Origin of the sequence: Treponema porcinum (assembly GCF_900167145.1) — a bacterium.
GTDB lineage: Bacteria > Spirochaetota > Spirochaetia > Treponematales > Treponemataceae > Treponema_D > Treponema_D porcinum.
Genome location: NZ_FUWG01000011.1, coordinates 1 through 57671, shown reverse-complemented (window position 1 = coordinate 57671; position 57671 = coordinate 1). Strand labels below are relative to the sequence as shown.

The following is a 57671-nucleotide window of genomic DNA, read 5'->3' as shown; positions in this document are numbered from 1 at the left end:
TCCACACGACAGAACGAAATCCGCAGCCAAGCAGATTTTCAATAGTCTGTACACGAAGATGACTTCCGCCGTAATTCAGCATAATGACTGAAACAGGCAGTTTTGAGTCAGGAGACGGCTGCATTCCGCCAAGAACAGTCCTGTCTATCTGATGACCGTTAAAAGTTGAAGGTATAGTATTCATCGCATTTCCTGCATTTTTCACAATATTTATTGTTCATCTGATTCTGCACTTCTTCAGTGCATTTTTCCCATATAGCGTCCAAAGGCTCCGTAAACGCGTTTGCACGTATGTCAGAACTAAGCGTTTCACGGCAAAACGGAACGTCTCCATTTACAAGAACGGTCATATCACGGCGGAGATGCCAGCACGGATTACGCTCAAGCGGAGACAAATCAGCCGGCTTCAGGTCAGGAAGTACATCGCAGAAACGCGAATACTTCTGTATAATAAGATTTCCACCGGACGGACTTTCAGGTGCGCTCCAGTACCGGTAGAACGCTTCAAGTTCTTCTTCATTCTGCTGTATGCGCGTAAACTGCGCGTACACCCTGCCTTCAAAATGCTCAGAAAGCATTTTCACCGCGCCCAAAGCCTTTTCAAAGCCTGATGCGTTTCCGTTCACGGCCGCATACGTTTTTTCCGAAGCGGCGTCTATTTTTACAATCCATACAATGTCGTCAAAAAATTCATCGCCTCCCGACCGCGCACCTGCTTTTTCAACAGCTGCCTTCACCAAACGGCATAACTGTTCGCTGACGTTCTGCCCGTCCGTTTCAATAAGAACGCGTAATCCCTTGAAAGAAAGTGTTTCTGCCACAAAATCAGTAAATTCAGGGTGAAGCAGTGCTTCTCCGAACGCAGAAAGCGATATGACGGCGGTTTCTGAAAATTCTGAAATACGTTTTATAAGGAAAGAAAAATCGTTTTTCTTCATAAATACGTCATTTCCGCTGGAATTCATGCAGTCTGGAAGGTAAAGGCACGGAAAAGAAGACGTTTTTGCAATCTGAATGTTATAGAAAGATGGAAGCGTTTTTAACACATGGACGGAATGTGCCGCCACGGAAGAAAATTCGTCCGCATCTTCAGGAAGTTTTCCCTGCTCAAACAACGCCTTTGCTGCCGTCATATTCGCCTTTGTTCCGCATGACAAATTCATTCTGAAAAGCCGCCAGTCCTCAGCAGACAAAACGGTTTCTATTTCATAGGAATTTATGTCTGTCTTTATAAAATCAAAAAGGCTTGTGCGGGAAATACGTTTTTTCCCCTGCTCAGAAAGAGTCGTTTCCGCAAGTTTTGCAAGAATTGCTGCCGTTCCTGCGTCAAGAACTTCAGGACTAAGTCCGTAAGGATAACCGTCTGCAAATGTGTATTCGGCATTATATTTTTTATGAGTAGAAAGAAGTTTTTCAGTGAGTTTCAAATTCAAAAACGGTTCGTCCGCATACGCATACAGAACAGTGTCCGCATTTTTTTTCTGTGCGGTTTTTGAAATTGCAGAAAGAAGCGAAGTCGTATCAAAACGCTCAAGAAGAACTGTCCCTGTACCGCATTTTTCTGCAAACAAACTGTCTTCCCTGCCTGCAAAAACGACCGTTTCATCACCGGCTTTTTTTGCCCAGTCAATACAACGGTCAAAACTTGACTTTCCGTCAAAACACCCGTCAAACATGTGGAGGCTGCGGTAATCCGCCAATAAAATTACAAGAGTTTTCATCCCTTATATAATCGGCAGACTGTTGAACAAGTTGAACTGAATGTATAAAATTATCGTTATGAATCCATCGCTTTTTCCTTCTGACAAAGTTTTCACCGTATCAGAACTGAACGAAATCATCAAAGAAATCCTTGAAGGAACATTTCCGGCAATTACGCTGGAAGGCGAAATCTCAAACTACCGCCCGAATTCTTCGGGTCATTTGTATTTTAACCTGAAGGACAGCGGTTCTGTCATTAGTGCAGTAATGTTCCGCTATTCCGCGGCGTATCTTGACTTTATCCCTAAGGACGGAACGAAAGTTCAGGCAACAGGAAAACTGAGCGTATACGGTCCGCAGGGAAAATATCAGATTGTAATAACAAAAATGACTGTTGCCGGAGAAGGCGCAGTCCTGAAAATGATAGAGGAACGAAAGCGCAGGCTTTCTACTGAAGGACTTTTTGACGAAAGCAGAAAACGAAAGCTTCCGCTATTTCCGCGCACTATAGGCGTTGTAACAAGCCCTACAGGTGCAGCGCTCCGCGACATTTTGCAGATTACAAAGCGGCGGAACAAGTGCGTTTCAGTAATCGTATTCCCGACGCTTGTTCAAGGCGACGGAGCTGCGGAAAATATCGTACAGCAGATACAGAACGCAAACAACGCAAAACTTTGCGACGTTCTTATTGTAGGAAGAGGCGGCGGCTCTCTGGAAGATTTGCTTCCGTTCAGCGAAGAATGTGTTGTCCGCGCCATTTCACAAAGCGAAATTCCTGTTGTATCAGCAGTAGGTCACGAAATTGACTGGGCTTTGAGCGACTACGCCGCGGACAAGCGCGCACCTACGCCGTCTGCCGCCGCAGAATTATGCGTTCCGCAGCTTTCTGACATTATGCAGACGCTTCGCTTTTACCAGAACGAGTTGTATTCGGGCGTTAAGATGAGGGTGGAAAAAACAAAGCTTATGGTGAAGGCGTTTAATCCTGACAATCTTGAACTAAAATTCCGTTCCATTGAACAGCCGCTCCTTGTCCGCTTTGACAATGCAAAGGACGACCTTATGCAGAACATCAGCCGTAAACTTCAGGATACGCGTCGCTTTATCGAAAACTGCGCTACAATTCTTGAGAATGCAAGTCCGCAAGTCATCCTTGACCGCGGATATTCTATGGTTCGTGAAAAATCTACGCAGAAAATCATCCGGGACGGAACTCAAATTGCCGCCGGAGCAGAAATAGAAATAATCCCTGCAAAAGGAAAAATAACTGCCGTGGTAACACAAGCAAAATAAAATTTACTTTTTTATAGGAGCAGAAAATGAATAATTTTGAAGAAAACCTTGCAAAGCTTGAGCAGCTTACAAATGATATAAAAAAATCAGACATCACGCTTGAAGAAGCGCTCAAGGATTTTGAGGAAGGCATACGCCTTGCCCGCGGAATGGAAAAAGAAATCGACAAAATCGAAGGAAAAATCCAGCAGCTTATGAACAATCCTGCACCGCAGGACGCAGAGCCGGCGGAACTAGACCTTTTCACAGGTCTTGGAAGCGACGGAACAGCCGGCGCACCTGAGGCAGGAACGCGTCAATGAGCACGGCACACCCGGTACGAATGCTCAATGCGGAAGTTGCGCGAAAAATTGCGGCTGGTGAAGTCATCGACCGCCCGAATGCAATTGTCCGCGAGCTTATGGACAACGCTATCGACTCTGGAGCAGACTCCGTAACCGTAGAAATAAACGGCGGCGGAATTGACAAGGTGCGCATTGTAGACAACGGCTGCGGAATGACAAAAGACGATTTACAGACGTGCGCACGACCGCACTCAACAAGTAAAATCGCGACGGAAACAGACTTGCTGAACCTTACGACGCTTGGTTTCCGCGGAGAAGCACTCTCCTCCATCGCCGCCGTCTGCCGCCTTTCAATAACGTCCGGCGGATGGAAAATGCGCGCTTCGGTCACCGAAGACCATATTATCGAACAGACAGCAGTTCTTGACGGAACAATCGTTCAGGCGGAAGGACTGTTTGAAAATTTCCCGGCACGCCGCGTCTTTCTTAAACGTCCGGCAAGCGAAGGCATATTGTGCAAAAATACATTCGTTGAAAAAACGCTTCCCTGCCCGGAAAAATCATTCCGCTTCGTTTCTGACGGAACTATAAAACTTGATTTGCCTGCCGGTCAGACTTTGACGGAACGTTTTGTAAAGGCAATGGAACTTAAGGAATCACCCGAACTGTTCTACGAACTTTCAGCACGCTCCGACTCATCCGATGCCCCGGACTGGTCATTTAAAATCGTCATAGGAGAACCGGGCGTTTTCCGCCCTAACAAAAAAGACATTTACATATTCGTAAACGGCAGGCGGATTACAGAATATTCCCTCGTACAGGCAATAGAATACGGCGGTCAGGGCTATTTTCCGAACGGCAGTTTTCCGGTGGCAGCAGCGTTTATCCAGATAAATCCAGCACTGGTGGACTTTAATATTCATCCGGCAAAGCGCGAAGTCCGTTTCAAGGACATATCGGCCCTTCATCACGGCATAAGCACGACTGTAAAACAATTTTTTTCCGACTATACAAACAAAACGATGAAAGCATCGCTGAACCAGCCTTCAAAAGAGTTCGGTTCACAGGCTCTTTTTTCAAGGACAAACGGTTCGTCATCTCCGGCAGACCTTGCAGAACTGGCACTTTCGGACGATGAGCCGGATACGCCGGGAAAATTACATAATCCGGCGGCGCAAAACTCATTCCAAAAAAAAACAGGCATTTCTGACACATACAGCGGAACAGGCGCAGGAAACCGCAGCAGATTTTTTGAACCGCGCCCGTTTTCCGAAAAATATACGATTTTCCACGGACAGTCTTCCGTAATACCGGAAACTGTAGCGGCGGCGGATTCGTATGCGAAAAGCGCTGTTTTTCAGGCAGAAGCCCCGCAGAAAAAAAACGTTTCCGCACGCACGCAAAAAGTAATTGAAATTGCAGACAGGGCTATTGCCGCGTATAACAAAGGAATTCCGCAGAACGAAACGGAGGACGGCGCCGCTTCTCAAGAAAAAACGACGCAGACGGAAAAAGACGCTTCATTCACCCAAAAAAACATTTTTTCAGAAACCAAGCCGTCTTTCCCTGCACAGGACGACGCCGCATCTGGCAATGCGGCTAATGCGGCGGGCAATGCGTCAAAATCCGCGTTCAATGCAGAAACAAACGGCTTTCATTTCCTCGGAAGCGCACTCGGAACATTTATTATAGTAGAAAAAGGCGCCGCTCTTTACATCATAGACAAGCACGCCGCCCACGAACGCGCCCTGTTCGACAGCATTATGAAAAACCAGAGCAAACGCCAGCACCTTCTCATTCCGTACGTAATCGAAACAAAAGACGAAAAGGAAGACGACTATCTGGAGTCAATTCAGGACGAACTTTCTAAAATAGGATTTGAATGCAGGAATACAGGCGGCGGAAAATGGGAATTCACAACGCTTCAGGAACGATGGAGCGGCTCAGAACTTGACCTTGAGCACGATCTTCTGGACAAAAAAGTTGCCCCGAAAGACTTGATTTACTCAATCGCCGCAATGACGGCGTGCAAGGCAGCTGTAAAAGACGGCTGGATTCTTGACGACAATGCGGCAGAAGAAATTGCCCGGAACGCACTTGAACTGGAAGACCCGCACTGTCCTCACGGACGTCCGGTCTACACAGTCATAACGCGCGAACAGCTGTTTTCGCTTGTACGGCGTACGTAAATCAACGCCGCCGCACAATTTTATCTGCTTATTTTTCTTATTTTATGGAAGCAAACAGGCTGTCAATTTCCGGCTCGCGGTATCCAGGATTTTTCACTTTCACGAACTCAAGGAATTTTGCGGCATTTCCGCTGTCATTCAGGGCAAGGCAGACTTTTGCAAGTTCAATATAACAGTCCCACGAATTAGGATTTTGCCGCAGAGCTTCCATATACGTTGTCTTGGCATTATCATACTGACCGTCGCTTGCAAACGCCTGGGCAAGATTTATGCGGACTTCATTATCCTTCGGGTCGATTTTCAGGGCATTCTGGAAATGAAGGATTGCATTCTTATAGTCCTTTTTTGAAAGATATGCACTTCCAAGATTATTGTTCGCCTCAAAACTTGAATTATCCTGTTCGTATGCTTTTTTGAAAAGACTAAGCGCCATCTCCGTATTAGGCGGAGTCATTCCCATATACATAACGCCAAGATTTATCTGCGTCTTAAGATGCTTTGGATTAAGCTGGAGCACCTCTGCATATTTTGCAATCGCCTCGTCAACCTTGCCTGTTTTATCACAGATAAGCGCGTAGTTATAAACAATATTTGCACGTGCATTCATATCACGAAGCGCCCCCTGCGAATCATACGCTTTTTTTGCGTAGTTCAGCGCATCGTCAGCTTTTCCCTGCTCGTACAGGACTGTAGAAAGATTATAATACGTAAGCGGATCGTCAGTTCCGGCAGGAAGAAGCGCAAGCGATTTTCTGAACGCAGTCTCTGCCTCCTTGTAATTATTCAGCTGATAGTAAGACGAACCGAGTTCCTGGAATGCCGACCTGTTCGTACTGTTTATACCGGCCGCCTTGTTATATGCGTAAACAGCGCCGTTCCAGTCTTTCATAGAAAAAAGCACGCGACCTTCCTCCATATACGCTTTTTCGTGGAGCGGATCTATATCATGCGCTTTTCTGAAATCAGCAAGTGCAGATTTTGCATCGTTCAATTTGTTGTTCGTAAGCCCCAGATTATAGCGCGACGGCGCAAATGACGGGTTAAGCTGGCAGGCTGTATTAAATGAATATTTAGCTTCAGTAAATTTCTTGAGCATATACTGCGCCCTTCCCAAATCGTAATAATACAGATAGTTCTTGCTGTCAGTGCTAACTGCCTGCATAAACGAATCAAGCGCCTTCTTATAGTCTTTTCTGCTCATCGCATCCGCACCGATAATATAATTAGACGCAGCATCTTTCGGATTTAAAGAAATTGCGTTCTGTGCATACGATACGGCGGCTTCTTCAAGACGGTTACGGACTTCGCCCGAAGCTGCGTTCTGAGAAGAATTATGAAGCGCCTGCGCCATCTCAGAATATTTACCTGCAGAAAAGGCTGGTTCTCCGTCCGAAACAGGAAGATTGTTTCTGGCTGTTTCAAAATGGCTCAGAGCCTTGTCAATACTCCCTGCCTGAAGCGCAGTCTTTCCCTGCTGAATTTCATCATTTACAAAAGAAATTTCCTTATTAAGCTGTGCATTCTTTTTCTTAAGAGCCTCTTCCTCCGCCTTGCGTTTCTCCTCAGCCGCCTTTTTTTCTGCTTCGTCTTTCTTACGCTGCTCTTCTGCAAGTTTCTGCTGCTTTTTCTGTTCCTCAAGGCGAGTTTTTTCCATTTCTGCCTGAACTTTCTGCTGGTTGAGCAAATCTGCCATAGCCTTACTGTTCTGTTCTGCAGCACGATTATTTCGTTCTATGCCACTTTTCATAGATTCGATTACCTGCGTAAGCCCGTCCGTATCAACTTCAACCTTAACGTTTGAAGAAGAAGTTTCTCCTGCAGAAGATTTATTTTTTTCCGCAATAACGGCATCCATCAAATCAAGGGCTTCCTTGTCCCCTGCATTTTTAAGCAGCAACTCTTCAAGCTTGTCCAGCGCACGCTCGTACTCTCCGCGCTCTATATACATACGCACAAGCGAAAGCGTGTTGTCACGCGCACCAGAACTTCCTCCGCAGCCTTTTACGCACAAAAGGACGGCAAGAACTATGACTAAAACCGCCGCAACGGCAATAACAATCTTCTGCTTTTTTGTAAGACGTGTTTTCAGTCCGCTCTGATTAAAACTGTCCAGGTGATCAAAATCCAATGAACTCATTTTTCCCCTCACTAAAATTATTTCTGTCGACAGGAACTTTATCTAGTCAAGTTCAGACTCGTATTCATAGTCAAGAACTTCCTCAGCTCCTGCCGTCATATTTGTAGTATCAGTCTGCTGAAGCGAATTTGCAACTTCCTCCAGCAGTTTACGGCGGCGTTCTTCTTCCTCCGCCTTACGCGCAGCCTCCGCAGCAGCCTGTTCTGCCTCACGCCGGGCAATTTCCGCCTGCATGCGCTCATTTTCTTCTGCAATACGTTTCTGTTCTTCTGCAAGCCGGACTTTTTCCTGTTCTTCAAACACAAGCTGTTCTTCCAGATAGGAAATAAGACGAATAATTGAATCACGCTGAGGATCGTCCGGAACCGATGCAACATACAACTTGTAATCATCAAGAGCACTGCCATACTTTTTCTGCATAAGGCGCGCATTTGCCCTGTTCAGGACGGCTGAATACATCTGCGGCGAGACGGCAACAGCAAGGGAGAAGCAGTTTTCCGCCTTTTCATAATCGCCGGACGCATAGGCAACGTTTCCTTCATTAAAGCAGAGTTTTTTCCTGTCTGCATAGGAAGATTTCATTCCGCGCTCAAATGCATCAATTGACTTTGCATACTCGCCAAGCTGAAAATACGCAAGTCCCAGAAAATTATAAGTATCTGCCGAAATCTCGCCCCTTTGTATTTCACTTTCCAGAAGTACAGCCGCGCCGGAAGGATTATTCGCCTTAAACTGCCTTTCCCCCTCTGACTCTGCCGAAAGGAAAGCCATCGCACTCACAATAAAAAACAAAGACACAAAACGCTTTTTCATATTACCGTCCATTTTACCAGCAATCCAATTTTTTTAGAATATTCAGCATGAATTCCGGACTTTTTTCCGTAAAGGACTGGAACCCCTTGATTAAAAAATCCCGTACGTCACAAAAACTTAGAAATCCGGCATTCAGGCTAAATGTAAAAAAACGTGCTGCAATCATACTATTATACTTTTTAAATTTAGTATATAATTCATTAAAAGACTTCTGGCTCAGACTCATTCATAAAGAGCCGGACAGATGCCGGAAGCCGTCGGAATATCCGATTTTCCAAAAGTCTGCGTTGCAGACTTTTCTATACAAAAGTCAGACCGAAAGTTCAGGTTCTTTCGCAGGCTTTTTTACGGGAGTTTCAGAAAAAAAATGATTGTTCTTATAGCCGCTATTTCCGTAGTAGTCATAGGACTGCTGGTTTTTATCATCAAGGCAGCTGCTGCACCTAAAAAAGTAGACAGAGTGCGCCGGCTTCTGAAGCAGGGCAAAAACCAGGCAGCAGCAAAAGTTGCAAAACAGATTATCGCAAAAGACCAAAAAAACTATCTTGCCCATTATTATTTAGGAAAGGCGTATCTCGCGGACAATCGCGGTGAACTTGCGCTTATTGAATATAAAACAGTCAATGAACACGCTCTTTTTGATGCAGTTCTTCAGGAAGTGCCGTTCAGGCGCGAATTTGCGGCGATGCTCGTAAAATTCGACCACAAGGAAGAAGCTATGCGCGAATATCTTCTTCTTACAAAGCAGGAACCAACGAATGCAGACAATTTTTTCAATGCCGGAAAACTCTCCGAGCAGGTAGGACGAAAAGACCTTGCGCTTGGCTTTTATAAAAAATGCCTTATGCTTAATCCGAAAAACGCAAAGGCACACGCCTCAATGGGATACATCCTGTTCCAGTCAAAGCAGTTTACGGAAGCAAAGCAGGAGCTGAACGTAGCAATATCCCTGAATCCGGAAGAATACTCCTGCTACTACTTTCTGGGAAAAATCCTAAAAGAAAGCAAGGACATTGCAGGTGCAGTAAAAGCCTTTGACAAGGCACAGCGCGATTCTGAATACAAACAGAAAGCACTTATAGAACGCAGTACCTGCTATATGATTGCAAACAGGATTGACAATGCGCAGATAGACCTTCAGCGCGCAATAGAACTTGATAAAGATGGAACAAAAAACGATACGCTTTACGCACGTTACTTTCTTGCCGCCTGCTACGAAAAAAACAGAAAGATTGAAAAAGCAATAGAACAGTGGCAGATTATCTACTCAAAGAACCATTCTTTCAGGGACGTAGCCTCAAAACTTTCCGAATACAAGGATTTACAGGCAAACGACAGCCTGAAGGACTACCTCACCTGCCCCGATGCAGAATTCATTGAAATCTGCAAGAACCTTTGCCTTAAAGCGCTTAATCTTTCTGCGCAGAAAGCAGACTCCGTACGTGACGGATGTTCAATTCTTGCAGTAGAAGCAAAAGAAGATGACTGGCGGAATATGCGAAAGCAGGCACAATACCTTAGGTTTTACCGTGCAATCGAACCGGTTGAAGACACCGCCGTCCGGGAAGTACTGGACAAGGCAAAAGCTGCAAACTGTACGAAATCTTACGTTATCGCAAGTTCCGGCTTTACGCGCACTGCAATAGCATTCGCAGAAAATCGTCCTGTCGAACTGATAGAAAAACAGCGGCTTGAAACACTGCTTACGACAAGCAGTTCTTAATAAATCAAAAGACTAGTCAAGGTTCGTAAAATGAAAATCCTATGCGTATCAGACCAAATCGACCCTCTCATCTACTCTGTGAACGCGCAGAAGAATTTTCCCGACGTAGATGCCGTACTGTGCGCAGGCGACCTGCCGATGGATTACGTTGACTTTATCGTAACGGTTCTTAACAAGCCGACATATTTTATATTCGGTAACCACAATCTGAAAGAATACAAGTACTATCACAACAACAAAAATCCGTCACCGCAAACGCCGCTGCCGGAAGATGCTGTCATAAACAACAACATAACGAAGCACGACCACGGTGCAGTTTACGCAGGCTTCAAGGTTCTCTACAACAGGGAACTGTCATACACGGATTTAAGGACAAAAAAAGAAACTCCGCTTATCATTGCCGGCGTTTCCGGCTCAAGGCGGTACAACAACGGCTTAAACCAGTATACAGACTCGGAAATGATGTTCCGCCTGCTGCTTCTTGTTCCGCGCCTGATTCTGAACAAACTGCGCTACGGAAAATACCTTGACATTTTCCTTACGCATGCACCGCCGCTTAATATTCACGACAAAAAAGACCCGTGCCACATAGGTTTCAAATGCTACAACTGGTTCATAAAAACATTCAGACCGGAATATATGGTGCACGGACACATACACCTGTACGACCAGCGGGAAGAACGAATAGGAAAATACGGTGATACAACCGTCGTAAATGCATACGCACACTGCGTCATTCAGTTTCCGCAAAAACAGGATAAACACAACACGGGAGAATAAAATGTCACAAGAAACAGAAAATGACTTCTCAAAAGCTCGCAACAAAGCACTTATAAATGAACTTCAGCACATCCTGACCCCTGAAGAAGCCTCAATGATTTCATTCAAGCAGATCCGGCAGATTATAAAGCCGCAGAACGAAACGTATGTAGGTATGCAGACAATTCCGATTTCCAAAATAGTAGGAAGCGAAGGAAGATATAAAGACTTCGACAACCAGTTCTTTCCAAAGAATTCATTTATGAAGGAACGGTGGGAACACGTAGATGAAGCAGTCATCAAGGACATAATCCTTCCGCCTATACGCGTATACGAACTGGGAGGACTGTATTTTGTCCGTGACGGAAACCACCGCGTTTCCGTCGCAAAATCAAAAGGCGTTGAATTCATAGATGCAGAAATCGTCTCCCTCCAGACGGAAATAAAACTTTCTCCAGTCCGTACGCTGGGAGAAATGCTCAGGCAGATAATCGTCTATGAAAAAAAGAATTTTTACTTTGAAACATCATTCGGCGACATCACCGACTACTGGAACCTTGACTTTTCAAGTCCGGGACAATACGACATCATCTACCAGCACATACTGACGCACAAATATTTCATAAATCAGGGAATTAAAAAAGAAATAACTATGGAAGCAGCCATAACTTCCTGGTTCAACACAGTGTATATGCCAGTAATCGCCGTCATCGAAAAATACAAAATAATGAAATATATAAAGAAGAGAACTGCCGGTGACCTGTACATCTGGCTCATCCACTGCTACGATGAACTGAAGAAAAAATTTGGCGACGGCATACCTCTTGATATTGTAGCAAACGACATCAAGCAGGAATACAAATGGTCTCTTTTTAAGAAAATAAAAAACCTGAAGAATAAATTATTGTTCCGCAGAAAAAAAAAGTAATGATACGGGGAAAAACAACAGATAAATATGATATGGAAAACTTCTCAATCTAAAACTTGACGGCAGAATATTTCGATGTTAGAATTATTTAAAACTAAGAATTTAAAGTTTTCCTAAGGAGTATAAATTTGGATTCAACAATTGATTCTTTCGTACATATTCCTATTCTTATAGCAGCGGCAGCCGGACTCATTCTTTTTATCCTGCTTCTGCTATCAAAGATTAGAAACACATCAAAAGTAAGTTTTGTGTTCTATCTTGCAATCGGTGTAAGCATAGCAGGATTATTGTATACATATAAAAACAGACAGATTATGTATCTTGTAGTAACATTCCTGCTTTCTGAATTCCTGCTGATTATATACGCATTCGTACTTGCAGTTTCTGATCCTAAAAAACGTGCTCAAAAGAAAAACCAGAAAGAAAAAGAACAGAACAGCGATGCTGATGCAATAACAAAAGAAGCCATAGAACAAATAAAGGAAAAATATTCCGACATTATCTCTATTAACAGGGATCTTGTAACAAAAGCAGCCGGTTTCTTCAGTTCAGAAGATGCAATGTCTGCATTCCTTCAATATTTTGACAAACTATTGCTGGAAAAAACAGGCGCGGACGGATGTGCCGTGCTTTTATATGATGAATTTGATGACGTACTTGCAGTAAAATCACTGGAAGGAAAATTTCCGCCGCCGTACAAACTGCCGGAAGATTTGCCCCATAAACCGATTCGCGTAGAAACGAACTTCAAATTCTCCCAGTTTGCCGTATCAGGCAACATTTTCGGAGATATTTTTACTGCCGGCAAGCCTGTAAACATAGCTGAACCGAACGCAAAGAATTCTCCTGTATTCCAGAACGAGCCGGAAGAGTTCTTAAAATGCGGTCCTTACCTTTTCATACCGATGCAGCAGGACGGCGAAAACATTGCACTTGTCTGCATTTCACGCGCAGCAGGACAGGAACCGTTCACTCAGGATGAAATGAACGATGCCTGCACGATTGTAGAAGCCGCCTCAACGGCTCTCAGACCTCTGAACAGTTTTATTGCGTTTACAGAACACGCAGAACTTACAAAAGAAGGCGACATCGCAACAAAATTCCAGAAAGCTCTCCTGCCGGAAAAAATGCCGGTCATCAACAAGCTTTCAATCGGAAAATACTCTATGCCGGCAGAAAACGTATGCGGCGACTATTACGATATTATTCCGTCAAGAAAAGAACGAATTACATTCATTATGGGTGACGTAGCCGGAAAAGGTATGAATTCGCTTATCATTATGGCAATGATAAGGGCTATGTTCAGACTTGTTTCCAACACGAACAAAAGTTCCGCAACACTGCTTGAATGGGTAAACCGCGCAATCTGCTCTGAAAAGAACGGTATGGATCACTTTGCAAGCGTATCCCTCATAAACTACAACAGCATTGACAATACAGCACAGGTAGCAACAAGCGGAACAAATCCGGTTCTGTTCTACTCCGCCGCAGAAGGAACAATCAAGAAAATATCCATTGACTGCGAACCTATAGGAGTTGAAAAAACAACAGAATATAAAGACATTGACTTAACGCTGAATGCAGGTGATATTTTAATTTCCTGTACGGACGGTGTACTTGAATGTCTTAATGAAAATGGTGTACAATATTCACTTAATAACCTTACAAATGTTATTAAGGCAAATTGTAAATTATCGGGAAAAGATATTGCAAACAAAGTTAAGGACAGCATTAAAAAATTCTGTGGTACAACACAGCAATATGACGACCAGAGTCTTCTGGTTGTAAAAATACAGGGATAAGGAGCTTCATTATGGAACTTAAAATACGTAAAAATGGGGACGTCTACATAATCGATGTAAATGGGGAAATGGATCTCTATAACTCCTATAAGCTCAAAGAGCTTGTTATGAAGATGATTGAAAAGAACATTAAAATCTTCATTATAAATCTTGAGCAGGTAGACTACATTGACTCATCTGGAATTGGTGCGCTCATTTACATCAGCTCAACGATTAAAAAGATGAATCTTAAACTTGCAATCTCAAATATCCATGGTTCTGTAAAAAAAGTTATAGAACTTACAAAGCTTATGGGTTATTTCCCGATTGCAAACAGTGTAGAAGAAGCACTTTTGATGGTAAAAGAATAAACCTCTAAAGAACTTTTACAAATTCATTTTCTGGAGATTTACAAATGGAAGATTTAGAAATTAAAGAATTGCGCTCTGATGACAACGATCCTTTATTCGATAAAACAAATATGCTTAGGAAAGATTTTCCTTCTGATTTCCGTCAGATCAGATACTTCACACTTCTGATTGTTCAGTCAGCACCTTCTGAAATAAAAGAATTGAACTTGTTGGAACAGCAGATTAGTGAAGTAATCAAAAACGGCGTAAAACACGGAAATCACTGTGATTTGAACAAAAAAGTTACGGTATGGTATTCATTCAGCCCTACCCATGCGCATGTTATAGTACAGGATGAAGGCGAAGGTTTTAAAGATCTTGAAAAATGGAATGAATTTAACAGAAAGCGCCTTTCCTGCCTTCACAATCAGGACTATGAAAAGCTTGCAGATTATGTTTCATTTAAAACAAAAGAATCAGATGCACAGGACGGCGGAAATGCCCTGTTTGCAGCACTGGAATACTGGAACGGCGGATTCGTTTATAACGGAAAACGCAATGCCGTTGCTATGCTGAAACGCTTTGGACCAAAACACTAATATAATTTGCATTTAAAATAAAAAGGCTGCGTAAAACGCAGCCTTTTTATTTATCCAATCAGTTTTTATTTTCCTGTATTCAAGAAGCTTGATGTAAATACCCTGTCAGGGATTTCTGAATCAAGTTTAAGCTGAACAATCGTAAGACGAGTTGAATGTCCTGTCTGAACGTTCTTCATATATTCCTGAATCGGCATATCATATATTTTTCCAGTTTCGCCGGAACGTTTTTCAAGTTTTTCAAGCGTAAGCGTCTTCCAAAGCTTTCCTTTTTTATCATACATTTCTGTATATACAGGATAATTTGTTTCCTGATCTATATAGTTAATGCGGTACTGATACTGAGAACTTTTCGGATCTTTCGGGGTTGATTTTACAACCCAGCACGTATATCCGTTCTTCTCTTCTTTCTCAGAAATCATCTCATGCTCATCTTCGTCAACTTCACGAGTAGAAAGGTCATCATAAGATGCATCTGTTCCCATAAATGACTTAGAACCTTCACTTGCAGCAATACGGCGTGTTGTTTTCAACGACGGAAGATAAATAAATTTATCATCATCTTTTCCAGGTCCGTTTTCAAGCATTAAAAAGCGGGTATCCTTTACAGATGCCGGACTGTTAAAAATCATAACAATAGATGACAAATCATCTTTTTCACGGCCATATTCCGTAACTACACGAGATTCCTGAAGCACACCGTTTTTCTCAATCAAGTCCATTTTTACCTTAGACATTGTAAAAGCCGGTTTTTCAACATCGTGAGCCTGTGTCATAACTGTAACAGCATCAATTGCAAATGCTGAACAGCCTGCAACCAGGGCAGCTGCAAATGCTACAATTTTTTTCATAATAAACCTCCAAAAATAAATGCACATGACTTGCATTTTTACGGACAGAATGAAACATTCAGTCCGCAGTTTCTTTATTTTTGCTCTGTTTTTGGCTTCATAAATTTAAAGTCATACAGATGCAGAATTCCAGGGATAATTGTCATTGCAAGGGCAGAACTTGAGAACATAACGATTGCAACAAGAATTCCTATATAGCGTAGAACAATAAACTGGGAAAGGCAAAGAACCAAAAATCCGAGCCCTACGGCAAGTGCATTAGTTACAATACCAACTCCGCTTTTATTAAACGTACGTTTTACAACAAGTTCCAGATCGTCCGAATTGGCACGCTCTGCACGATACGTTTCAAGGAAGTGAATTGTATAGTCAATTCCAACACCGATTGCAACAGAAGCAATAATGCTTGTTATCAAGTCAAGTTTTATTCCGGTAAGTCCCATTATCATATAATTCAATATAATGGTAAACGCAAGCGGAATAGCACCAATCAAACCGGCAATTCCAGACTTAAATGAAATTGAAATAATTATAAACACGCTGAGCAGGGACAGAAGCAGTGAAGTAAACTGGCTGGAAATTACCATTCCTGTCATTGTGTATTCCATTTCGCTCGTTCCGGTATATTCTACGGTATAGCCTTCAGGAAAATGATTTGCAACATATTCTTTTGCATAGGCAATAATTTCTCCGACAGAATCCGTACTGTGAGTTCTAAGCTGCACCTGAATACGCATTTTTGTCGGTGTAAACGATCCCTGCGGAACAACGAAACGATCCAGAGAATCTCCGCCAAGCAGCATAATATACTGTGAAACCAAATCTGCAAGTTCTTCCCTGCTTTCAACCGGGTATTTTTCTGCATCATACGGAATTTCGTAATAATCAGTTCCGTTGTAATTGAATTTCTTAAGCAGTTTGGACATCATTGCTTCCACAGTCGCATCATTTCCGCCGGCATCTGCATACGCCTCGCTGAAAAGCTCCAGAAGTTCCTGAACGGATGCAGTTTTTGAAAGATTTGCTACATCATCAGCAGTTTCCGCAGAATCAGAAGAAGGTGCATTCATTACCTGATTCATACGCTTCAGGAATGTCGTAAATGAAACAACTTTTCCGACTTCCTGATATTCTTCAAGCAGGCGGTTCTGCAGTCCTTCCATTGCATAAAGAATTTCAGGATTTGTCATATCGTGCCGTACAGATGCAGCTATAGATTCATCAGAAAAATCAGTTTCTTCAGAAGTAAAGTCATTGAAATCATCAAATCCGCCGAAATCATCAAAACTAAGGTCATCAAAAGAATCATCCGATCCGTCAGAATCCAACCCGGAAGCAGCCTCTGCCGAATTCTGAGAATCAGCAGAAACAATAATATAGACAGAGTTCGTGCCGGCAAAACGTTTGTTTACATAATCAATATCACGCCTCAATCTTGATGTTGCCGGGAAATAATTTATCATTGCTGTATCTATGACAAGTTTCTTAATTCCAATGGCTGAACAGATAACTATGGCAAGGCTGAGTAATATAAGGCGAGGTTTTGTGCCTGCAAAAAACCTGAAAAGACTGTAATAAGTAGAATCTTCTGCTTTTCTTTCTTCAGAATGTTCAGAGTGGATTTTTTCTAGCTTTGAAGATGCCTTTCTCTTTGCCCTTGCAATAATTGCTTCCATACGGTCGGATTTTTTACCGATAAGATTTACAGGTTTTGTCATCAAAAGCGCAGGAACAAGAGTCAGTGCAAGAAGCAGAGAAAAAAGAACGCCAAGCGAAGCGAAAATTGCAAAACTATGGAGCGGCTCAAGAGGACTTGTAACAAGAGAAATAAAACCGACGACTGTCGTAAGTCCGGCAAGGAAAACCGCGCCGAACACTTCTTTTACTCCAGACCATATAATTTCGGCATGAAGTTCCTTTGTCATCGGCTTATCGTTTTTCTCAAGGGCGATATAGTAATGGGTCAGTACGTGAATTCCGTAGGCAGAACCGACGGCAATCAGTGCAACAGGAATAATGCTTGAAACGATTGTAAAGGTAAAATGAAGCAGACTCATAAGTCCGCAAGACCAGATAGTACTTATCAATACAGTAAGAAGAGGAAGAAGCGTTCCGTCCGTTGTCTTGAAAGAAAAGAACAGGCTCAGGCTGACGACAAGAACGACAAGAGGAATAAGGCATACCAAATCGTGAACCATAAATGTATGCGCCTCGTCAGAAACTACCGTATCACCATAAACAGTCTGATTCAAACCGGTTCCGCTTACCTCTTCCGAAACTATTTTTTTCACAGACTGAAGAATATCATTTTTTTCAGAATTAGAGATTTTTACGGAATTTCCGTCAGAATCAATGCGGTTCTCAGAAATAACAATCTGCATCTGAGTTGCCCTGCCGTCATCAGAAATCATAACGCGGTCATACATTTCTTCCCATTCAATTAATTTCTGATTGATTTTTCTAATATCCGCCTTTGTTCCTGTAAAAACAGGATTACCGTTCTCGTCAATCGAATACAATTCTTCATCAATCAAATTCGTTGCAACAAGGCTGTTGTCCTCGCTTGTAACAAAATCAATATTTGAAATGGCATCAACTTTTTCTATATCAGAAAGATTTTCAATGCGGGCAGCTATTCTTCCGACAACAGTAAGATATTCCGGAGTTAAAATCGACTCATCTTCCGTTTCCAGAGAAATACCGATTAAATCCATACTTCCAAATTCATCCTCACACTGGTTAAAACGAAGGTATGACTCGCCGGATTTAGGCAGAAAATCCCGTGAAGAACTTTCTATCTTCAGGTGCGGCAACTGAAGCCCGAAAAAAACAGTTATTACCGCACAGACTGCAATAATAATCCACGGACGCTTATAAAAACGTGGAACCATAATAAAAACCTCCAACAGATTTTTTAATCGGTTCAAAAAAATAAACCAATAATAGTTAAAATATAATATCAAGAAAAAAGATAGTCAACAAATTTACACATCCCGGCTTTCAGCCGTTACTGCTGGAGTTTTTCAACCGAAATCGTATAAACGCTTCCGCAGTTCCTGCACTGAATTTCAAGCGGTTCTTTCTTGCGAAGAATATCATCGCGCTCCTGTTTTGGGAGCATCTTAATATAATTTGCAAAAGTTTCCTCCGAGCAAGGACAGTCATAGCGGATGTCACGCCTGAGCGCAATCGAAGGTGTAAACTCACGGAACAGTCCGTAGACAATATCTTCTATTTTTCCGCACTCGCTGAACCACTGCCCGAGCGAAGGCGCAGTTTTAAATGCCATTTCAACTCTTCCCAGAAACTGTTCGTCTGCTTCTGCGTCGGAAGAACTGCTCTTTGAAGCTCCGCTGTTATTCTTTCCGCCTGTTTCCGGCATCACCTGAAGGAACATTCCGCCTGCGCCGATTATACGCCCATGCCGGTCAAACTGAATTCCAGTATTGAATGCCGTTGAAATCTGCTCGGACTGCTTATAATACCACGCAAGATCTTCTGCAATATTACCGGAATTAACTTCTACAGTAGAAATATGAGGCGCAGAATCTTCCTTATGAATGCGGGAAACGGACATCGAGCCAGTTCCTAAAAACGGCTTCAAATCCCAGTTTTCCAAAGGCTTATCTACAGGAATATGCTCATTATACAAAAAACCGCGCACATACCCGGTAGAATCAGCTTCTACGGAAAAGCCTGCGGCAGGCCCGTCAACATCATATTTCCAGCACAGATGTTCCTGCCCTTTCATCAGCGGAATCATAAGCGCGGCGCACAAAGAGGCCTGCCCAAGTACAAGACTTTCCAGAATTCCAAGATTATGCTGTGCGCGCATCTGGTTTACAAAACGCGTACCGTGAAAAAGCGCACCTCTTATTCGTCCGTCAGCCATTACAAAAACAGCCATCTCGTCTTTTGGCAGCGCATTGATTTTTTCAACAAGCTCCTTGTCTGCAATTTCAATTTTTTTCATAATTCCCTGCCTTTTTCAAAATCAAATGCCGTCCGCCGGCTAAAATCCGCTTCTGAGCATAGAAAAAATTTGGCTAACTTCTTGAACACAAAAAGTTAGCCAAAATAAAGTGGAGATGGGGGGAATTGAACCCCCGTCCGGGTGTGTAATCCAAGCGCCTCTACAAGTTTAGTAATGCGAGGTATTTGTCGGGAAAAGGTAGCAGCATTACAAGCGTCTTTTCCTTATTCCAGCTGATTGTCATCTGCAACGGCTGAAAGCATTGCAAATCAAGTTCCGGTTGGCATCAGAACAGACCGCTGTTCGGAACAGCACAGCAGAAGTTCCGTGCTCACTGACTAAGCAGCAAGAGCAAACTGTTCGTCTGAAGAATCTTCTTCTTCTCTACGTTTTGCAGTTATTTTTTTGTCAGTTTAGGGCACCTTCACGCCCACCTGCAGCACAGGGGTTCCCGCATCCGTCGAAACCGGTGCACCCCCAATCAGATTTTTTTTCAAAATCTTCCATAAATATACAGGCAGAACAGCTAAAAGTCAACATTTTAAGGCATTTATGGCATCACGATAGGGAAAAACGAATTACGTTTTCCCTTAAAATCAAAAGTAAGTCAGAACAAAAGAAGGACAGAATGCGCCAGTAACGCACACAGCCAGGCAACTGCGCATTGCAAAATCACAACGGAAACTGCCCATTTTGCGCCAAGTTCCCTGTTAATTGACGCAACGGCGGCAACGCACGGAGTATACAGCAGGCAGAATACAAGAAGCGCAAATGCCGCAGGAACATCAAGAAGTCCTGAAAGAACGGCGGTTGAACCAAGAAGCACGGAAAGCGTAGAAACGACACTTTCTTTTGCAATAAAGCCTGCAATCAGCGCAGTGGAAATCCGCCAGTCGCCGAAACCAAGAGGTCTGAACACAGGAACAAGCATTCCTGCGGCGGATGCAAGAATACTCTTCTGAGAATCTTCAACAACGTTCAGATGAACGTCAAATGTCTGCAAAAACCAGATGACGATAGTCGCAACAAAAATAACGGTAAACGCTTTCTGTAAAAAATCCTTTGCTTTTTCCCACAAAAGGCGGGAAACGTTTTTTACGCCCGGCAGACGATAGTTCGGAAGTTCCATAACAAACGGAACAGGCTCTCCCTTAAACAAAGAGCCTTTAAAAACAAACGCAACGGCAATTCCTGCCGCAATTCCGATAAAATACAAAAGCACCATAACAAGCGCCGGATATGACGGAAAAAAAGCTGCCGTAAAAAAGGCATAAACAGGAAGTTTTGCGCTGCAACTCATAAACGGAATAAGCATAATCGTCATTTTTCTGTCGCGCTCGGACGGCAGCGTACGACTTGACATAACGCCCGGAACGGAACAGCCGAATCCGATAAGAAGAGGAACGATACTTCTGCCGGAAAGTCCGAGTTTACGAAGCAGTTTATCCATTACAAACGCAATGCGCGCCATATAACCTGTATCTTCCAGCAGCGAAAGAAAGAAAAACAGCGTAACGATAACCGGCAGAAACGAAAGAACGCTTCCGACTCCGCTGAAAATACCGTCAATGACAAGCGAATGAAGAACCTCATTCACGCTAAGTGCAGAAAGCGCCCTGTCCGCAGCATCCGTAAGAAAAGAAATTCCGGCTTCAAGAAGCTGCTGAAGCCCTGCTCCTACAACATTAAACGTAAGAAAAAACACAAGCGCCATAATCGCCGCAAAAGACGGAAGCGCCGTATATTTTCCGGTAAGAATTTTATCTATCCGCCGGCTTCGCTCACGCTCTGCACTTTCGCGGGGTTTTACGACGCATTTTTCAGCCAGTTTTTCGATAAAAGAAAAGCGCATATCGGCAATTGCAGCAGCCCTGTCCAGTCCCCGCTCCTCCTCCATCTGAACGATAATATGCTCTATCATTTCTTTTTCGTTTTTGGAAATTGCAAGGGCTTCCATAACGTGCGCATCGCCCTCAACAAGTTTTGTCGCCGCAAAACGCACGGGAATTCCAGCGTATTCTGCGTGGTCATAAATAAGATGCATAATGGCGTGAAGGCAACGGTGAACAGCACCGCCGTTTTCAGATTCGTCACAAAAGTCAGTACGTCCCGGTCTTTCCTGATATTTCGCCACGTGAAGCGCGTGACCTACAAGTTCGTCTATTCCTTCATTTTTATAGGCAGAAATCGGAACGACAGGAATTCCAAGCATAGATTCCATCGCGTTTATGTCAATGTGTCCGCCGTTCCCGGTAAGTTCATCCATCATATTAAGCGCAAGCACCATAGGAACTTCAAGTTCCATAAGCTGCATTGAAAGGTACAGATTGCGCTCGATGTTCGTTGCATCAACAATATTGATTATGCCGGTCGGTTTTTCTTCCAGAATGAACTGGCGGCTCACAATTTCTTCGCTTGTATACGGAGAAAGGGAGTAAATTCCCGGAAGGTCTGTTACAAGCGTATCAGGATGATTGATGATTGAGCCGCTCTTCCGGTCTACAGTAACTCCAGGAAAATTTCCGACATGCTGATTTGAACCGGTAAGCTGATTGAAAAGCGTTGTTTTTCCGCAGTTCTGATTTCCGGCAAGTGCAAACGTTATCGTTTTTCCTTCCGGGAGCGGATTTTCCGTTGCCTTTACGTGATATTTTCCGCCTTCACCCAATCCCGGATGTTCCTTGACAAGAACATCAGTTTCCTGAGAAGAAGGATTTTCGGCAGTTTCCGTACATACAGATTCTTTTTTTATCGTTATTTTTTTTGCGTCTGCAACGCGCAGTGTAAGTTCATAGCTGTGAATTCTGAATTCAATCGGATCTCCCATAGGGGCATATTTTATCAATTTTATTTTTGCGCCGGGAACAACGCCCATATCAAGAAAATGCTGGCGCAGGGAGCCGCTTCCTCCGACCGTAGAAACAGTTGCCGACTGACCGGCAGTAAGATCGTTCAATGTCATAGCGCAAACAGTATAGCATACCGTGCAAAAAATTGACAATGACATCACAAGTGTTTATACTATGGGAAATATTTAAAACTATTTATTATAGTCGAATTTGGTGTTTTCAGAGGTTAAAAAAATGGTTGACGAAAAATTACAGACTGTACGTCACTCTTGTGCCCACGTAATGGCAGAAGCTGTTTTAAATTTGTTCCCGGGAACAAAAATTGCAATCGGACCGGCTATTGACAACGGTTTTTATTATGATTTTGACTTTCCCGAAACCACCAGATTTTCAGAAGAACAGTTTGCCGCAGTTGAAAAAGAAATGCGCAGGATTATTTCAGGAAACCACGACTTTGTGAGAAAGGAAGTATCCAAAGAAGAAGCGCTTAAACTGTTCAAGGACCAGCCGTATAAAGTCGAACTGATAAACGATTTGCCGGAAAGCTCCGTCATCACAACGTATGAACAGGACGGCTACATTGACTTGTGCCGCGGACCGCATGTTGCAAACACAAAAGAAATAAACGGACAGGCATTCAAGCTGACAAAAGTTGCAGGCGCGTACTGGCGCGGCGATTCTGACAGGCAGATGCTCACGCGCGTTTACGCAGTCTGCTTTTATAAGCCGCAGGAACTGAAAGACTATCTTACAATGCTTGCAGAGGCAGAAAAACGTGACCACAGAAAACTCGGCGTTGAAATGGATTTATTCCATCTTGACCCGGAAGATCCGGGACAGATTTTCTGGCACCCTAACGGATGGTCAATTTACACGACAATTCAAGACTATATGCGCAGGCAAATTCGCCGCGACGGTTACCTTGAGGTGAATACACCTGCAATTATGCCGCGTTCTTTGTGGGAGCGTTCCGGTCACTGGGGACACTACCAGAAAAATATGTTCATTACCGAAAGCGAAAAGCGGCTTTTTGCAATAAAGCCGATGAACTGCCCGGGTGCAATCGAAATTTTCAAGAGCAAGCAGCGTTCTTACAAAGATTTGCCGCTTCGCCTTGCAGAATTCGGACACGACGTACGCAACGAACCAAGCGGAACTCTTCACGGCGTAATGAGGGTGCGCGGCTTTGTTCAGGACGATGCGCATATTCTTTGTACGGAAGAACAGATTGGAAGCGAAGTTGCAAAATTCTGCCGGCTTCTCCGGAACATATATCGTGATTTCGGTTTCAATGACCTTGTCGTAAAATTCAGTACTATGCCGGAAGATCACGTAGGTGATTTAGCAACTTGGGAACACGCAGAAAAAGCTCTGGCAGATGCGTGCCACGAAGCAGGACTTGAATATGAGCTTCAGCCTGGTGAAGGCGCATTCTACGGTCCTAAGCTTGAATTCAAGCTTTACGATACGCTCGGTCGTGAATGGCAGTGCGGAACAATTCAGGTTGACTATCAGCTGCCGTCAGCAGAGCGCCTTGATGCAACGTACATCGGAAGCGACAACCAGAAGCACCATCCAGTTATGCTCCACCGCGCCGTACTCGGTTCGTTCGAGCGATTCATCGGCATTCTTATTGAAAACTTCGCAGGAAACTTCCCGACCTGGCTTGCATTTGAGCAGGTTGCAATCGTTCCTGTATCAAATAATTATGACGAATACGCAGCAAAAGTAAACGAAGCGCTGCTCGCAAATGACATCCGCACAAACGCATATCTTTCAGACGATAATATGAGAAACAAGATAAAGGTGATTACAAAAGAACACAAAACACCGTACATTCTTGTTGTCGGAGAAAACGAGCAGAAAGACGGAACTGTAACCGTAAGATTCCGCCAGTCAAGCGGACTTGAACAGAAAACAATGAAACTTGAAGAATTCATTGCATACGTTCAGGAAAAAGACAGAACTCGCTTTGTCGGAATTTAATACGTTTCGCATACAATAAAAACGGGCTGTACGAACGGACAAAAAACCTGCATATCGCAGTTACCGGGTCGTACAGCCTTTTTTTCAGCTCATTACGCAAACAGAAACGAAGGCAAATATGGACGATAACGAATATTATAAAATGATGCGAAACCAGTATTCTCACCATATACAGAAAAAGACTGACAGGACATCAGGTTTTACAAAATGGAACTCCCGACAGGGAAGAGAGGATGCGGAAATGCTTGCGGAAAAAAACAGTTCTGATTTTGAAAAGCCTGAACAGCCGGAAGAATAGCGGCTGCCTGAAAAACAGCCACACCGCGCAATTCTATCGGCTTTCTATCGGTTCAATTCTTGAAACGCGAACCAAATCAACGTAAATATCATTCAGTTTATGATGCTGTGTATAGCAGAACGAATCAGAAGCAAGGGTGATTGTATGCGTTCCTTTAGAAAGGCGGACTGTTACAGGCGCACTGAATGCCCAGGAAGCCCAGCCACCCTGCTGAGGGAAAGCAATTCTCCGGACAAGTTCGCCGTCAGCAAGAACAGCCCTTACCGCGCATTTTTCGCCAGTATTTACAGGTCCGTGACCGTTTTTAAACCGGAAGTCAATCGCATAAAGTCCGTCTTTTTTTGCATTGAACGTAAACGTAATGAAATCACCCTCCTCTGCACCCCATTCTTTTACATATTTTCCGTAATTAGAAACGACCTTTTCCAAATCATACGAAACTGCCGCCTTTACAGGATCAAGAGAATCTTCCTGCGCAATAAAACCGCCGCTTACATCTGCATTCTCCGCCTCAAGCAGAACTGTATTTGCCGCAGACTCAACGCGCACAAACGTTCCCGGAAGAACCGGCACAGAATCTGAAGAAACGGCAGTTACAGAATATACGGCGGCATTCTTTCCTCCGCGAACAGTTATCGAGCGATCTGTAGTTTTTGCAAAAACAGCGCCGTCTTTCATCACCGTAAAACCGTCTGCATTTTTCTGCTTCCAGCTTATAAACGCCTTATTTTTTTCCATAGAAACGGACGCAAGCGGAACTGCCGGCTGAACGTCATCTGCATTAAAAGCAAATGTTTTTTCCTTTGCAGCCGCATACGAATTTTTATATAACTGCGATTTTTCAACGTAAATTTCAACAGAAACAGTACCGGAATTATACGGAATAACATAGTCATTCGGAACAGTTTTTCCGTTCACCATAAACGAAACAACAGTTCCGCCATTACCGGAAATATGCAGATTCAGAACAGTATTTCCTATGGAAACGCCTTTTGCCGTTATTCCGTCCGTAAACGAATCGAACACAAGAGGTGAAACCGCAATGCCGTCTGAACGAGGTTCTATTCCGCAGAGAATGCGGTATATATATGCAAGAAACGCCGCATCCGACCACAGTTGCCTGTCAGAATTCGTCTGCGTATCTTCCGTACATTTTGATGCAACGTAATTTTCCTTAAACGAGCGGAACATCGCTGCACAGTAGAGCATTGCGGCAAATTCATTCTCGCATACGGCTGCATCACCGGCTTTTTTTGCCGCAAGTCCGCGAAATCCCTGTACAAAAGGCCAGACGGCATCATTATGATACGGAGGAACAGCGGAAAGCTGCGGAGCAACAACGCTCATTCCCCATTTACCTGGCTTTACGGCATTTATAATAGAAAGAAAATCTCCGTTATCCGCAACATCATACAAAACGGCAAGCGACTCGCCCAGAGTTTCATAGCCCTGATACAAAACCGTATCTATATTTGAAATAAGATATGCACCGAAATATTTTTTTTCAGAAATCCAGAAGTGACTTATAATGGCATTTCTTAGAGATTCTGCACGGCTGTTCCACAAGTGGGCTTCTTCATCGCGGTTAAAACGTTCTGCAATAGAAGCGGCATTTTTCATTGCTGAATAATAAAGAACATTCGTACCAAGCGCACAGCTTTCTGCAATATAGATACTGTCCATCCACCGGGGATAAGTCTGTTCGCGCCAGTCAAGAAAACTAGTTTCTCCGCGGAACAGCTGAAGCCGGCTGTCATAGTTTACGTTGAAATCATAGCTGATTGTACTTGTGATGACGTCATACACTTTCTGAAAATACACATCATCCTGCTTTACAAGCGCATATTCATACGCCGCGCTTCCCCAGACAATTCTGTCCGTACTCACCGGGTAACTTCCGCCGGAACCGGTATCCTGAAGGATAATGCCGTTTTCAACGCGGCTTTCAAGCGATTTTTCAACAGTCTCTGGAAACAGGAATGAAAGCGAAAGGCTTACGGCATACGACATATCGCGCGTCCAGGCGGTAGGCCAGTTTGCACCGGCGGCAAAAACACCGTTTTTATTTATGTTCAGTTCAGTTTCTTCAAGCGCCATTTCGGTAAAATAGTCGACAAGTTCATCGCCTGTGTGAACCTGAGAACGCTTTTTGACGTTCCGCGTATATTCCCTGCCGTCATACACAGTCTTTAAAACACCGCCAGAAACGGACGCACAGTTTTCATCAATAAGAGAACGCACAGACGAACCGGAAATAACAAATGCTTCTGACGTATACACATAGGAAAAAGACGGAAGCGAACCTAATGCAAATGCACACACAATCACACAAAAAGCTTTTTTCACCGTTACCTCCCGTAAAAAGTCAAAGAGATTGTTTCGACAATCGATTTGACTTTTTTACGCCTCTTCGCAATGAAATGAGAAGAGGCAGTTGATAATAAAGTTCGCAACGCGAACTTGTGAATAAAAACTTTGACGCTACCTTAGCCAAAGTTTTTATTACACCTCCACACCTTACAGAACAACTTTCTGCCGCAAAACAGAAATGTCTGCCTGCGGAAAGTCATTTTCCAAAACCATCGTTTTTATCTGTTCAGAATTATACACGTCCTCCGGATAGAGCACCACAACGGACTCATCACCATTCTGAAGAAAATTATTCTGTCCGAACGGAGTATAGCGCGTTGCACCGATAGAAATCATAATCTGCTCCGGACGTCCGCATTCATTCAAATATCCGTTAATATTTTCAGCAGGTCCTTCATCACGCTGACCGTTCAGCTTATCCAAAAGCCATTCCAGAAGAGTTCCGTAAATATAACTGTAGTTTCTAACTGCACTGTCCTCGCCATATTCATATACAGTACCGCCGCGCACAAGAAAACTTGCAATCCTGTAGCGGTCAAGAATTCCGCCGGCAGAAAAAAAGTCAATCGGAATGAGCGAAGACGAAAATCCCTTGCTCGAAGCACCCCAGTTTTTTTTCAGGCTGATTTTTTTTGCGCCTTCTTTTCTTATTGAACAGTCATTTGAAGCACCAAAACACAGCGGCACAAGCGACTCTATAACATCACCGTTCCAGTGCGCCCGAAAGACAACTGCACATTCCGGTTCTATCTGAACTTTTTTCTCACCTTCCAGAAAACGAATTTCCAGACTGTCAAACGGAAAGACACCTAAAAAAGAAGGGACAGTTCCGCACGCGCCCGGAATATACGTAGGAAAAACAGCTTTCGGCGCATTTTCCGCCGCCGCAACAGATACAAAATCAGCAGCTTCACCTGCCTGTTCAAGATGACCGGTAAAATTTCCGGCAACGCCGAAACACGCCGTATTTTTCAATTCAATTTTCATAGCAGCTCCATATTTGACAGAACGATACATAGAAGGTAAATTCATACTATATCAAACTTTTATAAAAATCTACGAGGAAAAAATGACGGAAACATTTTCAGACTGGACTTCCTACGATGCATGGCTCGTCAAGAACTACGAACAGTACGCAGTCTACAAACTTGATGAAAAAGACGGCAAAGTCGTTGCAGAATACCGGGACAAAAGCACAACTGCGGCACCGGAAAAAAAATAAGAAATATCTGTAAATTCGTAATTATTCTATTGCGTGATAAAAAATGACAATTTATAATAGATGATATATTTTATCTCTGACGGTGCAGGCGCACCTCAGTAGGCTAGGAGTTATCATGAAAAAGTCATTTTTATTGGCAGCGGCAGCAGCAGCCGCATTTACAGTAGGATTATCCGGCTGTTCTAAAAAGGCAGACGGAAAAATCAAAATCGGAATCATTCAGCTTGTAGAACATACTGCACTGGATGCAAACTACAAGGGGTTTGTAGACGGTCTTGCAGAAGCAGGATATGAAAACGGGAAAAACATATCCATTGACTACCAGAATGCACAGAATGAACAGGCAAACTGCGCAACAATCGCACAGAAATTCATAAACGATCAGGACGACCTGATTTTTGCAATCGCAACACCGGCAGCACAGGCTGTTGCAAACCTTACAAAAAACATTCCTGTAGTTGTTTCATCAGTTACAGATCCTGAATCTGCAAAACTTGTAAAATCAAACGCAAAACCAGGAACAAACGTTACAGGTACGTCTGACCTTACACCTTGCGAAGCACAGATTGGACTTCTTAAAAAAATCGTTCCAGATGCAAAAACAGTCGGAATGCTCTACTGCTCAAACGAACAGAATTCTTTTTTCCAGATTGCAATTGCAAAAGCAGCCTGTGACAAGATTGGACTTTCATACATTGACGCTACAGTTTCAAACTCAAACGAACTTCAGCAGGTTGTACAGAGCCTCGTCGGAAAAGTAGATGCCATTTATACACCGACAGACAACATGATTGCAGCCGGAATGGCAACTGTAGCACAGGTTGCAAACCAGAACAAAATTCCTGTAATCAGCGGCGAAGCCGGAATGGTTCAGTCTGGTGCGCTTGCAACTTACGGAATCGACTATTATGAACTTGGAAAACAGACTGCAAAAATGGCTGTAGAAATTATCCGCGACGGAAAAAATCCTGCGGAAATGCCTATCCAGTATCTGGAAAACTGCACGCTTGCAGTAAACGAAAGCACACGTGATGCACTTGGAATTACAATTCCGGCAGACCTTAAATAATACAAACTAAAAAACACAGGGCTGTCTGAAAATGCGAACGTATTTTCACAGGCAGCCCTCTTACTTTTCTGGAGTTACAAATGGGCATTTTACTGGCAATGGAAGGCGCAGTTTCGCAGGGTATTCTGTGGGGACTTATGACGCTTGGTGTATACCTCACATTCAGAATACTGAACATTGCAGATATGACGGTAGACGGAAGCTTTGCGGTCGGAGGAGCAGTAACAGCCGTCCTTATTTCCTGCGGAATGAATCCGGTTCTTTCACTTCTATTCGCTTTTATTATGGGAACTTTAACTGGTCTTGTTACAGGATTTATGAATACAAAACTAAAAATCAACATCCTGCTTGCAAGTATCCTTACGCAGATAGCGTTGTATTCTATAAATATCCGCATTATGGGAAAATCAAACATCCCTCTTCTTACCCTGCCGGGCTTAGAAGGCGAAAAGCGAACTTTTTTTCAAAATCTGAAATCTTTTTATTCCGGTGCTTTAAATCGGAATGTAAACATAAAAACGATTATGACTTCAATTTCTGAATGGACAGGTTTTTCCGTTACGGCAGCATCGCTGGTTGTGGGAATTGTAATTGTCGTAATTATTGTAGCTGCTATGTACTGGTTCTTCGGAACGGAAATCGGAAGCGCAATCCGTGCTACGGGAAACAACGAACATATGGCGCGTGCGCTCGGCGTCAACACAGACATTGCAAAAATCATAGGGCTTATGATTTCCAACGGACTAGTCGCACTTTCCGGCGCTCTCGTAGCGCAAAGTCAGGGATATGCAGACGTAAGTATGGGAACAGGCGCAATCGTCGTAGGACTTGCATCCATCATCATCGGAGAAGTAATCTTCGGTTCGCATTTCGGCTTCTGGTATAAACTTCTTACTGCCGTACTTGGTTCTGTAATTTACAGGATTGTCATTGCAGTCGTCCTTCAGCTTGGTCTAAAATCAACTGACCTTAAGCTGCTCACAGCACTGATAGTTGCAGTTTCCCTTTCAGTTCCGGTTTTCAAGACAAAAATTGAAAGACGCAGGCGCGTACTGCCGGGTATGAACGTTAATGACGAAGAAAATACACGCCACGCCAACGTAATAAAGAAGCACAAGGACAAAGAACAGTTAAATGGAGAACCGAAATGCTAAAACTATTCAACATATCAAAAACTTTCAATCCGGGAACAATCACGGAGAAAAAAGCACTGAAAGGAATTGACCTTGAGCTTGATGACGGAGATTTCGTTACCGTTATAGGCGGAAACGGTGCCGGAAAATCAACGCTTTTAAATCTGATTGCCGGAGTTCACAGTACAGATACAGGTTCAATTTTTCTTGACGGACTTGATTTAACAGATATGCCTGAATTCAAGCGTGCAAAATATCTGGGACGCGTATTTCAGGATCCAATGATGGGAACTGCTGCAAATATGGAAATTGAAGAAAATCTTGCAATGGCAATGCGGCGCGGAAAAAAACGTGGTCTTTCCTGGCACATTCAGCCGTCGGAAGAAGCACTATACACCGAAAAACTCAAGCTGCTTGACCTTGGACTTGAAAACCGCCGCACTGCAAAAGTCGGGCTGCTTTCTGGCGGACAAAGACAGGCGCTTACCCTGCTTATGGCAACGCTCCAGAAACCAAAGCTTCTTCTGCTTGACGAACACACAGCGGCCCTTGACCCTAAAACTGCCAGAAAAGTGCTTGAACTTACAGAGCAGCTTGTTTCGCAGGAGCATCTTACAACTTTTATGGTAACCCACAATATGAAAGATGCAATCCGCTACGGAAACCGCCTTATTATGATGATGGAAGGCAGAATTGTATACGACGTGCGCGGAGAAGAAAAGAAAAACCTTAAGGTTGAAGATTTGCTTGCAAAATTCAGCCTGGCAGGAGAAATGAACGATAAATTATTGCTTGGATAATTTTCTTGTTTTTTACAGTTCTGTTATTGACACAGAATGTCAATTTCGATATAGTATTAACTACATCAACGGGATGTAGCGCAGCTGGTAGCGCGTCTGGTTTGGGACCAGGATGTCGCAGGTTCAAATCCTGTCATCCCGATTAAAAAAGACTCTTTCGATGAAAGAGTCTTTTTTATTTTTATGCCACGGTGAAAAGAAAAAAATCAGAGGATTTATTGACTGAATTTCATACAATTTCAGCAGTACAGTCAATTTCTCCGCCTTTTTTAGACAGAACGGCACTAATAATACGAACGAAAACAGCACTTCCCGGCTGTATTTTTTTATCAGAAGGCTTACGAATAATCTTGCAATGCAGGAAATTTTCCGTTACGGCGTGATACATCTCCATACCGTCAGCATAGACGGCAGGACGCTTAACAGTTTCCAGAACGGCACTGTACGTATTCCCTATGCACGATTCAATATAACGAATTTTACTTAAAGCCGCCCATTCGCCAAGAACACGGGCACGCTCACCGCTTACACTCTGCGGAATTTTCGGTTTCATAGCGCACGCAGGCGTTCCGGGACGTTCGCTGAACGGAAAAATATGTACCCATGCAAAACCGCAGTCACGGCACAAGGAAAGCGTATCTTCAAAATCAGAATCAGTTTCGCCCGGAAAACCGGTAATAATATCGCAGGCAAGGAACGGATTTTTCTTTGCATCCGACAGTTTTCTGCACGCAACCCTTACATCATCAGCCGTATACGCGCGCGCCATTCTCTTAAGGACAGAATCGCTGCCGCTCTGCACCGAAATGTGAAAATGAGGGCGCACCCGGCAATCCCTAATCACATCGCAGAAAAAATCGTCTGCAACTTCCGGATACAAACTTGAAATCCTAAAACATATTGAAGAAGTCTCTTCAAGGCAGAGTTTTAAAAGATGAGCAAAATCAATGTATCCGCTGTTATATGCACCGCGATACTGCCCGATATTCACGCCGGTAAAAACTACTTCGCTCTGCCCTGCGCTTTCCAGCTGCTTAACCCTGTCTATAACAGTCCGGGCATCAAGGGAAACGGAATGTCCCCTGGCAATATGAATAGTACAATATGAACAGGCATTATTGCATCCGTCCTGAATTTTTATTGATGAACGCGAATGGGCAAGAAATGAATCTGTAGAAAGTTTAAAGGCGTTTTCGCTGAAGCCGCTTTTCTCCGGTGCACGTGCACAAATTCCAGCCTTAAGAATAGCGGTAAAATCTGCGGCGCAAAACTCCGATTTTTCAGCAATAAAGGCGGATAATTCTGCGGCAACATCTTCAATACGGCTTTTTAAAAGTCCCGGAAGTGCGGCAATACGTTTGTCAATGGATTCTATATTTTCAGGAGAAAGCTGTGCGTAACAGCCGGTTACAAGAACAGCCGCACGCGGACATTTTTCCAGAAGCAGGCGTATAATCCGCCGGTTTTTCTGTTCCGCTTTCTGCGTAACGGCGCACGTATTTAAGACGCACAGAATAATGTCAGAGTCGACGGCAGACTTTGCCGTAAATGAAGAGAGCGATACGGAAAAAGATTTATCCAAAAAAATCCGCGCCGCACTTTCGCTTTCAATTTGATTTAAGCGGCAGCCGGTCGTTTCAAAATGAACCTTCACAATCGTAACGGCTACTGAATTTTTGAAGAAACGCGCGTTCTTCCTCGGTCAGCTTCTACGGAAGCAGGATTTAATCTGAGCGCCTCATCATAGGCATTTGCCGCTTCGTAATAATTCTTTGCCATTTCGCGGGCATAGCCAAGACGTACCCACCAGGAATCAAGGAGTGGCTCTTTTTTTACTGCCGCCGTAAGAGAAATGTCGGCATGCTGATAGCGCGCCTGGCGAATGTAAATTTCACCCATATAATAATAAGCAGTTCCAACGCGGCTTCCGCTCTCCGGTGCAGAAGAAACATACCTCTGGAACTGTTCCATTGCGCCGTTGTTTTTTCCAAGATAGTAGCGTGCCTCGCCCAAAATTTCTATAAGGCGCAAATCATACGGACTGATTTTCAGACCGTCGGTTGCACGCTGCTCTGCTTCGGAATACTGCTTGTTGCGTACAAGAGACCAGCACATAACAACATAAGACTCTATGCGATTCGGATTTTCAGCAAGTTCCTGTTCGCAGACAGCAACAGATTCCGCATATTTTCCGTTATTATACAGGACAAGCGCATCCTGTTTCATCTGCGAATAAAAAGGAATTGAACAGAAAAACATCAGAACCGCTATAAAAATACTCAGTTTCTTCTTAGACATACTTCCACCGCTCTTTTTATTTTACCATTGTACAACGACCGGAAAACGTACTGCCCGGTTCAAGAACAACGTGTTTTGAGGTAATATCACCGTCAAGAATTCCTGTTGATGAAACAAACACAAGATCACGGGCAGTTACATTTCCGTGAACCTTGCCTTTTATCAGGACACGCACTGCATTTATGTCAGCATTAACTTCCGAGCAGGAATCAATGACAAGATCGCTTGTAGCATCAATTTTTCCGTTCACTTTGCCGCGAATCATAAACGGCTTTATGAATTTTATATTACCGGTAAAACGAATTCCTGGTTCTAGGACAGTATCAAACGTATCATCTTCAATATCGAAGTAATCAGTTTCTTTTACATCAAACATATTCTTATTTTACCTACGAACTGTATTCTAGTCAACGCACAAAAGACGGCGGTCAGTGCTGTCCGAAAGATGAATTTACGAACGCATATCCAAAATATCCTTCGCAATCTTTCTGCAAAAGCCCTGCAAAACGCTCATCAGACGTAAAGACGGCGGCAAAATCTTCCTGTAACGTAAACGGTGAAACGTCAAACATAGCAGAACGGAGTTTTCCGCCGTTCCTGAAAACATTTTCCATATCTTTACGCACTGTAAGACAGGCAAAACCGCATTGTACGGCAATCTGCCTGTTCATATCGTACGCTTTTTCGCACACCTGGCGCTGTAAAAGTTCTTCCGCCGGCGAACCTTCCCTGTTATCCGGCATATATGATTTCCATTCACGGCGAGGAATTCCGCGCGCCTTCAAATCAAGTTCAAGCTGCGCACGCCGTTTTTCTGCGGCACAAAGCGTTTCTGCATTTTGAAGAGCACTTTCAATCGTAAAGTCAGGAAGCAAATCAAAACCGGCGGCATTTTCTACCGAAAACGAACCTACGCGAGTCCTGTACAGACCTGTAAGATGCGCGGCACTTCCGCATGCAGCACCAATATCGCGCGCAAGACTTCGTATATACGTTCCTTTTGAAACATTAAACAAAATGCGCACGGCAGAAACAGCACCGTCCTCATTGCATTTCCATTCAAGAATTTTTGAATTATAGACAGTTATCTGCCGCTCCGGCATTTCAGCTGACTTTCCGCTTCGTGCAATATCACTGGCGCGCTTTCCGTCAATATGAATTGCGGAAAAAAGCGGCGGACGCTGCATTAGCGTACCTGAAAACTGAGAAACGGCAGCCTCAACATTTTTTTTTGACGGCAAGGCAGCAGTCCGCACCACAGAACCAGTACATTCAAGGGTATCAGTTTCCGCGCCAAATTGAAGGACTGCCTCATATTCCTTGTCAAATTCAGTAATGCGCGAGGCAATACGGGTAAGGCTTCCGGCACAGACAACAAGCAGTCCGCTTGCAAAACTGTCTAAAGTACCGGTATGTCCTGCTTTTTTAGTACCCAGCGCATGTTTTATGGTAAACAACGATGAAAACGATGTCTGTCCCGGCTGCTTTGCAAACAAGACTATTTTATCAAAATCCATTGCAAATCCGTACCGTTACGTTTATTCTTCATCCGCGCCGGAAGAAGAATTTGCGGCTTTTTCATTTTCAAGAGCCTTTGATTCTTCTTCAAGTGCATTCAGTTTCTGAACCATACGGAAGCCGGACTTCATTCCTGAATCCACTACAAAAGTGAATTTTGGAAACTGGCGCAGGCGCATTTTCTTCGCAATTGAAGACTGAATGAAACCTGCCGCACTGTTAAGACCGTCAACACCTTTTTCAAGCTGAGAATCAGACAAAAAGCTGGAAACAAAAACCTTTGCATACCCCAAATCTGACGTAACCTCAACACGGTTTATTGAAAGAAATGTTGATACGCGCGGATCTTTTACATCTCCGTGAAGAATAATTTTTGAAATTTCCTCACGTAGCTGGGCATTCAGCCGCTCCATTCTATACTGACCCATTATTCAGCATCCTCCGAAGCATCTGCGGCATCTTTGTTTTTAGAAGCAGCTTCTGCCATTGCTTTTTTTGCAGCCTCAGCAGCTTTCTTTTCATTGGCAGCACGGTCATCGTGAAGTTCGTCACCAAGTTTTCGGGCAACTTCTATATACTCGAATACTTCAAAGTGGTCACCAACCTGAATGTCCTGCCAGTTTTCAAGACCGATACCGCATTCAAAACCAGATGCAACTTCTTTTGCATCGTCCTTAAAGCGCTTGAGGGACGTAATTTTTCCAGTATACTTTACGATTCCGTCGCGGATAAGGTTTATCATAGAAGAACGGCGAACGCATCCGTCCGTAACGTAACATCCGGCAATAACACCGACTTTTGGAACTTTGAACGTATTGCGTACTTCAACACCACCGATAACCTGTTCTTTTGTATCCGGCTGGAGCATACCTTCCATAGCCGCCTTAATTTCCTCAACGCACTTATAGATGATATTGTATTTGCGGATATCAACGCTTTCCTGGTCAGCCAGAAGTTTTGCCTTTGGCGTCGGACGAACGTTAAATCCGATAATGATTGCATTTGAATCAGCAGCAGCAAGCGTAACGTCGCTTTCGTTAATTGCACCGGCAGATGAATGAATGACAACAAGACGTATGTCTTTGGTAGAAAGTTTTTCAAGAGAAGCTTTCAAAGCTTCAGCAGAACCCTGCAAGTCAGCCTTGATGATAACCTTGAATTCCTTTATCTCATTCTGTTCAATAGTAGAATACAGATTGTCAAGCGTTACTTTCTTAACAGCCTTTGCATCTTCAAAGCGCTTGAGTTCCTGACGTTTTGTAGAAATAGCGCGTGCCTCTTTTTCGTTTTCAGTAACCTGGAACGGATCGCCGGCATTCGGCATTTCTTCCATACCAAGAACTTCTACAGGCATTGAAGGACCAGCTTCCTGCACGCGGTTTCCCCTGTCGTCAAACAAAGCACGAACGCGTCCGCTGTAAATACCGGCAACAAACGGGTCGCCCTGATGCAAAGTACCGCGCTGAACAATAACGGACGATACAACGCCGCGTCCCTGGTCAATGCGTGACTCAAGAATTTTTCCTTCGGCACGGCATTCATACGTTGCCTTTAATTCAAGCATCTCTGCCTGAAGCAGAATTGCATCAAGCAAATCGTCAATACCTTCTTTTTTAAGGGCAGAAATGTGAACGTACTGCGTATCGCCGCCCCATTCTTCAGGAGTAAGTCCCTGCTCGCTAAGCTGAGTCTTTACGCGGTCCGGATTAGCTTCCGGCTTATCACACTTATTTACAGCAACAATAATCGGAACTTTAGCATCTTTTGCATGAGCAATAGCTTCCAGAGTCTGAGGCATAACGCCGTCATCAGCAGCAACAACAAGAACTACTATATCCGTAACCTGAGCACCGCGGGCTCGCATCATCGTAAATGCTTCGTGACCCGGAGTATCAAGGAACGTGATTGCACCTTTTTCTGTCCTTACTGAATAAGCACCGATTGACTGCGTAATTCCGCCTGCCTCGCCTTCTGCAACGTGTGCGTGGCGTATTGCATCAAGAGTTTTTGTCTTACCGTGGTCAACGTGTCCCATAACGGTAACAATCGGCGGACGAGGAAGCAATGAATCTTCCGAACCTTTATCGCTTTCGATGACAGTTTCATCGTACAGGCTGACAAGCTTTACGTCACAGCCGTATTCTGACGCAAGCAGAATTGCCGTATCTGAATCAATGGATTCGGTGATTTTTACCATCATTCCCATTGCAAACAGTTTTCCGATAATTTCTGCCGCTTTTAAATTCATCTTGCGTGCCAAATCAGAAACGGAAATCGTTTCCATTATTTCGATGGACTTTGGAACTACGCTTGCCGGAGTTTCACTCTTTTTCTTGGACTCAAACAGGTTAATGTCGTACTGTTCCTCGTCCTTTCTATTATATACCTGCTTCTTTCCCTTAAAAGTCTTTTTTGCAGGAGTACGTGACTGCATAATAGGAGGAACAGCACCAGGAGCGCCTCCGCCTGAACGAAATCCGCCGCCTGTACCGGTGCGGTTCTGAAATCCCGGACGGGAAGTTCCGAATCCTGCGCCATCCCGGCGCTGAAATCCGCCGGCACCGCCGCGATTCTGGAAATTACCGCCGTCCCTACGCTGAAATCCGCCGGTACTGCCGTTCTGCCCGCGGTTCTGTCCGCCGTTTCCGCGATAACCGCCCTGTCTGCCCTGACCGTCACGTTCGCGGTTCTGGTAACTCTGTCGTGCCTGTGCACCCGTAAATCCGCCGGCGCTTCCGTCGCGTCCTGAACTGCGGTTCTGTCCGCCGTTACCATAGCCGTTCCTTCCGTAACCGCCGTTTCTGTCACGGCGTGCATAGTCAGACAGGTTTCCTGCCTTGACGTTCGGGCGGGCTGTATTAAGTTCAAACGTTCTTTTCTGAGGACGCACTTCTGTTTTTGAAGCTGATGCAGCAGCCTTTTCGTTTTTGTCAGAAGCTTTCTCTGAATTTTCAGCCTTATCCTGTGCCTCAACGGAAGACTGAGCAGCAGGACGTTTTACGACAACACGAACGCCGTCTTTTTTCTGCGGTTCTGTTTTCTGCGGAGCATCTGAAACAGAGGGATTCTTCTTCTTTACGACAACAATTTTTTTCTTTGCCGTATTGCTCGCAGAATTTACCTGTGTATTGTCAGGCTGTTTTTTATGAACAACAAACTCCGGCTTTTTTTCATTTTCTTCGGCCATTATATACCCTATTCCTCGTCCTCAGTAAATTCAAACTCAACACCACATTTTGGACAGAGTGTCATGTCAAGTGTAATTTCAGCACCACATTCAGGACAGTAATACTTTTCCTCTTCCTGCGGTTCTTCATTATGTTCCTCAGAGCCGGCAGCATCTTCCTGCTCCTCTACAAATTCAACGTTTTCTTTTATAAGTGCATAGATGCTTTCAATTTCTTCTTTAGAAAGACCTTCTATCTGCTCAACGCTCTTATTATCGTATGCTTCGATAAACTTAACAATATCTTCAATGCCGTTTGCCTTAAGAATTTTTGCACTTGTTTCTGAAACTCCAGGCAATTCGGCAACTGTCGTAATCTCTTCGTCAGCCTCTGCCGGCTCGTCCTTAAACAGATTGCGTGCGGCAAGAGTTGTAGCCTTGTCGGAGAAATCCATTCCGGCGCACTGCTCTTCAGTCTTAACGTCGATATTCCAGTCACAAAGGCGGTTTGCAAGGCGTACGTTCTGTCCCTGCTTGCCGATTGCCAGAGAGAACTGCGAATCATCTACGATTGCAAGCGCCTGTTTTTTCTCTGCATCAAGAATTACAACGCGGTTTACCTGCGCCGGAGAAAGCGCATTCTGAATGAACACGGCCGGATCAGCATCGTAGCGAAGAACGTCAATCTTTTCACCCAAAAGTTCGCGGATAACGTTCTGAATGCGCACACCCTTAGTTCCTACGCACGCACCGACCGGGTCAATTTCTTCGCGGACGGTAGAAACTGCCATCTTTGTACGGTAACCGGCCTCGCGGACGCATTTTTCAATTTTTACAGTTCCGTCTGCAATTTCAGGAATTTCAAGCTCCATAACAATCTGAACAAGGCGCGGATCACTTCTGGAAAGCACAATCTGAAGTCCGGAAGTCGTCTTTTTAAGGTCAACGATAATCGCCTTTATTCTGTCACCCTGCTCGTAAGTTTCGCGCGGAGACTGGAATTTTACAGGAAGATAGCCTTCAAGCTTTCCTGCATTTCCAAGATCAACGAAAATATTGCCGTTACGTTCACGCTGGAAATATCCGTTTATCATCTCGCCGACTTTGTCCTTGTACTGATTGTACAAAGAATCCTTTATCGTTTCGTTCAATCCCTGATGAGCCGTCTGCTTTCCTGTAGAAACAGCGGAACGGTCAAAAGATTTTGGATCTTCCAGAATGTCAATTTCATCACCAAGTTCAACATCGTCTGAAAGTTTCTGCGCTTCCTCAATCTCAATCTCCGTAACAGGATCATACACGCCGTCAACAACCGTCTTGCGTGAATAAATGGCAACGTCGGACATATCTTCTGCAAATTTTACGATAGCATTGTCCGAAGTACCGTATGTACGCTTGTACGCTGACTTCAGCGCATTTTCAATAGTCTGCTTTACAGATTCTTCTGTATACCCTTTTTCTGCAATTAAAGCACGAATAGCCTCTGCCATTTCTGACATTTTAAGCCCCCAAATAAATTATTATATATGAATGAATTTTGCTTTTGCTATCTGTTCAAAAGGAACGGTGATTTTTTCTCCGTCCTTTTCCAGCGTTACGGACTTTTCGTCTGAGGCTGTAATCACGCCGCTTACCCAGTCAGTAACGGTTTTGTCCCACACGCGGATTTCCCTGCCGGTAAACACCGCAAATTCAGCCGCGTTCTTGATGTTGCGCTCCATTCCCGGAGAAGTAAGTTCCATATACGTATCTTCCGTACCAAGAAGTGCCTCCAGCCGCGGAAGCAGCGCGTGATGGACTTTTGCACAGTCGTTTACGCCGATGTCAACGCCGGCATCCTTAGACGCAATGACTGCCGAAATTTTTTTAGTCGAACCGGAAGAAGTTATTTTAAGTTCAACAAGAATGTATCCCAGTCCTTCTACTAGCGGCGCACATTCATCGTAGTACGCCATTGATTTTAAAGGAATATACTCCACTTCAGCTCCCTTAAATAAAAAAGACCCGTCTGCGACGAGTCCATCTTAAAAGATAATTAAAATGTACAGGAAGAACTATACACAAAAATAAATAAACTGTCAAGCAGAAAAGCCGGAGCGGAAAAATTCAGTTTAAAGCGCGAAAATCTCGCAAGGAGCAAAGCGGATGACGGGAGTCGAACCCGCGTGTGAAGCTTGGGAAGTTTCCATACTACCGTTGTATTACATCCGCATATCCTGACATGAACAGGTCAAATATACCGCGTTTTCAAGCCGCTTGCAAGAAGGCAGAAAAACTGCTTATTTTCTTTGACAGGAACAGGCAAAACCGCAAATTACGCGAATGATGCAAGTTCTTCCCAGCGCGCATACTTTTCTTCCAAAAGTGCAGTGCATTCGTTATACTTGCGTGCTGTTTCACCTATTGCGCTGAAATCTCCGTTATCGCCGCCGCTCATCTTTGCTTCAAGTTCAGTTTTCTGGTTTTCAAGCGCGGCAATTTCAGATTCAAGCACCTCAAATTCCTTCTGTTCCTTAAAAGTAAGACGGCGCTTTTCCTGACGGGAAGCCTGCCGCGCATTCTCGTTTTCCGCAAGGCTGACCGTGCCGGAGTTTGTACCGGCGGCGCGCTTTTCCACCGAACCGGCTGAACTGGCAGAACCGGCGTTTTTTGCGGCTGCCTTTTCCTCTGCGGCAAGCCGTTCGCGGTATGAAATGTATTCGCTGCATTTTCCAACAAAGCCGCTTATATCGCCATTTTCTTCTATAATAAAAAGCGTATCAGCAGTTTTATCCATAAAATATCGGTCGTGGCTTACAACAAGAAGGCAGCCCTTGTACTGCGCAAGGAACTGTTCCAGAATATTCATCGTAAAAATGTCAAAATCATTTGTCGGTTCATCAAGAATAAGAAAATTAGGATTAGCCATCAGAAGGCGCACTAAAAACAGGCGCTTGCGTTCGCCGCCGCTCAAGGAACTTACCGGCGAATACTGATTTTTCCCCTCAAAGCCGAATTCATTAAGAAAAAGTGATGCGCTCAGCGTTTTTCCGTCATTGCGCGTAATATATTCCGCCGCTTCCTTTATGTATTCAAGGACAGTTACAGTCATATCGTCAAAAACAGGATTTTGATTGTAGTAGCCGAAAACAGTATTTTCACCCTTCACTACACTGCCAGAATCGCTCTGAATTACGCCGGTGATTATGTTCAGAAGCGTAGATTTTCCAGAACCGTTGTTGCCGAAAATTCCGATTTTCTGCCCGGCTGTAAATACATAGGAAAACGAGCGGATAACAGGAACGCCGTTAAACGATTTGGAAATTGACTCAAGTTCCAGAACTTTTCCGCCCAGCCGCCTGCCCTGCACTTCAAACGTAAAACCTTTTGTTTCCTTAAATTTCTCGCGGTTTATCAGCTGCATATCCCTCTGAATGCGAGCCTTTGCCTTCGTTCCGCGTGCACAAGGTCCGCGCATAAGCCAGTCGCGCTCAAAACGAAGGACGCTCTCTATGCGGCGGTCAGTATTCTGCTGGATTTCAGTTTCAATTTCTTTTTTTTCAAGATAAGCGGAATAATTGCCCTGATACAGTTTTACAGCCTTGCGATCAATCTCAAAAATGTTCGTGCATACTGCGTCAAGAAAATAGCGGTCGTGCGTTACCATCAGCACTGTTCTGTCAGTGTCGCGCAGATAGTTTTGAAGCCAGGAAATTGTAGTTATGTCAAGATGATTAGTAGGCTCGTCAAGAAGGAGAAGCCGCGTGTCTTCAACAAGAACCTGAGCAAGCGCAACTTTTTTTACCATTCCGCCGCTCAAAGTTCCCATTTTCCGTTCCATATCGTGAATATTCAAAGTCGAAAGGACGGAACTTACCTGCGCTTCGTAGTTCCACAAATCCTGCCTGTCCATCTGTTCGATAAGCGCATCGTACTGCTTCTGAATTCCCGGACTGTAACTGGTACTGAGTTTTTCGCACAAATCAAGATACTGCCTGATTACCGAAAGTTTTGGAGAACTGCTTTTAAAAATATGTTCGCGGATTGTGTCGTCCTTGCTGAACGGCGGATTTTGCGGCAGAAACGAAACGCCTGCATCCTTATTGATGACTACCTGCCCTTCATCAGGAACAAGGACTCCGGCTATTGTATTCAAAAGCGTTGACTTTCCCGTACCGTTTCGCCCGATGAGCGCCGCCTTTTCGCCCTCGTTCAGACCGAACGTAACGCCGGAAAAAAGCGGCTCTTCGCGTCCAATTTTTGCAAGATTACTTATAGATAGAATATTCATTGTAAAAAGAGTATAGCAGATTATAGAACAAGAGAAAACGGCGGAAGGAGAAACCTGTCCTGCAAAAAAATCACCTGACTTCTTCCTTTACCTTGAAATCATCTTATATTTCCCGAATGCAGAAGAATCGCCCCACCACGAAAGCGTAGAATAGTCAATTTCAGAAGAATTACGCGCAGGAAGAACTACCGGAACGGCACAATTCTTCTTTATAAAAAAGACAACTTCGTCCGCGGCACAGAATATAAAATGAACGCCTTTTTTATACAGAACCTGCTCCGGCGCGCCACCGGCACATCCGCCGTTTTCCTTACGGCAGCGGACGCAGTACATATCTTCCGGAAGGTATACTGTTCTTCCTGTGGCGTTCGGTACGTAAACAGGCGCAATCATAAGTTCTTCGCCAAGCATAAGCTGGTCTTCCGTAGAAAGCGCAATCCTGTCATCCGGGTAATCAAACGCAAGCGGACGGAAATACATAGTACCGTTCCGGCAAGCCTTTACATATTCGTTGTAAAGATACGGAAGCAGCCTGTAACGAAGCTGAATTATTGCGCGGAAATCTTCCGGATTTTCAAACGCATAGACTTCCTGAGCGCGCGTTCCAAGTGCGGAATGATTGCGCATAAGAGGCGTAAATACTCCCAATGCAAGAAAGCGCAGAAGAAGCTCGCGCGTCGTATTGCAGGAAAAGCCGCCCAAATCGCAGCCAGTATACAAAAAACCGCACATATTCAGCGATGGAAGCATTTTAAGGCAGAGCAGAATGTGACTCCACCACGAACAGTTATCGCCTGTCCAGATGCCGCCGTAACGGTGCATTCCTATAAATGAAGCGCGCGAAATAAGAAACACAGGCTTTTCGCAATTTGAAGAAAAATATTCTGCGGCGGCGCGTGTCATATTAAAGCCGTACAGATTATGAACTTTGTCGTGACGTACAATTGCAGTACCGTCTTTTTCAGAGTCAGAAAAATTCCCGCAGAGAGAAGCAGGAACGCGGTGATAAAAACTTTTGTAGTCTTCAATGCTGTTCTGAACGCCAAGAACGGTATCTTTCATACTCCAGGAAATAATCGAATCGTTTCTGTCAGCTTTTTTTGCAAGTTCGGTCAGCGTGTCTGCGGCGCGCTTTATTCCGTCCTCCGAATAAAAAAGCGCAGGTTCGTTCATATCGTTCCAGAAACCGTCTATTCCGCAGTCAAGGAGGACAGAATACTGATTTCCGAACCATTTGCGCACGTCGGGATTAAGAAAATCTGGAAAATGCGCAAGTCCCGGCCACACAGCTGCGCGGAACAGAGAACCGTCTTTTTTGCGGCAGAACATATTTTCCTTTATGCCTTCCTCATCTACGGAATATCCTTCATCCGACTTTACTCCTGCATCAATAATCGGCACAAGATGAACGCCGTTTTCCTTAAGGGCTGAAACAGTCTTCTTCAAATCAGGGATTTTTTGTGAATCCACAGTAAAATCACGAAATTCGTCCATATAGTCAATGTCAAGGAAGATTGCGTCAAGCGGAATGTCAAGCGCACGGTAATTATCAAAAACGTCTTCTACGTCCTTCTGACTGCCGTAACCCCAACGGCTCTGCATATAACCGAACGCCCAGTACGGCGGAATGTAGCTTGTACCGATTATATTCCTGAAAGCAGAAACAACGTCCTTTATTCCGCCGTTCTTTTCTTCTATATAATAAAGCACAATGTCAGCCTGTCCGCAGGAAAGTGAAAGAACGTCTTTTTTTGTACAGCCGGCATCAATTACAAGATTTCCCGGATAGTCGGCATAAAGACCGAAACATTTATGCGAAGACGGCGAATAGATGACAAGAAAATTATGCGCACCGTACAAAGATTCTTTTTCTTCGGTATGGCTCGGGTCGTCATTGCACCAGCTTCTGTATATTCTTCCGCGCTTGTTTATTCCGCCCATTGCCTCGCCAAGACCAAAAATCATATCGTCATCAGCAAGCGGAATTGAAAGTTCAAAGCCGGACTCAAGAGAAATTTTACCGGCAGGGAACTGCTTAAGGTCATCTGTAAAAATCTGCGTATCAGAAGGAAGATTAACTACTGATTCTGTTTCAAAAGGTTTTCCAAAAATGAATTTATAAATCATATTTATAGTATAAATCACCTGTCCTAATATGTCCAATAATTGTTCATTGTGATATAATTACGGCAATTACATTGATATATTAGGAGTCAAATACTATGGATTTTGTAGCAGCATTAAAGGAAAAGGCTAAAAAAGCCGGAAAAACTATCGTTCTGTGCGAGGGCGAAGACAAGCGCGTCGTTGAGGCGGCGGCAAAAATCGTTAAGGAAGGAATTGCAAAAATCATCCTTATCGGAACAAAGGAAGAATGCAGCCGCGTTGCGCCGGGCGTTGACCTTTCCGGTGTAGAACTTGTAGATCCGGCTTCATCAGACAGGACGGATGCTTACGCGGAACTTCTGTACAAGGCGCGCGAAGGAAAAATCAACAAGAAAACTGGTGCGCCGGAATATGCAGACGTTGCAAGCGCAAAATCATACATTCTAAAAGACCGCACGATGTTCGGCGCACTTATGCTTAAAGCAGGAGATGCAGACGGTTTTGTTTCCGGTGCCTGCCATTCAACGGCAAACACACTGCGCCCGGGACTTCAGGTTATCAAGACAGCGCCTGGAATAAAGACTGTTTCATCAAGTTTCATTATGGTAGCTCCGGAAGGAGGAAACAAATACATTCCGGAAGGCGTTGCGCTTTTTGCAGACTGTGCAATCAACATTGAACCTACGGCAGAAGAACTTTCAGACATAGCAATTGCAGCGGCGGACACGGCACAGAAAATCGCCGGAATAAGCCCTAAGGTGGCGCTGCTTTCGTTCTCTACAAAAGGAAGCGGAAACGATGACAAATACCTTAAGAGCGTTCCGAAAGTACAGGAAGCAGTAAAAATCGCACGGGAAAAAGCACCTGACCTTGAACTTGACGGAGAATTCCAGTTTGACGCGGCTGTTGCACCGGAAGTAAGCACAATCAAAGCGCCGGATTCAAAAGTTGCAGGACACGCAAACGTTTTTGTATTCCCGAACATCAACGCAGGAAACATCGGCTATAAAATTGCACAGCGAATGGGCGGATGGATGGCAATCGGTCCTGTATGCCAGGGCTTTGCAAAACCGCTCAACGATTTAAGCCGCGGCTGTAACGTAGACGACATCGTAGCTACAGTTGCCGTAACTGCGCTTCAGGCATAATTCAACCGGCAGCAACAAGGTACGACACAGTCTTCAGGCGGTAGAAAAAGCATCTTCCTTATGGTAAGATAAATCAGATGCGAAATTTCGTCCTCTTATTTTTTGCTTTTCTACCGCTACTCTTTGCCGTATCAGGCTGTTCCACCGTATCAAAACAGACGCCGCCGGAAAAGGAAGATACGCTAACGCTGCTTTTTGCCGGTGACGTAATGGCGCACAAGCCGAATTTCAATATGCGCGGCTACAATAAAATCTGGGAGAGCATTTCAGGCACAGTTCAGTCAGCAGATCTGGCTTTTGCAAACATAGAAGCGCCTGTTTCAAAAGACCTTCCCTACTCGTCTTTCCCAAATTTCAATATGCACCCCGAATACCCGGAAGCCGCAGTCAGCGCAGGATTCAACGTTTTTTCCCTTGTGAACAACCACACAAACGATCAGGGATTTGAAGGAATGAGGGCAACGGCAAAATGGGCAGAAACTGTACATACGCAGACACAAAATGCGGAAAATGGAAGGACAGTTTATTTTTCAGGGCTTAAGAAAACGCCGGAGGAAAAATTTTCTTCCTGCATCATAAAAAAGGACGGATGGACGGTACTTTTTCTTGCCGTTACGGAAATACTGAACCGCCCGGATTTCAAAACGTATATGAACTATGTGCCGTACACGCAGAAAGGCAGGGAATCGCTTACAGCCTTCGTAAGCGCGCTAAGAAAGGAAAATCCGTGCGACATTTTCGTACTTTCCGTTCACACCGACGAAACGGAGTACGTTCCCGGCGTTGCTGAAAAGCGCAGGAATTATTACTACACCCTTCTTGAAAGCGGAGTTGACGTTATCTGGGCAAACCATCCGCACATTATCCGCGAAAGGGAGATTATCGGAAACGAACGCACCGGAAATCTTGAAAAACTGATTATGTACGGAAACGGAAACACAATCAGCGGTCAAAGATGGCAGCCGGAACTTGACAATCCGCTGAACGACAGGGAAAACACAGGCGACGGTCTTATGTTTGAAGTTACTTTTTCCAGAAAACACGGTACAGAGTCAGAAAAAAATGTTATAATAAAGGAAACGAACCCCTGCTACATCACAACGTACATCAACACAAACTGGGAATTCATCATAAAAAATCTAGACTCTGATTTTGTTGATTATTTGAAAAATGCAGGAAGGCACAAATGGGCTTCCTACATAGAAAAACGCATTGAAATATGCGGAAAAACAAAGGAAACAATACTATGGAAATAGAATACAAATCATTACCAGTTTACGAACAGAAACAAAGGATACTTGATGCCCTTAAGGACAACCAGGTAATAGTAGTACAAAGCCCGACAGGTTCGGGAAAAACAACTCAGCTTCCTGTCATTCTGCACGAAGCCGGATATGACAGTACGGGAATTATAGCCGTAACACAGCCAAGAAGAATTGCCGCGCTCAGCGTAAGCGAATTCATTGCAAAGCAGCTTGGAACGACATATCCGGGACTTGTCGGCTACAAAATGCGCTTTGAAGACAAGACAGACCAGACGACAAAAATAAAAATAATGACTGACGGAATTCTTCTTCAGGAAATGAAGCTTGATCCATGGCTTTCTAAATATTCAGTCATTATGGTTGACGAAGCGCACGAACGAAGCCTGAACATTGACTTTGTACTTGGACTTTTAAAGCGTGTTCTTGCAGAGCGCAAGGAATTTAAGGTAATCGTAAGTTCTGCAACTCTTAATGCAGAAGCTTTCAGCGACTACTTCGGCGGCTGCCCTATCGTTACGATAGACACAATCACATATCCTGTTACGATGGTCTACGATCCGCCGAAAATTGCCGCAACTACGCTTTCTGCCGCCGCTACGGACGAGCTTCTTCTGAAAATCTGCGGAATTGTACAACGCGTTCTTGACAACAAGGACGACGGAGGAATCCTTATATTCCTTCCGGGCGAAAAAATCATCAAGGACTGTATGAACATTCTTGACCATTCGCATTTTGCCTCAAAAATACACACGCTTCCGCTGTACGGGCGGCTTTCAAAAGAGGAACAGGAACGCGTATTTCTGCCTGCGCCAAAGGGAAAGAAAAAAGTAATCATTTCTACGAACATTGCAGAAACTTCCGTTACAATCGCGGACATAACGACGGTAATCGACTCCGGGCTTGCAAAGCTGAACTACTACAATCCGCGGACGTTTACTTCAAGCCTTGTAGAAACGCAGGTTTCAAAGGCAAGCTGTAACCAGAGGCGCGGACGTGCAGGACGAACCCGTCCAGGAACGTGCTACAGGCTCTATCCGCGAAAAGACTTTGACACCCGTCCACTTTATACGCTTGAGGAAATCTACCGCACGGATTTAAGCGAAGTCGTCCTTCAAATGGCAGATTTAGGAATACGAGACTTTCAGGGATTTGACTTTATTTCATCACCGGGAAAAGAAGGCATTATCGGTGCAACAGATACGCTTAATATGCTTGGCGCACTTGACAAAGACAATTCGCTTTCTGCAATCGGAAAACTTATGGTGCAGTTTCCGCTTGAGCCAAGGACAAGCCGCATTATCGTAGAAGCAATAATGCACTATCCGAATGTTCTTGAAGAAGTGATTATAGCCGCAAGTTTTCTTTCTGCAAATTCTCCGTATATTCTTCCGCCGGGAGAAGAACTTGAAGCACGCCGCGCACACCATTCGTTCCGCGACATACACGGAGATTTTGCCGCGTACTTAAACCTTTTCAGGGCGTTTGAAAAATGCGACGGCGCGGAAAAGAAAAGCGCATTCTGCAAGAGGAACTATCTTGACGAACGCATAATGCTTGAAATAGAAAACATCAATGCGCAGCTTAGCGACATCGTTACGGAAATGAAAATTCCGATATGCGGCGGCGGAGACAAGTCGGACTATCTATGCTGTATTGCCGCCGGTATGATTCAGTTTGTGTGCGTGCGTGCCGGTCGTGACAATTACAAGAGCCTTACGCAGGATAAAATATGCATTCATCCCGGCTCGGTTATGTTCAAGCAGGATCCGCTTTACATTGTTGCCGGTGAAATCGTGCGCACGTCGCGAATGTTTGCGATGAGCGTTTCGCCGCTTACAAAAAACATCCTGAACCAGCTTTCGCCGGAACTTGTACAGCGCCTTGAAACAAGCAAGGTGAGCCGGACTCTTGAAAAACAGGCTGAACTGTACGAAAAAAATGCGCAGAAAAACAAAACTGACAAAAAAGATTTGCGGAACGGCGAAAAGGCAGGAAAAGACGGCGAATGTCTTTCTATCGGAAGCGAAACTTTCATTGTAAAAAAAGTAAAAGGTCAGCGTGTGGCATTGCTGCCGTTCGAACAGTTTGTAAAAGCCGCGCGGGAAGAACAGGATGACGCTTCGCTAAAGGCAGAAGGCAAAATGAAGGGAAGAATTTTATTCCCTAACGGATTTATGCTTTTAGACGGCGAAAAAATAGAAACTACCCTGAAACTTGCACGCATTACAGACCTTTCACCGATTGAAGAATCGCAGTGGAACAGAAAACTCAACATAAACCTGAATGACGAAGGTGCGGCAGAAACGCTTACCGCCGCAATCAAGACAATTCTTAAAGTCGTTATTGCAAAACAAAAAAGCAAGGAATATGGATTTATCTGTCTTTTTACCGATGGCAGCGATAACTACTGGCTCAAAGTTTCGCGAGGACTTTCTACTGCATTGAACGAAAGCCTTGCATCGCTGGAATCGCTTGTTGATAAAGGTGATATCTTTACGGAAGAACAGCAGGATGAAATCAATGCAGTATACAGGTTACTGAACGAACTGTTTAAGTAGGTTCTCCCTGCCCTGCTACTTTGCGTCTGAACCAGAGACTGATTCCGAAGAGGCAGGTTTATTTTCCTCTTCTTCGGAAAGACCTAAAAGCGAACGGGCGCGTTTTTTGTTAGAAGTTTTTGCATTTTTATCATCAACTATAGCCTGAACGCTCGGTTTTGCAGATTCGTAACGCGCATTTTTGTACAGTTCAAGCCCCTGACTCTGCGTAAGGGTGTCTTTTGACTGCAAATACAGTACGCAGATTTCCGAATAGCCCGGGCGCGCATACTTTATGAACAGTTTTCCAAGGTTCTGCCGCAGCGATTTCCGCCGGTCGTCCTTAAGAACGTCTTTTGCAAGCGCAATGATTTCGTCTTCACCGGAAATGCCGTTTTTCATCAGTGCTTCAGCCGCCTGATATTTCACCGAATCAGGAACTGATTTATCTGTAATCTGCTCAATTAAAAAAGCAATGGAATCTTTTGTATTAAGTTCTGCAAGAACAGGGAAACATTCCTTTTTCACTACATTTTCCGGATCATTTTTTGCGCGGTACGTAAGATACGGAACAGCCTCTTCCATTTTTAGTTTTTTTACCGCAGAAATTGCTTCCAGGCGAACTTTATAATGGTCATCCCTGATTGCCTGAATTACAGTTTCTTTTGCATCTTTTGAATTAGGATAATATGAAAGTCCTTTTATGCAATACTGACGCATATTCGGGTCGCCTTCCTCAAACAGCTTCATCAGAACAGGAACAGATTCATCCTTCTGCATTTTTCCGATTGATTCTGCCGCATACATACGCACAAAACTGTTTTCGTCCTCGTCAAGAGCAATTTTTCGGACTTCTTCCCACGTTTCCGCAGCACTCATCGCGCCAAGCGTACGCATAAGAGCCTGTTTTTGAGGAACGGTTAAATCATCGCGCTCAAGATAATGTGCAAGATATTTTGCCTCCCGCACGCCGCCAGTTTTTCCTAGTGCAGAAAGCGCACCGTTAAAATATTTTTCTTCGCCAGCCTCAAGGATTTTTACAAGAGCAGGACCTGCAGCCTTGCTTCCTACGGAAGAAACGTAATTAAAGCATTTTTCAACGGCAGAAACAGGAACGTCATACGGATCTGCAAGAATTTCGACGGCATAATCTTCAAGACAGTCGTCTTCCTGCTTTGCAAAATAGTCAAGAATCCTGCCCTTTATTTCGTTTGACTTTGTAATCTGGAACAAATCATAAAAATCATCGTAATAGCGCAAGTCCTCCGCCTCGTTGATTTTATCAATTACGCCGCTGATTTCAGAAGCAGTACCGAACTTTATAGTCTTCTGATTTTTTGCGTATTCTTCGCCGTCTTCATCCTTTCGCTCCGCCTCTTTGATTTTCTCAGTATCAGGCTTTTTCGGACGTTTTTTCTCCGGTATTACAATTTCCATATTAAGATAGTCAATTTCCTCTGACTCAGGCTGTTCTTCCGCCGCCTGCGAAACATCCTCCGCAGTTTCATCACGTAAAGCAGAAACAGAAACATCTGTTACGGCAGAATTTTCTTCCGGCGAGTAAAAATGCTCCGAAACGGCAGAACCGCTTTCATCGGCGGCGGCTTCGGAAGATGCGTTTGAAGCGGCGAATGAGCCTGTTACCGAAGAAGAACTTTCCGAAGCTGGAAAAGCGCCTGTGTCATAAGACGGCTCTTCCGAACCAGAAGACAAATCTTCCGCCGCAGAAATAGTTTCTGAAGCGGAAGAAGCATCTTCCGTGGTTTCAGCCGTTTTTTCAAGGGAAGATTTTTCTGCCGGAGTTTCAACGGTCGGGTTCAGGCTGTTTAAAAAATCATCCATATCAACCGTGTCCGCAGATTGAGAAAAACAGAAAGAAAGCGGCATCACCGCAAGGAAAAACAAAATCTTTTTCACGTTTCCACTCCTACTGAATGTTCCCTGCCCTGAAACGCTCCAGGAACGATTTTTTGTATGTTTCAAACGTATCATTTTCAATTGCCGCACGGATTTCCTTCATCATATTGTTCAGGAAATACAAATTATGATAGCTTGCAAGCATAGAACTTAAGATTTCCTGCTCCTTGAAAAGATGACGGAGATATGCGCGTGAATACGTACGGCACACCTTGCAGTTACACTCCCTGTCCAGCGGAGAAAAATCGTGCGTAAAACGTTCCTGCTTTATGGAAAGCATACCGTCATGAGTAAAATACGAGCCGTTACGCGCATTGCGTGTAGGAAGAACGCAGTCGAACATATCAATTCCGGCAGCAACAGCCTCAAGAATATACTCCGGCGTGCCAATTCCCATAACGTATTTTATTTTTTCTTCCGGCAGGAACTGATTTGTATAATTCATAAAATGAACGAACTCGTCAGCCGGTTCACCAACGCTAAGTCCGCCGATGGCAATTCCTGCAGAATCAAGACCTGCAACAAATTCAGCACTCTGACGGCGCAAATCTTCAAAAAAGTTTCCCTGTACAATCGGGAACAGATACCCTTTGTAGCCGGCTTCGCGCTCCTTCTGCCATTCTTTAATTGCGCGCTTTGCCCAGTCCGTCGTAATTTCAAGCGCAGAAACTGCTTCTTTCCTGTCTACGCCAAATCCAGAGCATACGTCAAGCTGCATCTGTATGTCCGAATTGAATTTTACCTGCGTCTGAACAACATTTTCCGGCGTAAAAAGATGGTAGCTTCCATCTATATGGCTCTGAAAACGCGCACCTTCCGGCGTTATTTTACGCAATTTTGAAAGGGAAAAAACCTGAAAACCGCCGGAATCAGTAAGGAAATTTCCGTTATATTTTGTAAATCCATGAAGTCCGCCTGCTTCCTGAACTAAATCAGCGCCCGGACGAAGGAACAGGTGATATGTATTTGCAAGAATTATCTCAAATCCCATTTCCTCAATATCGTCTTTTGAAACAGCCTTAACCGCACCGTTTGTACCAACCGGCATAAAAACAGGAGTCCGGACATCACCGTGCGGAAGATGCATAACACCGCAGCGTGCCTTAGAATTCTTACAAGTATGTCCAGGAGAAAAAATATTCATACAATTACGTCCTTGCATAGCGCAGAAGCACAATGCTTATGATAATAAAGAAAAACACCGGGAACCACGCTCCCATAAACGGTGATATATAGCCGAATTTTGCAAGCAGCATTGTCATCATCTGCATTACATAGAACAAAACCGCCGAGCAGACAGAAAGTGACAAACTGATAAGAAGCACATTTTTGCGGGATTTTCCTGAAAGTCCGATTGAAAGAAACACGACGATAAACACAATGCACGGAAAGGCAAATTTCTTGTAATAAACAGAAAGTTCCTCGTTATACGGAAGACCTACGCGCTTTAAATGTTCAATGTAAATCTTTGCATCCTGAGTATTTACTTCTTCAACAGAAACGGAATTATTACGGAACGTTTCCGGTGGCTCTGTAAGAAGCGCAAGGAAATCGTCCTGTACATCCTCAAGAAAAAGAGTATTATCCCTGTATGTATACTGCATTGCATTCTGTAGATTCCAGCGCTTTTCTTTCGAATTCCACAGCGCAATGTCCGAATGAATTACTGCCTGAAGCGACTTATCCGGATTACGGAATACAAGATACAGGTCGTAAAGGCGCTTCTGCGAATCATCATAAACCTGCGCCTTGTACACAAGAAAGCCGGAATTAGAAAGAACGACAACGCTGTCATTATTCAGCGACTTGCTTTCCTGAAGAAGTGTATTTTGCAACTGCGTTTTTTTTGCAAATGTAGGAACGACAACTTTGTCCTCAAAGAAAAAAAGCGCAAAACTCATCAGTACGGAAAAAATCAGAAGCGGCATAGTAAAGCGCAGAAGCGACACGCCGGAAGCAAAAAGCGCCGTAAGCTCGTTGTTTGCGTACAAATCACTAAGCGTATACGAAACGGCAAAAAGAATTCCAAGCGGAACTGCATACCAGAGAGTTTTCGGGACGTAAAGAGCCATAAGATATGCAACCTGAAGCGCCGGCGCTTCGTTCTGAATGTACTTCCACAAATTCATAAGAAGGTCTACCAGCACAAGAACAAGCGAAAAAAAGCCGAGCGCACCGAAAAAAATAGGAATAAAACGCTTGAAAAGATATTTTACAAGTTTCATATCATTTTCTCTTTAAAGCAAGGTAGAACAACACGCCTGCAATGCCTATAACAGTATCAGGCAGCCACATCATTATAAAACCGTTCAGTCCGTTCCGGCTTGAAAAAATCTGTCCCAAAATCATCATAGCCCAGTACAACACGCATATAAAAAGACCGATTATAAGTCCAATTGTCTGACCATTATGTTTTCCGAACAGAAATGCAAGCGGAAGCGCAAGAAACGCAAAAAAAATCGAGCCGAACGGCATGGAAAATTTCTTGTTATATTCCATTACATATCGGTTCAGTTGCCGCTGACTGTACGATTTTTTTGAACGCATATTTTTTATCGTCCTGCCAAGGTCAAATGACGTCATTTCACGCGGAGAAGCAGCATAGTTTGTACCAAAAATAGACGAATCAAAAATATTAAGCGTTGTTGCACCCGAAGCAAGCACATCAAAATTCCTTCTGTTCTTTGTGTCAAGAAAAGAAACTACTGCATCAGACATATTCATCTGCATAAGTACGCCATCTTTTTTTGCACTCAGGAGCGTTGATTTTCCTGCAACTATTATCCGCTGACTTCCGTCGTTTCCGCGATCAAAGAAAACAAGGTCAGACACAACGCCGTCTTTTACATCGCCTATAACAATCGTAGAATCATTAAGTCGCTTAATTGTGTTCGGTTCAATTTCAATTCCGGGATTTGACGCAATAATCTTGCGGTAAAGCTTGTTATAGTTAATAGTACCCACAGGAAGCAGATAGTCATTCACGAAAAAAGAAAAAATTGAAATTGCAAGTCCCAAAATCAGAACCGGAATCATTACAATAGCATAACTTTGTCCGGAAGCGCGGATAATAAGAATTTCGTTGTCGCTCATAAGCCGTCCAAGACACATCAAAAAACCAACGAGCGTTGCAAACGGCGCAGACTGCGCAATTACTGAAGGCAGAGTATAAGTAATAAGGCGGCACACATCTGCAAACGGCACTCGTTTTTTAAGAATCTGCTCTGCAAGAAGAAGAATTTGATTGCAGAAAAAAATCATAAAGAAAAACAGAAAGGCAACCACAAAATACAAAAGCAGTTCCTTTACGATATAGCGCACAAGGACATAATTTTTAAGCTGTCCTTTTTTGAAATATTTTGTCTGTATTCCGTCTATAAAAACGAGGACTTTTGAAATCCTGGTTTTAAGAAACCTGCCGTACAGTTTTTTTACAAGGCGGACAAAGGGAGAGAAAAGTCCTGCAACGCAAACCATTACGGCACGGCATAAAGAAATGCCTTTTTCTACAAGCGGAATGATTTTTTTCTGGCAGAATGACGATGCTTTTTTTAAAAGACTCAAGCCGTTACCCCGGTAGAACCGAATCCGCCCTCGCCGCGCGATGTGTCAGAAAGCGTTTCTGCCTGAACAAAAACGCCCTGTGTAACAGGAGCTGCAACAAGTTGCGCAATTCTGTCGCCGTTATTTACGGTAAAAGGCTCGTTCCCCAAATTAACAAGAATGACTTTTACTTCGCCGCGATAGTCGCTGTCTATTGTGCCGGGCGTATTAAGAACAGTAACGCCGTTTTTTGCAGCAAGTCCGGAGCGCGGACGCACCTGAATTTCAAAACCTTCAGGAATTTCAAAACACAGTCCGGTAGGAATCATTGCACGCTCGCCGCACCCGATAACAACAGGCGCATCTAAAAAAGCGCATACATCAGCACCGGCAGCCCCGGACGTTTTATAGGAAGGCGGAACTACGCCGCTTTTTGCAGTATATTTTATGGTAATTGCATTCATAGAAACAATTATACAGAAAGAACCTTGAAAATACAACGGCGAAGAACAAAGGAAATCACCTTACGCTGCACGAATTAGTGACGGCTTAGTGAAAAGCGGCTACAGTTCTTCTTTCTGACGGAAAAGCATTTCTGCCTGACGTTCAGCACGTTTTTTGTCTGACACAGAAAGCAAAATGAATTCCACCGCCTGTTGTTCAGTGTAATTTTTTGAAAGAAGTTCCGCGCGACACAAAAAGCGCAGTGCAACGGTAGACGCCACAACGTCAAGTTCAGAGCCGGCAAGTGACTTACGGGCAAGTTCAAATGCAAGTTCCTCATTTTCGTAAAGCATACTCTGAACATCACCGATAGTGTTCTTTTTAAGCCACTTGAGCTGCGGAACGTAACTTTCCGGGCTGATTTCAGTAATCTCAGAGCCTTCAATGCCGGCAATCCTCTCAAGGAACGCACGGATTTTTTTGTTATAAAGCATATATTCACGCAAAGACACATTGTCCATAAGAACATCCTGCGCCTTGTCGTCCTGAATTTTTTTCCTTGTCTGACTTGTGTATGCGTTCATTCCGTCACGGACGCGCATAAATTCTTCGTCGATAATCTCAAACATTCCGGCAAGACGCGCAAACTGCCTGATTACTGCGCGCGGCATTCCAAAGTCGCTTTTGTAGCCTAAATCGTGATTTATTTCTGACCAGACGTGTTGCATTATCGTGCGTATCTGAATTTCAAAGCGGACATCGCACAGTTCCTGCGGAAAACCGGCGTCTTTAGGAAGCGAACAGATGTAATGCAGGGAAAGATACCCGAACGAATCTGCACGCATCTGCTTTCGCTTGTCAACGGAATTTTCCCAGTCAACAACAAACGATTTTTCAACCTGCTTTCCAAGAACGTCAACGTCATCGTAAAAATAGCAGACAATCCGCGCACCAAGAATATCAGTAATATCTTCAAGACTGCGGTATTTTTCGCCCTTGCGGTAAAGTTTTCCGCAGAGGCTTTTTTCATCTTTAAGCCTGTGTCCTACCGTCATTACGCTCACGGAAGATTCAGCGGCTATATCCTCAAGACGTTTCTGCACAACCTTTCCAAGCTGTTCGTATCTGCTTTTTTCAGAACGGTACTGTTCCAAAATCAAGTTGTCTTTTACATTCATATTGCCTTTCCTGTCATTACCGCCGCTTTCCGCCGGAATTTCATTCAATAGTCAAAATGTCTGCAAAACCAGTAACTTCAAAAATTTCCATCACCGCATCACAGACATTTATGATGACGCACCGCCGGTTTCCTGTCATTTTTTTATTAACTCCAAGAATGACGCGCAGACCGGCAGACGAAATGTATTCCAGATTTTTTAAATCAAGCACAAGCAACTCTGTACCGGAAAAAAGTTCATTCAGATGATTTTCAAGTTCCGGTGAAGAAACAGAATCAAGCCTGCCAGAAATCAGCACAGTCTTTTTTGATCCCTCTATTCTGTTTTCTATAATCACAATATTCCCCTAAAGAAACACTGAATAAATTCTACCTGAGGATTTTTCGGTGTTAGCCTTGAATGCAGCATAGCAAATCATCTGCCCCGGAGGACAAAAACTATGCATCTGTTAATAGTAACTTTCAGAACGCATGACTGTCAAGTCAGACATCTGATTTTCTAGTGTCCTTTAATTGCCTGACTCTGAAGAGTTCCTCACTTCGGCAGCAAAACTTTTTCCAGAGCAACAAAAGTAAGCGACCATCCGACTTCGTTCGGATCGCCTTCCCATTGTCCCAAAGTCTTGAAACCGAGTTTTTTATACATAGCCTGAGATTTTTGATTTGATGTTACAGTATCAAGGCGAAGTGTCTTACATCCGGTGTCATAAGCCATTTTTTCATAAAAAGACATAAACGCGCTGCCATAGCCTTTTTTCTGCATCGCAGGATCAACGCCAAAAGTATGAAGCACCAGCACCTCAGAAAGAGCCGCCTCAAAAGCCCAGTCAAAAAGTTTATAAAACTCCGGCTGACTGTGATTTATAATTCCGCAGGCGGCAATCTGACCTGTTTTCCCGGCTTTCTCATCTTCAAGAACATAAAGTTCCCCTAAAGAAAGTGCCGCCTCAACAGTTTCCATAGTCGGATAAAAACCTTTTTCCCAGCAGCACTGCTTTCCGTTTGCCGCCTCCCAGTCACTGATGGCATCATAAATTTCCAGACACCTCTTTGCATCTGACTCTGTAGCTTTTCTAAAAATCATAGTTATATCATAGAGGAAAATTGTTTGGGATTCTATAGATTTAAAAAAGTAAACTACAACAGTAGGAATTTTTTATTGGTCTTAAACCGA

Annotated in this window: 46 protein-coding genes, 2 tRNA genes and 1 other RNA gene (1 of these 49 running past the window's edge); 19 read left to right on the top strand and 30 right to left on the bottom strand. The window is 44.0% G+C overall.

Features of this window, described 5'->3' with window-relative positions; genetic code table 11:
• Together B5D55_RS07960 and B5D55_RS07955 are read right to left on the bottom strand one after the other, a co-directional pair.
• Positions 1-184, bottom strand: the beginning of a protein-coding gene (locus B5D55_RS07960; RefSeq protein ID WP_078933479.1) for a glycosyltransferase family protein. Its footprint begins 776 nt before the window's first position; 184 of the gene's 960 nt are visible here — the first part of the coding sequence; it begins with the start codon at positions 182-184; its stop codon lies off the left edge, out of view.
• On the bottom strand, positions 159-1676 hold the full coding sequence (locus tag B5D55_RS07955; RefSeq protein WP_159446187.1) for a spiro-SPASM protein: 1518 nt from the start codon (positions 1674-1676) through the stop codon (positions 159-161). Before B5D55_RS07955 ends, B5D55_RS07960 begins: the two co-directional genes overlap by 26 nt.
• Positions 1677-1779: 103 nt before the next feature.
• Between B5D55_RS07955 and xseA the strand changes: the two genes are divergently transcribed.
• From xseA to mutL, 3 genes are read left to right on the top strand one after another with little or no spacing between them, the layout of a single operon-like run.
• Entirely contained in the window at positions 1780-2994 is a 1215-nt protein-coding gene (xseA, locus tag B5D55_RS07950) for an exodeoxyribonuclease VII large subunit (RefSeq protein ID WP_143593277.1), read from the top strand.
• A gap of 26 nt (positions 2995-3020) precedes the next feature.
• On the top strand, positions 3021-3296 hold the full coding sequence (gene xseB / locus B5D55_RS07945; protein ID WP_078933476.1) for an exodeoxyribonuclease VII small subunit: 276 nt from the start codon (positions 3021-3023) through the stop codon (positions 3294-3296).
• Positions 3293-5467, top strand: coding sequence for a DNA mismatch repair endonuclease MutL (mutL, locus tag B5D55_RS11895; RefSeq protein WP_078933475.1), 2175 nt, complete (start codon positions 3293-3295; stop codon positions 5465-5467). Before xseB ends, mutL begins: the two co-directional genes overlap by 4 nt.
• A gap of 37 nt (positions 5468-5504) precedes the next feature.
• On the opposite strand, the gene B5D55_RS07935 is transcribed toward mutL, so the two are convergent.
• A complete protein-coding gene (locus B5D55_RS07935) occupies positions 5505-7604 on the bottom strand; it encodes a tetratricopeptide repeat protein (protein ID WP_078933474.1) in 2100 nt (699 codons plus the stop codon).
• Positions 7605-7646: 42 nt separating this feature from the next.
• A complete protein-coding gene (locus tag B5D55_RS07930) occupies positions 7647-8417 on the bottom strand; it encodes a tetratricopeptide repeat protein (RefSeq protein WP_159446186.1) in 771 nt (256 codons plus the stop codon).
• A 367-nt stretch (positions 8418-8784) separates the two neighbouring features.
• On the opposite strand from B5D55_RS07930, the gene B5D55_RS07920 reads away from it, so the two are divergent.
• The 6 genes from B5D55_RS07920 to B5D55_RS07895 all read left to right on the top strand — a co-directional run bounded on the left by B5D55_RS07920 (position 8785) and on the right by B5D55_RS07895 (position 14557).
• Positions 8785-10140, top strand: coding sequence for a tetratricopeptide repeat protein (locus B5D55_RS07920; protein WP_078933527.1), 1356 nt, complete (start codon positions 8785-8787; stop codon positions 10138-10140).
• 30 nt (positions 10141-10170) lie between these two features.
• Complete coding sequence (locus B5D55_RS07915) at positions 10171-10920, top strand: metallophosphoesterase (protein ID WP_078933471.1); 750 nt, start codon at positions 10171-10173, stop codon at positions 10918-10920.
• Between the two features lies 1 nt (position 10921).
• On the top strand, positions 10922-11827 hold the full coding sequence (locus tag B5D55_RS07910) for a transcriptional regulator (protein WP_078933470.1): 906 nt from the start codon (positions 10922-10924) through the stop codon (positions 11825-11827).
• A 128-nt stretch (positions 11828-11955) separates the two neighbouring features.
• Positions 11956-13629, top strand: a complete 1674-nt coding sequence (locus B5D55_RS07905) for a GAF domain-containing SpoIIE family protein phosphatase (RefSeq protein WP_078933469.1) — start codon at positions 11956-11958, stop codon at positions 13627-13629.
• Between the two features lie 11 nt (positions 13630-13640).
• Positions 13641-13979 carry an anti-sigma factor antagonist gene (locus B5D55_RS07900; RefSeq protein WP_078933468.1) on the top strand — a complete coding sequence of 113 codons (339 nt, stop codon included), beginning with the start codon at positions 13641-13643 and terminating at the stop codon, positions 13977-13979.
• Positions 13980-14023: 44 nt separating this feature from the next.
• Complete coding sequence (locus B5D55_RS07895) at positions 14024-14557, top strand: ATP-binding protein (protein WP_078933467.1); 534 nt, start codon at positions 14024-14026, stop codon at positions 14555-14557.
• A gap of 65 nt (positions 14558-14622) precedes the next feature.
• Here B5D55_RS07895 and B5D55_RS07890 read toward each other — a convergent pair whose 3' ends face one another.
• From B5D55_RS07890 to feoB, 5 genes are all read right to left on the bottom strand, one after another.
• Positions 14623-15408, bottom strand: coding sequence for an outer membrane lipoprotein-sorting protein (locus tag B5D55_RS07890; RefSeq protein WP_078933466.1), 786 nt, complete (start codon positions 15406-15408; stop codon positions 14623-14625).
• 74 nt (positions 15409-15482) lie between these two features.
• On the bottom strand, positions 15483-18299 hold the full coding sequence (locus B5D55_RS07885) for an efflux RND transporter permease subunit (RefSeq protein WP_078933465.1): 2817 nt from the start codon (positions 18297-18299) through the stop codon (positions 15483-15485).
• A gap of 116 nt (positions 18300-18415) precedes the next feature.
• Complete coding sequence (locus B5D55_RS07880) at positions 18416-19381, bottom strand: Hsp33 family molecular chaperone HslO (RefSeq protein ID WP_078933464.1); 966 nt, start codon at positions 19379-19381, stop codon at positions 18416-18418.
• A gap of 107 nt (positions 19382-19488) precedes the next feature.
• Positions 19489-19860: a transfer-messenger RNA gene (ssrA, locus tag B5D55_RS07875) on the bottom strand.
• Positions 19861-19988: 128 nt separating this feature from the next.
• Positions 19989-22343: a ferrous iron transport protein B gene (feoB, locus tag B5D55_RS07870; RefSeq protein WP_078933463.1), complete on the bottom strand. Its 2355-nt coding sequence runs from the start codon at positions 22341-22343 to the stop codon at positions 19989-19991.
• Positions 22344-22464: 121 nt separating this feature from the next.
• On the opposite strand from feoB, the gene thrS reads away from it, so the two are divergent.
• Together thrS and B5D55_RS07860 are read left to right on the top strand one after the other, a co-directional pair.
• The gene (gene thrS / locus B5D55_RS07865; protein ID WP_078933462.1) at positions 22465-24216 is read left to right on the top strand and encodes a threonine--tRNA ligase; all 1752 of its coding nucleotides are present in this window, start codon (positions 22465-22467) and stop codon (positions 24214-24216) included.
• Positions 24217-24334: 118 nt separating this feature from the next.
• On the top strand, positions 24335-24514 hold the full coding sequence (locus B5D55_RS07860) for a hypothetical protein (RefSeq protein WP_078933461.1): 180 nt from the start codon (positions 24335-24337) through the stop codon (positions 24512-24514).
• Between the two features lie 33 nt (positions 24515-24547).
• Here the strand turns inward: B5D55_RS07860 and B5D55_RS07855 are convergent, their stop codons facing one another.
• Both B5D55_RS07855 and B5D55_RS07850 read right to left on the bottom strand, forming a co-directional pair.
• Positions 24548-26860 carry an alpha-L-rhamnosidase-related protein gene (locus B5D55_RS07855; protein ID WP_078933460.1) on the bottom strand — a complete coding sequence of 771 codons (2313 nt, stop codon included), beginning with the start codon at positions 26858-26860 and terminating at the stop codon, positions 24548-24550.
• 171 nt (positions 26861-27031) lie between these two features.
• Positions 27032-27871 (bottom strand): DUF5718 family protein, encoded by an 840-nt coding sequence (locus B5D55_RS07850; RefSeq protein ID WP_078933459.1) that lies wholly within the window; start codon positions 27869-27871, stop codon positions 27032-27034.
• A gap of 82 nt (positions 27872-27953) precedes the next feature.
• Here B5D55_RS07850 and B5D55_RS11595 point away from each other — a divergent pair, with 82 nt between their 5' ends.
• The 5 genes from B5D55_RS11595 to B5D55_RS07830 all read left to right on the top strand — a co-directional run bounded on the left by B5D55_RS11595 (position 27954) and on the right by B5D55_RS07830 (position 31250).
• Positions 27954-28106, top strand: coding sequence for a hypothetical protein (locus B5D55_RS11595; protein WP_159446185.1), 153 nt, complete (start codon positions 27954-27956; stop codon positions 28104-28106).
• Positions 28107-28221: 115 nt separating this feature from the next.
• Complete coding sequence (locus B5D55_RS07845) at positions 28222-29175, top strand: ABC transporter substrate-binding protein (protein ID WP_078933458.1); 954 nt, start codon at positions 28222-28224, stop codon at positions 29173-29175.
• An 80-nt stretch (positions 29176-29255) separates the two neighbouring features.
• On the top strand, positions 29256-30329 hold the full coding sequence (locus tag B5D55_RS07840; protein ID WP_078933457.1) for an ABC transporter permease: 1074 nt from the start codon (positions 29256-29258) through the stop codon (positions 30327-30329).
• Positions 30323-31108 (top strand): ABC transporter ATP-binding protein, encoded by a 786-nt coding sequence (locus tag B5D55_RS07835; RefSeq protein ID WP_078933456.1) that lies wholly within the window; start codon positions 30323-30325, stop codon positions 31106-31108. The genes B5D55_RS07840 and B5D55_RS07835 overlap by 7 nt, the downstream gene beginning before the upstream one ends.
• A 69-nt stretch (positions 31109-31177) precedes the next feature.
• Positions 31178-31250, top strand: a tRNA-Pro gene (locus tag B5D55_RS07830).
• A gap of 87 nt (positions 31251-31337) precedes the next feature.
• Here B5D55_RS07830 and mtaB read toward each other — a convergent pair.
• From mtaB to B5D55_RS07775, 11 genes are all read right to left on the bottom strand, one after another.
• Positions 31338-32762: a tRNA (N(6)-L-threonylcarbamoyladenosine(37)-C(2))-methylthiotransferase MtaB gene (gene mtaB / locus B5D55_RS07825; protein WP_234975406.1), complete on the bottom strand. Its 1425-nt coding sequence runs from the start codon at positions 32760-32762 to the stop codon at positions 31338-31340.
• A gap of 11 nt (positions 32763-32773) precedes the next feature.
• Entirely contained in the window at positions 32774-33406 is a 633-nt protein-coding gene (locus B5D55_RS07820; protein ID WP_078933454.1) for a tetratricopeptide repeat protein, read from the bottom strand.
• A gap of 16 nt (positions 33407-33422) precedes the next feature.
• Entirely contained in the window at positions 33423-33782 is a 360-nt protein-coding gene (locus tag B5D55_RS07815; RefSeq protein ID WP_078933453.1) for a bactofilin family protein, read from the bottom strand.
• A 52-nt stretch (positions 33783-33834) separates the two neighbouring features.
• Positions 33835-34923, bottom strand: coding sequence for a tRNA pseudouridine(55) synthase TruB (gene truB / locus B5D55_RS07810; protein WP_078933452.1), 1089 nt, complete (start codon positions 34921-34923; stop codon positions 33835-33837).
• A gap of 21 nt (positions 34924-34944) precedes the next feature.
• On the bottom strand, positions 34945-35352 hold the full coding sequence (gene rbfA / locus B5D55_RS07805) for a 30S ribosome-binding factor RbfA (RefSeq protein WP_078933451.1): 408 nt from the start codon (positions 35350-35352) through the stop codon (positions 34945-34947).
• Positions 35352-38111, bottom strand: a complete 2760-nt coding sequence (gene infB, locus B5D55_RS07800; protein WP_078933450.1) for a translation initiation factor IF-2 — start codon at positions 38109-38111, stop codon at positions 35352-35354. The genes rbfA and infB overlap by 1 nt, the downstream gene beginning before the upstream one ends.
• An 8-nt stretch (positions 38112-38119) precedes the next feature.
• Complete coding sequence (nusA, locus tag B5D55_RS07795; RefSeq protein ID WP_078933449.1) at positions 38120-39589, bottom strand: transcription termination factor NusA; 1470 nt, start codon at positions 39587-39589, stop codon at positions 38120-38122.
• Between the two features lie 21 nt (positions 39590-39610).
• Positions 39611-40069: a ribosome maturation factor RimP gene (gene rimP, locus B5D55_RS07790; protein ID WP_078933448.1), complete on the bottom strand. Its 459-nt coding sequence runs from the start codon at positions 40067-40069 to the stop codon at positions 39611-39613.
• Between the two features lie 161 nt (positions 40070-40230).
• A tRNA-Gly gene (locus tag B5D55_RS07785) sits at positions 40231-40301 on the bottom strand.
• 103 nt (positions 40302-40404) lie between these two features.
• Positions 40405-42360: an ABC-F family ATP-binding cassette domain-containing protein gene (locus B5D55_RS07780; protein WP_078933447.1), complete on the bottom strand. Its 1956-nt coding sequence runs from the start codon at positions 42358-42360 to the stop codon at positions 40405-40407.
• Positions 42361-42447: 87 nt separating this feature from the next.
• Positions 42448-44487: a glycoside hydrolase family 31 protein gene (locus B5D55_RS07775; RefSeq protein WP_078933446.1), complete on the bottom strand. Its 2040-nt coding sequence runs from the start codon at positions 44485-44487 to the stop codon at positions 42448-42450.
• 95 nt (positions 44488-44582) lie between these two features.
• Between B5D55_RS07775 and pta the strand changes: the two genes are divergently transcribed.
• The 3 genes from pta to B5D55_RS07760 all read left to right on the top strand — a co-directional run bounded on the left by pta (position 44583) and on the right by B5D55_RS07760 (position 49437).
• Positions 44583-45614, top strand: a complete 1032-nt coding sequence (pta, locus tag B5D55_RS07770) for a phosphate acetyltransferase (protein ID WP_078933445.1) — start codon at positions 44583-44585, stop codon at positions 45612-45614.
• A gap of 77 nt (positions 45615-45691) precedes the next feature.
• Entirely contained in the window at positions 45692-46870 is a 1179-nt protein-coding gene (locus B5D55_RS07765; RefSeq protein ID WP_078933444.1) for a CapA family protein, read from the top strand.
• Positions 46861-49437, top strand: a complete 2577-nt coding sequence (locus B5D55_RS07760) for a helicase-related protein (protein ID WP_078933443.1) — start codon at positions 46861-46863, stop codon at positions 49435-49437. Before B5D55_RS07765 ends, B5D55_RS07760 begins: the two co-directional genes overlap by 10 nt.
• Before the next feature lie 15 nt (positions 49438-49452).
• Here the strand turns inward: B5D55_RS07760 and B5D55_RS07755 are convergent, their stop codons facing one another.
• From B5D55_RS07755 to B5D55_RS07720, 8 genes are all read right to left on the bottom strand, one after another.
• The gene (locus tag B5D55_RS07755) at positions 49453-51333 is read right to left on the bottom strand and encodes a HEAT repeat domain-containing protein (protein ID WP_159446184.1); all 1881 of its coding nucleotides are present in this window, start codon (positions 51331-51333) and stop codon (positions 49453-49455) included.
• Positions 51334-51343: 10 nt separating this feature from the next.
• Positions 51344-52477: a tRNA guanosine(34) transglycosylase Tgt gene (tgt, locus tag B5D55_RS07750; protein ID WP_078933441.1), complete on the bottom strand. Its 1134-nt coding sequence runs from the start codon at positions 52475-52477 to the stop codon at positions 51344-51346.
• Between the two features lie 4 nt (positions 52478-52481).
• Positions 52482-53558 carry an LptF/LptG family permease gene (locus tag B5D55_RS07745; RefSeq protein ID WP_078933440.1) on the bottom strand — a complete coding sequence of 359 codons (1077 nt, stop codon included), beginning with the start codon at positions 53556-53558 and terminating at the stop codon, positions 52482-52484.
• Position 53559: 1 nt separating this feature from the next.
• Positions 53560-54897, bottom strand: coding sequence for an LptF/LptG family permease (locus tag B5D55_RS07740; RefSeq protein ID WP_234975405.1), 1338 nt, complete (start codon positions 54895-54897; stop codon positions 53560-53562).
• A complete protein-coding gene (gene dut, locus B5D55_RS07735; protein ID WP_078933439.1) occupies positions 54894-55340 on the bottom strand; it encodes a dUTP diphosphatase in 447 nt (148 codons plus the stop codon). The genes B5D55_RS07740 and dut overlap by 4 nt, the downstream gene beginning before the upstream one ends.
• 99 nt (positions 55341-55439) lie before the next feature.
• Complete coding sequence (locus B5D55_RS07730; RefSeq protein ID WP_159446183.1) at positions 55440-56498, bottom strand: GTP pyrophosphokinase; 1059 nt, start codon at positions 56496-56498, stop codon at positions 55440-55442.
• Positions 56499-56538: 40 nt separating this feature from the next.
• Entirely contained in the window at positions 56539-56835 is a 297-nt protein-coding gene (locus B5D55_RS07725) for an STAS domain-containing protein (RefSeq protein WP_078933437.1), read from the bottom strand.
• Positions 56836-57032: 197 nt separating this feature from the next.
• Positions 57033-57581 carry a GNAT family N-acetyltransferase gene (locus B5D55_RS07720; RefSeq protein WP_078933436.1) on the bottom strand — a complete coding sequence of 183 codons (549 nt, stop codon included), beginning with the start codon at positions 57579-57581 and terminating at the stop codon, positions 57033-57035.
• Between the last annotated feature and the right edge of the window lie 90 nt (positions 57582-57671).

Excerpts from the sequence above, each read along its gene's own strand:
- xseA (WP_143593277.1), top strand. The coding sequence starts at position 1,780 with ATGAATCCATCGCTTTTTCCTTCTGACAAAGTTTTCACCGTATCAGAA.
- rbfA (WP_078933451.1), bottom strand. The coding sequence starts at position 35,352 with ATGGGTCAGTATAGAATGGAGCGGCTGAATGCCCAGCTACGTGAGGAA.
- B5D55_RS07815 (WP_078933453.1), bottom strand. The coding sequence starts at position 33,782 with ATGTTTGATGTAAAAGAAACTGATTACTTCGATATTGAAGATGATACG.
- B5D55_RS07890 (WP_078933466.1), bottom strand. The coding sequence starts at position 15,408 with ATGAAAAAAATTGTAGCATTTGCAGCTGCCCTGGTTGCAGGCTGTTCA.
- dut (WP_078933439.1), bottom strand. The coding sequence starts at position 55,340 with ATGAATGCAATTACCATAAAATATACTGCAAAAAGCGGCGTAGTTCCG.
- B5D55_RS07845 (WP_078933458.1), top strand. The coding sequence starts at position 28,222 with ATGAAAAAGTCATTTTTATTGGCAGCGGCAGCAGCAGCCGCATTTACA.
- B5D55_RS07935 (WP_078933474.1), bottom strand. The coding sequence starts at position 7,604 with ATGAGTTCATTGGATTTTGATCACCTGGACAGTTTTAATCAGAGCGGA.
- feoB (WP_078933463.1), bottom strand. The coding sequence starts at position 22,343 with ATGACATTGAACGATCTTACTGCCGGTCAGTCGGCAACTGTTTCTACG.
- B5D55_RS07765 (WP_078933444.1), top strand. The coding sequence starts at position 45,692 with ATGCGAAATTTCGTCCTCTTATTTTTTGCTTTTCTACCGCTACTCTTT.
- nusA (WP_078933449.1), bottom strand. The coding sequence starts at position 39,589 with ATGTCAGAAATGGCAGAGGCTATTCGTGCTTTAATTGCAGAAAAAGGG.
- mutL (WP_078933475.1), top strand. The coding sequence starts at position 3,293 with ATGAGCACGGCACACCCGGTACGAATGCTCAATGCGGAAGTTGCGCGA.
- B5D55_RS07720 (WP_078933436.1), bottom strand. The coding sequence starts at position 57,581 with ATGATTTTTAGAAAAGCTACAGAGTCAGATGCAAAGAGGTGTCTGGAA.
- B5D55_RS07780 (WP_078933447.1), bottom strand. The coding sequence starts at position 42,360 with ATGAATATTCTATCTATAAGTAATCTTGCAAAAATTGGACGCGAAGAG.
- B5D55_RS07910 (WP_078933470.1), top strand. The coding sequence starts at position 10,922 with ATGTCACAAGAAACAGAAAATGACTTCTCAAAAGCTCGCAACAAAGCA.
- B5D55_RS07915 (WP_078933471.1), top strand. The coding sequence starts at position 10,171 with ATGAAAATCCTATGCGTATCAGACCAAATCGACCCTCTCATCTACTCT.
- B5D55_RS07760 (WP_078933443.1), top strand. The coding sequence starts at position 46,861 with ATGGAAATAGAATACAAATCATTACCAGTTTACGAACAGAAACAAAGG.
- B5D55_RS07880 (WP_078933464.1), bottom strand. The coding sequence starts at position 19,381 with ATGAAAAAAATTGAAATTGCAGACAAGGAGCTTGTTGAAAAAATCAAT.
- truB (WP_078933452.1), bottom strand. The coding sequence starts at position 34,923 with ATGGATTTTGATAAAATAGTCTTGTTTGCAAAGCAGCCGGGACAGACA.
- B5D55_RS07840 (WP_078933457.1), top strand. The coding sequence starts at position 29,256 with ATGGGCATTTTACTGGCAATGGAAGGCGCAGTTTCGCAGGGTATTCTG.
- thrS (WP_078933462.1), top strand. The coding sequence starts at position 22,465 with ATGGTTGACGAAAAATTACAGACTGTACGTCACTCTTGTGCCCACGTA.
- B5D55_RS07900 (WP_078933468.1), top strand. The coding sequence starts at position 13,641 with ATGGAACTTAAAATACGTAAAAATGGGGACGTCTACATAATCGATGTA.
- B5D55_RS07885 (WP_078933465.1), bottom strand. The coding sequence starts at position 18,299 with ATGGTTCCACGTTTTTATAAGCGTCCGTGGATTATTATTGCAGTCTGT.
- xseB (WP_078933476.1), top strand. The coding sequence starts at position 3,021 with ATGAATAATTTTGAAGAAAACCTTGCAAAGCTTGAGCAGCTTACAAAT.
- B5D55_RS07930 (WP_159446186.1), bottom strand. The coding sequence starts at position 8,417 with ATGAAAAAGCGTTTTGTGTCTTTGTTTTTTATTGTGAGTGCGATGGCT.
- B5D55_RS07730 (WP_159446183.1), bottom strand. The coding sequence starts at position 56,498 with ATGAATGTAAAAGACAACTTGATTTTGGAACAGTACCGTTCTGAAAAA.
- B5D55_RS07820 (WP_078933454.1), bottom strand. The coding sequence starts at position 33,406 with ATGTCTAAGAAGAAACTGAGTATTTTTATAGCGGTTCTGATGTTTTTC.
- tgt (WP_078933441.1), bottom strand. The coding sequence starts at position 52,477 with ATGAATATTTTTTCTCCTGGACATACTTGTAAGAATTCTAAGGCACGC.
- B5D55_RS07920 (WP_078933527.1), top strand. The coding sequence starts at position 8,785 with ATGATTGTTCTTATAGCCGCTATTTCCGTAGTAGTCATAGGACTGCTG.
- infB (WP_078933450.1), bottom strand. The coding sequence starts at position 38,111 with ATGGCCGAAGAAAATGAAAAAAAGCCGGAGTTTGTTGTTCATAAAAAA.
- B5D55_RS07895 (WP_078933467.1), top strand. The coding sequence starts at position 14,024 with ATGGAAGATTTAGAAATTAAAGAATTGCGCTCTGATGACAACGATCCT.
- B5D55_RS07860 (WP_078933461.1), top strand. The coding sequence starts at position 24,335 with ATGGACGATAACGAATATTATAAAATGATGCGAAACCAGTATTCTCAC.
- pta (WP_078933445.1), top strand. The coding sequence starts at position 44,583 with ATGGATTTTGTAGCAGCATTAAAGGAAAAGGCTAAAAAAGCCGGAAAA.
- B5D55_RS07955 (WP_159446187.1), bottom strand. The coding sequence starts at position 1,676 with ATGTTTGACGGGTGTTTTGACGGAAAGTCAAGTTTTGACCGTTGTATT.
- B5D55_RS11595 (WP_159446185.1), top strand. The coding sequence starts at position 27,954 with ATGACGGAAACATTTTCAGACTGGACTTCCTACGATGCATGGCTCGTC.
- B5D55_RS07850 (WP_078933459.1), bottom strand. The coding sequence starts at position 27,871 with ATGAAAATTGAATTGAAAAATACGGCGTGTTTCGGCGTTGCCGGAAAT.
- B5D55_RS07835 (WP_078933456.1), top strand. The coding sequence starts at position 30,323 with ATGCTAAAACTATTCAACATATCAAAAACTTTCAATCCGGGAACAATC.
- B5D55_RS07775 (WP_078933446.1), bottom strand. The coding sequence starts at position 44,487 with ATGATTTATAAATTCATTTTTGGAAAACCTTTTGAAACAGAATCAGTA.
- B5D55_RS07745 (WP_078933440.1), bottom strand. The coding sequence starts at position 53,558 with ATGAAACTTGTAAAATATCTTTTCAAGCGTTTTATTCCTATTTTTTTC.